This is a genomic window from Mesorhizobium sp. M1050, from assembly GCF_040318715.1.
Taxonomy (GTDB): Bacteria; Pseudomonadota; Alphaproteobacteria; order Rhizobiales; family Rhizobiaceae; genus Mesorhizobium.
Genome location: NZ_JAMYMV010000034.1, coordinates 1 through 56,455 on the forward strand (window position 1 = coordinate 1; position 56,455 = coordinate 56,455).

At 62.7% G+C, this 56,455-nt stretch carries 54 protein-coding genes (1 of these 54 cut by a window edge); 21 read left to right on the forward strand and 33 right to left on the reverse strand.

Going from position 1 to position 56,455, the window contains the following annotated elements; genetic code table 11:
- Nucleotides 1–142: 142 nt before the first annotated feature.
- The 12 genes from NKH57_RS18850 to NKH57_RS18905 form a co-directional block, all read right to left on the reverse strand.
- Nucleotides 143–418 carry a sarcosine oxidase subunit delta gene (locus NKH57_RS18850; protein WP_352946107.1) on the reverse strand — a complete coding sequence of 92 codons (276 nt, stop codon included), beginning with the start codon at nt 416–418 and terminating at the stop codon, nt 143–145.
- A 17-nt stretch (nt 419–435) separates the two neighbouring features.
- Nucleotides 436–1,689 (reverse strand): sarcosine oxidase subunit beta family protein, encoded by a 1,254-nt coding sequence (locus tag NKH57_RS18855; protein ID WP_352946109.1) that lies wholly within the window; start codon nt 1,687–1,689, stop codon nt 436–438.
- A gap of 37 nt (nt 1,690–1,726) precedes the next feature.
- Complete coding sequence (gene glnT / locus NKH57_RS18860; RefSeq protein WP_352600485.1) at nt 1,727–3,034, reverse strand: type III glutamate--ammonia ligase; 1,308 nt, start codon at nt 3,032–3,034, stop codon at nt 1,727–1,729.
- 62 nt (nt 3,035–3,096) lie between these two features.
- A complete protein-coding gene (locus NKH57_RS18865; RefSeq protein ID WP_352729211.1) occupies nt 3,097–4,425 on the reverse strand; it encodes an FMN-binding glutamate synthase family protein in 1,329 nt (442 codons plus the stop codon).
- Nucleotides 4,426–4,431: 6 nt separating this feature from the next.
- Nucleotides 4,432–5,157, reverse strand: coding sequence for a GltB/FmdC/FwdC-like GXGXG domain-containing protein (locus NKH57_RS18870; RefSeq protein WP_352946113.1), 726 nt, complete (start codon nt 5,155–5,157; stop codon nt 4,432–4,434).
- 4 nt (nt 5,158–5,161) lie between these two features.
- The gene (locus NKH57_RS18875; RefSeq protein ID WP_352946116.1) at nt 5,162–6,058 is read right to left on the reverse strand and encodes a class II glutamine amidotransferase; all 897 of its coding nucleotides are present in this window, start codon (nt 6,056–6,058) and stop codon (nt 5,162–5,164) included.
- Nucleotides 6,059–6,143: 85 nt separating this feature from the next.
- On the reverse strand, nt 6,144–6,467 hold the full coding sequence (locus NKH57_RS18880; protein ID WP_352946119.1) for a hypothetical protein: 324 nt from the start codon (nt 6,465–6,467) through the stop codon (nt 6,144–6,146).
- Nucleotides 6,464–7,153, reverse strand: a complete 690-nt coding sequence (locus NKH57_RS18885) for a hypothetical protein (protein WP_352946121.1) — start codon at nt 7,151–7,153, stop codon at nt 6,464–6,466. The genes NKH57_RS18880 and NKH57_RS18885 overlap by 4 nt, the downstream gene beginning before the upstream one ends.
- Before the next feature lie 45 nt (nt 7,154–7,198).
- Complete coding sequence (locus tag NKH57_RS18890; RefSeq protein WP_023759013.1) at nt 7,199–8,593, reverse strand: APC family permease; 1,395 nt, start codon at nt 8,591–8,593, stop codon at nt 7,199–7,201.
- Nucleotides 8,594–8,607: 14 nt separating this feature from the next.
- The gene (locus NKH57_RS18895; RefSeq protein ID WP_023759014.1) at nt 8,608–8,769 is read right to left on the reverse strand and encodes a hypothetical protein; all 162 of its coding nucleotides are present in this window, start codon (nt 8,767–8,769) and stop codon (nt 8,608–8,610) included.
- 32 nt (nt 8,770–8,801) lie between these two features.
- Nucleotides 8,802–9,179, reverse strand: a complete 378-nt coding sequence (locus NKH57_RS18900; RefSeq protein ID WP_023759015.1) for a hypothetical protein — start codon at nt 9,177–9,179, stop codon at nt 8,802–8,804.
- Nucleotides 9,180–9,191: 12 nt separating this feature from the next.
- Entirely contained in the window at nt 9,192–9,470 is a 279-nt protein-coding gene (locus tag NKH57_RS18905; RefSeq protein ID WP_352729203.1) for a hypothetical protein, read from the reverse strand.
- 296 nt (nt 9,471–9,766) lie between these two features.
- Between NKH57_RS18905 and NKH57_RS18910 the strand changes: the two genes are divergently transcribed.
- From NKH57_RS18910 to NKH57_RS18925, 4 genes are read left to right on the forward strand one after another with little or no spacing between them, the layout of a single operon-like run.
- Nucleotides 9,767–10,900 (forward strand): aminomethyl transferase family protein, encoded by a 1,134-nt coding sequence (locus NKH57_RS18910; RefSeq protein ID WP_352946126.1) that lies wholly within the window; start codon nt 9,767–9,769, stop codon nt 10,898–10,900.
- Nucleotides 10,901–10,941: 41 nt separating this feature from the next.
- The gene (locus NKH57_RS18915) at nt 10,942–11,538 is read left to right on the forward strand and encodes a dimethylamine monooxygenase subunit DmmA family protein (protein WP_352946128.1); all 597 of its coding nucleotides are present in this window, start codon (nt 10,942–10,944) and stop codon (nt 11,536–11,538) included.
- Nucleotides 11,535–12,500, forward strand: coding sequence for a PDR/VanB family oxidoreductase (locus NKH57_RS18920; RefSeq protein ID WP_352946131.1), 966 nt, complete (start codon nt 11,535–11,537; stop codon nt 12,498–12,500). Before NKH57_RS18915 ends, NKH57_RS18920 begins: the two co-directional genes overlap by 4 nt.
- Nucleotides 12,501–12,509: 9 nt before the next feature.
- Complete coding sequence (locus NKH57_RS18925; protein ID WP_352946133.1) at nt 12,510–13,550, forward strand: heme-dependent oxidative N-demethylase family protein; 1,041 nt, start codon at nt 12,510–12,512, stop codon at nt 13,548–13,550.
- A gap of 54 nt (nt 13,551–13,604) precedes the next feature.
- Here NKH57_RS18925 and NKH57_RS18930 read toward each other — a convergent pair whose 3' ends face one another.
- Complete coding sequence (locus NKH57_RS18930; RefSeq protein WP_023759021.1) at nt 13,605–14,321, reverse strand: helix-turn-helix domain-containing protein; 717 nt, start codon at nt 14,319–14,321, stop codon at nt 13,605–13,607.
- 337 nt (nt 14,322–14,658) lie between these two features.
- Between NKH57_RS18930 and NKH57_RS18935 the strand changes: the two genes are divergently transcribed.
- The 3 genes from NKH57_RS18935 to NKH57_RS18945 all read left to right on the forward strand — a co-directional run bounded on the left by NKH57_RS18935 (nt 14,659) and on the right by NKH57_RS18945 (nt 20,086).
- A complete protein-coding gene (locus tag NKH57_RS18935) occupies nt 14,659–16,017 on the forward strand; it encodes a trimethylamine monooxygenase (RefSeq protein WP_352946136.1) in 1,359 nt (452 codons plus the stop codon).
- Between the two features lie 421 nt (nt 16,018–16,438).
- The gene (locus NKH57_RS18940; RefSeq protein WP_023759023.1) at nt 16,439–17,533 is read left to right on the forward strand and encodes a branched-chain amino acid ABC transporter substrate-binding protein; all 1,095 of its coding nucleotides are present in this window, start codon (nt 16,439–16,441) and stop codon (nt 17,531–17,533) included.
- Nucleotides 17,534–17,614: 81 nt separating this feature from the next.
- On the forward strand, nt 17,615–20,086 hold the full coding sequence (locus NKH57_RS18945) for an adenylate/guanylate cyclase domain-containing protein (RefSeq protein ID WP_352946210.1): 2,472 nt from the start codon (nt 17,615–17,617) through the stop codon (nt 20,084–20,086).
- A 272-nt stretch (nt 20,087–20,358) separates the two neighbouring features.
- Here NKH57_RS18945 and NKH57_RS18950 read toward each other — a convergent pair whose 3' ends face one another.
- The 9 genes from NKH57_RS18950 to NKH57_RS18990 all read right to left on the reverse strand — a co-directional run bounded on the left by NKH57_RS18950 (nt 20,359) and on the right by NKH57_RS18990 (nt 31,991).
- Entirely contained in the window at nt 20,359–22,341 is a 1,983-nt protein-coding gene (locus NKH57_RS18950) for an ABC transporter permease (RefSeq protein ID WP_352946139.1), read from the reverse strand.
- Complete coding sequence (locus NKH57_RS18955; RefSeq protein ID WP_352946141.1) at nt 22,338–23,423, reverse strand: quaternary amine ABC transporter ATP-binding protein; 1,086 nt, start codon at nt 23,421–23,423, stop codon at nt 22,338–22,340. Before NKH57_RS18955 ends, NKH57_RS18950 begins: the two co-directional genes overlap by 4 nt.
- A gap of 78 nt (nt 23,424–23,501) precedes the next feature.
- Nucleotides 23,502–24,476, reverse strand: coding sequence for an ABC transporter substrate-binding protein (locus tag NKH57_RS18960; protein WP_352946144.1), 975 nt, complete (start codon nt 24,474–24,476; stop codon nt 23,502–23,504).
- Nucleotides 24,477–24,997: 521 nt separating this feature from the next.
- Nucleotides 24,998–25,762, reverse strand: coding sequence for an SDR family oxidoreductase (locus NKH57_RS18965; RefSeq protein WP_352946147.1), 765 nt, complete (start codon nt 25,760–25,762; stop codon nt 24,998–25,000).
- Between the two features lie 38 nt (nt 25,763–25,800).
- A complete protein-coding gene (locus NKH57_RS18970; RefSeq protein ID WP_352946149.1) occupies nt 25,801–25,935 on the reverse strand; it encodes a hypothetical protein in 135 nt (44 codons plus the stop codon).
- 1 nt (nt 25,936) lies between these two features.
- The gene (locus NKH57_RS18975; protein ID WP_352946151.1) at nt 25,937–27,043 is read right to left on the reverse strand and encodes a mandelate racemase/muconate lactonizing enzyme family protein; all 1,107 of its coding nucleotides are present in this window, start codon (nt 27,041–27,043) and stop codon (nt 25,937–25,939) included.
- Between the two features lie 356 nt (nt 27,044–27,399).
- Nucleotides 27,400–28,551 (reverse strand): efflux RND transporter periplasmic adaptor subunit, encoded by a 1,152-nt coding sequence (locus NKH57_RS18980; RefSeq protein ID WP_352946154.1) that lies wholly within the window; start codon nt 28,549–28,551, stop codon nt 27,400–27,402.
- Nucleotides 28,552–28,566: 15 nt separating this feature from the next.
- Complete coding sequence (locus NKH57_RS18985) at nt 28,567–31,743, reverse strand: efflux RND transporter permease subunit (protein WP_352946157.1); 3,177 nt, start codon at nt 31,741–31,743, stop codon at nt 28,567–28,569.
- Entirely contained in the window at nt 31,737–31,991 is a 255-nt protein-coding gene (locus NKH57_RS18990) for a hypothetical protein (protein WP_023759032.1), read from the reverse strand. The genes NKH57_RS18985 and NKH57_RS18990 overlap by 7 nt, the downstream gene beginning before the upstream one ends.
- Before the next feature lie 245 nt (nt 31,992–32,236).
- Between NKH57_RS18990 and NKH57_RS18995 the strand changes: the two genes are divergently transcribed.
- Nucleotides 32,237–32,827, forward strand: a complete 591-nt coding sequence (locus NKH57_RS18995; RefSeq protein WP_023759033.1) for a TetR/AcrR family transcriptional regulator — start codon at nt 32,237–32,239, stop codon at nt 32,825–32,827.
- A 330-nt stretch (nt 32,828–33,157) separates the two neighbouring features.
- On the opposite strand, the gene NKH57_RS19000 is transcribed toward NKH57_RS18995, so the two are convergent.
- The 5 genes from NKH57_RS19000 to NKH57_RS19020 form a co-directional block, all read right to left on the reverse strand.
- Complete coding sequence (locus NKH57_RS19000; RefSeq protein ID WP_023759035.1) at nt 33,158–34,180, reverse strand: LacI family DNA-binding transcriptional regulator; 1,023 nt, start codon at nt 34,178–34,180, stop codon at nt 33,158–33,160.
- Nucleotides 34,181–34,370: 190 nt separating this feature from the next.
- The gene (locus tag NKH57_RS19005; protein WP_023759036.1) at nt 34,371–35,162 is read right to left on the reverse strand and encodes an ATP-binding cassette domain-containing protein; all 792 of its coding nucleotides are present in this window, start codon (nt 35,160–35,162) and stop codon (nt 34,371–34,373) included.
- A 3-nt stretch (nt 35,163–35,165) separates the two neighbouring features.
- A complete protein-coding gene (locus NKH57_RS19010; protein WP_352729171.1) occupies nt 35,166–36,152 on the reverse strand; it encodes an ABC transporter permease in 987 nt (328 codons plus the stop codon).
- Nucleotides 36,153–36,272: 120 nt separating this feature from the next.
- On the reverse strand, nt 36,273–37,208 hold the full coding sequence (locus NKH57_RS19015) for a substrate-binding domain-containing protein (RefSeq protein ID WP_352946161.1): 936 nt from the start codon (nt 37,206–37,208) through the stop codon (nt 36,273–36,275).
- A gap of 350 nt (nt 37,209–37,558) precedes the next feature.
- On the reverse strand, nt 37,559–38,710 hold the full coding sequence (locus NKH57_RS19020) for a fumarylacetoacetate hydrolase family protein (protein ID WP_352946164.1): 1,152 nt from the start codon (nt 38,708–38,710) through the stop codon (nt 37,559–37,561).
- A gap of 216 nt (nt 38,711–38,926) precedes the next feature.
- Between NKH57_RS19020 and NKH57_RS19025 the strand changes: the two genes are divergently transcribed.
- The 6 genes from NKH57_RS19025 to NKH57_RS19050 all read left to right on the forward strand — a co-directional run bounded on the left by NKH57_RS19025 (nt 38,927) and on the right by NKH57_RS19050 (nt 45,018).
- Nucleotides 38,927–40,210: an NAD(P)/FAD-dependent oxidoreductase gene (locus NKH57_RS19025; RefSeq protein ID WP_352946167.1), complete on the forward strand. Its 1,284-nt coding sequence runs from the start codon at nt 38,927–38,929 to the stop codon at nt 40,208–40,210.
- 101 nt (nt 40,211–40,311) lie between these two features.
- Nucleotides 40,312–41,196 (forward strand): ABC transporter permease, encoded by an 885-nt coding sequence (locus NKH57_RS19030; protein ID WP_352946170.1) that lies wholly within the window; start codon nt 40,312–40,314, stop codon nt 41,194–41,196.
- Entirely contained in the window at nt 41,193–42,056 is an 864-nt protein-coding gene (locus tag NKH57_RS19035; RefSeq protein ID WP_352946172.1) for an ABC transporter permease, read from the forward strand. The genes NKH57_RS19030 and NKH57_RS19035 overlap by 4 nt, the downstream gene beginning before the upstream one ends.
- Nucleotides 42,041–43,135, forward strand: coding sequence for an ABC transporter substrate-binding protein (locus tag NKH57_RS19040; protein WP_352946175.1), 1,095 nt, complete (start codon nt 42,041–42,043; stop codon nt 43,133–43,135). The genes NKH57_RS19035 and NKH57_RS19040 overlap by 16 nt, the downstream gene beginning before the upstream one ends.
- 199 nt (nt 43,136–43,334) lie before the next feature.
- On the forward strand, nt 43,335–43,943 hold the full coding sequence (locus NKH57_RS19045) for a cupin domain-containing protein (protein WP_352946178.1): 609 nt from the start codon (nt 43,335–43,337) through the stop codon (nt 43,941–43,943).
- Nucleotides 43,933–45,018 (forward strand): ABC transporter ATP-binding protein, encoded by a 1,086-nt coding sequence (locus NKH57_RS19050; RefSeq protein ID WP_352946181.1) that lies wholly within the window; start codon nt 43,933–43,935, stop codon nt 45,016–45,018. The genes NKH57_RS19045 and NKH57_RS19050 overlap by 11 nt, the downstream gene beginning before the upstream one ends.
- 464 nt (nt 45,019–45,482) lie before the next feature.
- Here NKH57_RS19050 and NKH57_RS19055 read toward each other — a convergent pair whose 3' ends face one another.
- On the reverse strand, nt 45,483–46,187 hold the full coding sequence (locus NKH57_RS19055) for an SOS response-associated peptidase (protein ID WP_352946184.1): 705 nt from the start codon (nt 46,185–46,187) through the stop codon (nt 45,483–45,485).
- A gap of 159 nt (nt 46,188–46,346) precedes the next feature.
- Here NKH57_RS19055 and NKH57_RS19060 point away from each other — a divergent pair, with 159 nt between their 5' ends.
- Complete coding sequence (locus NKH57_RS19060) at nt 46,347–46,700, forward strand: SnoaL-like domain-containing protein (protein WP_352729154.1); 354 nt, start codon at nt 46,347–46,349, stop codon at nt 46,698–46,700.
- 179 nt (nt 46,701–46,879) lie between these two features.
- Here the strand turns inward: NKH57_RS19060 and NKH57_RS19065 are convergent, their stop codons facing one another.
- A complete protein-coding gene (locus tag NKH57_RS19065) occupies nt 46,880–46,984 on the reverse strand; it encodes an SRPBCC family protein (RefSeq protein WP_352946213.1) in 105 nt (34 codons plus the stop codon).
- 87 nt (nt 46,985–47,071) lie between these two features.
- Between NKH57_RS19065 and NKH57_RS19070 the strand changes: the two genes are divergently transcribed.
- Nucleotides 47,072–47,425, forward strand: coding sequence for an ArsC family reductase (locus tag NKH57_RS19070; protein WP_352946186.1), 354 nt, complete (start codon nt 47,072–47,074; stop codon nt 47,423–47,425).
- Between the two features lie 240 nt (nt 47,426–47,665).
- Here the strand turns inward: NKH57_RS19070 and NKH57_RS19075 are convergent, their stop codons facing one another.
- Genes NKH57_RS19075 through NKH57_RS19085 form a run of 3 tightly spaced genes read right to left on the reverse strand, consistent with a single transcriptional unit; the run spans nt 47,666 to nt 50,287 of the window.
- Nucleotides 47,666–48,022, reverse strand: coding sequence for a DUF488 domain-containing protein (locus NKH57_RS19075; protein ID WP_352729151.1), 357 nt, complete (start codon nt 48,020–48,022; stop codon nt 47,666–47,668).
- Between the two features lie 19 nt (nt 48,023–48,041).
- Nucleotides 48,042–49,298, reverse strand: a complete 1,257-nt coding sequence (locus tag NKH57_RS19080; protein ID WP_352946188.1) for an aminopeptidase — start codon at nt 49,296–49,298, stop codon at nt 48,042–48,044.
- Nucleotides 49,295–50,287, reverse strand: a complete 993-nt coding sequence (locus NKH57_RS19085; RefSeq protein ID WP_352946190.1) for a LysR substrate-binding domain-containing protein — start codon at nt 50,285–50,287, stop codon at nt 49,295–49,297. Before NKH57_RS19085 ends, NKH57_RS19080 begins: the two co-directional genes overlap by 4 nt.
- Nucleotides 50,288–50,384: 97 nt before the next feature.
- On the opposite strand from NKH57_RS19085, the gene NKH57_RS19090 reads away from it, so the two are divergent.
- The 3 genes from NKH57_RS19090 to sbmA all read left to right on the forward strand — a co-directional run bounded on the left by NKH57_RS19090 (nt 50,385) and on the right by sbmA (nt 53,251).
- Nucleotides 50,385–50,612, forward strand: a complete 228-nt coding sequence (locus NKH57_RS19090; RefSeq protein ID WP_352946192.1) for a hypothetical protein — start codon at nt 50,385–50,387, stop codon at nt 50,610–50,612.
- A gap of 104 nt (nt 50,613–50,716) precedes the next feature.
- Entirely contained in the window at nt 50,717–51,877 is a 1,161-nt protein-coding gene (locus NKH57_RS19095) for a YbfB/YjiJ family MFS transporter (protein ID WP_352946194.1), read from the forward strand.
- Nucleotides 51,878–51,991: 114 nt separating this feature from the next.
- On the forward strand, nt 51,992–53,251 hold the full coding sequence (sbmA, locus tag NKH57_RS19100) for a peptide antibiotic transporter SbmA (RefSeq protein WP_352946196.1): 1,260 nt from the start codon (nt 51,992–51,994) through the stop codon (nt 53,249–53,251).
- Between the two features lie 34 nt (nt 53,252–53,285).
- Here sbmA and NKH57_RS19105 read toward each other — a convergent pair whose 3' ends face one another.
- Nucleotides 53,286–54,293, reverse strand: coding sequence for a polysaccharide deacetylase family protein (locus NKH57_RS19105; RefSeq protein WP_352946216.1), 1,008 nt, complete (start codon nt 54,291–54,293; stop codon nt 53,286–53,288).
- A gap of 233 nt (nt 54,294–54,526) precedes the next feature.
- Between NKH57_RS19105 and NKH57_RS19110 the strand changes: the two genes are divergently transcribed.
- Together NKH57_RS19110 and der are read left to right on the forward strand one after the other, a co-directional pair.
- Complete coding sequence (locus NKH57_RS19110) at nt 54,527–55,192, forward strand: tetratricopeptide repeat protein (RefSeq protein ID WP_352600414.1); 666 nt, start codon at nt 54,527–54,529, stop codon at nt 55,190–55,192.
- A protein-coding gene (gene der, locus NKH57_RS19115; protein ID WP_352946198.1) for a ribosome biogenesis GTPase Der crosses the window boundary here: on the forward strand, nt 55,189–56,455 show its 5' portion. Its footprint extends 167 nt past the window's final position; only the first 1,267 of its 1,434 coding nucleotides appear in the window; the start codon lies at nt 55,189–55,191; the stop codon falls past the right edge of the window. Before NKH57_RS19110 ends, der begins: the two co-directional genes overlap by 4 nt.

The window sequence follows — 56,455 nt, forward strand, 5'->3', positions numbered from 1 at the left end:
TCGTTTTTGTTTCATCTCCGACTCCCCAGGGGGGGGGGGGGTCCCCCCCCCCCCCCAACCCGGACCTGCGGTCCGACCTCCCCACAAGGGGGAGGTGGAGGGCTGGCGCTTTTCGCGACGGCTATGGTCTCGACAGGAAAACTCACTTCGCGACCTGCCTCGCCCCAGCACCCGCCGCCGGTTCAACCGACGAAATCTCGTGCGTCAGCGTGTTGCGGGTGACCTTCAGCCAAGCCCGGCAGCCGCTGCCATGGTACCAGTATTCGCTGGTCTGCCCGGCGATATTGTCGCGCAGATAGACATAGTCAAAGACCTCGTCCTCCGAGGCGCCGGCCACCGGCCGCACCGGCTTAGCATCGCCGAGATAGGTGAACTCGCCGAGTTCACGTTCGCCGCAGAAGGGACAGACAATGCGCATGCTGTTCTAGGCCGCCTTCAATGCAGGTTCGGTTGGGCGCCCTGGCCCTTTTCGTCGATCATCGCGCCCGTCCGGAACCGGTCGAGGCGGAACCTTGCAGCTTCTGCGTGCGATTCATCGCGGGCCAGAAGGTGGGCGAACACGAAGCCCGAGCCCGGCGTCGCCTTGAAGCCGCCATAGCACCAGCCGGCGTTGATGTAGAGCCCGTCCACCGGGCTCTTGTCGATGATCGGCGAGCCATCCATCGACATGTCCATGATGCCGCCCCACTGGCGCAGCAGGCGCACGCGGCCGATCATCGGCATCAGCGCCATGCCGCCCTCGCAGACGTCCTCCATCACAGGCATGTTGCCGCGCTGGGCATAGGAATTGTAGCCGTCTATGTCGCCGCCGAAGACCAGCCCGCCCTTGTCTGACTGGCTGACATAGAAATGGCCGGCGCCGAAGGTCATGACGCCGGGGATGAGCGGTTTGATCGCCTCGGAGACGAAGGCCTGCAGCACATGGCTTTCGATCGGCAGGCGCAAACCGGCCATCGCCGCGACGCGCGAGGAACTGCCGGCAACAGCCATGCCGACCTTTCCGGCGCCGATCTTGCCGCGCGACGTCTCGACGCCGGTCACCTTGCCGTTGGCGTCGCGGGTGAACCCCGTCACCTCGCAGTTCTGGATGATGTCGACGCCGAGCGCGCTTGCCGCATGGGCATAGCCCCAGACCACGGCATCGTGGCGCGCCGTGCCACCGCGCCGCTGCAGGAGCCCGCCTTGCACGGGAAAGCGCGCATTGTCGAAGTTCAGGAACGGTATCATCTTCTTGACGGCGGCGAGGTCGAGCAGTTCGGCGTCGATGCCGTTGATGCGCATCGTGTTGCCGCGCCGTGCATAGGCGTCGCGCTGTGCGTCGGAGTGGTAGAGGTTGATGACGCCGCGCTGGCTGACCATCGTGTTGTAGTTGAGGTCCTGCTCCATCCGCTCCCACAGCTTCATCGACAGTTCGTAGAAGCCGGTGTTGCCGGGCAGGCCGTAATTGGAGCGGATGATGGTGGTGTTGCGGCCGGCATTGCCGGAGCCGATCCAGCCTTTTTCGAGCACGGCGACGTTTCTGATGCCGTACTCGCTGGCCAAGAACCAGGCGGTTGCCAGCCCGTGGCCGCCGCCGCCGATGATCACCACGTCGTAGTGATCCTTCGGCGTGGCGTCACGCCACGTGCGTTGCCAGTTCTTGTGGCCGGACAGGGCGGCGCGGGCGAGCGAGAAGATCGAATATTTCATACGTTCATTCCGAGGTCGCTCGCATCCCGCCGGGTCGTCAGATATCCAGCGTGTGGTCGCGCTCCCATTGCGTGAAGTGCGAAGCATAGGAATTCCATTCCTGGTGCTTCAGCTTTAGGTAGGCCGACGAGAATTCCTCACCCAGCGCCGCCTTGAGCGATTTGTCGTTGTCGAACTCGCGCAACGCATCGAGCAGGTTGAGCGGCAGCTTCGGCGCGCCCTCCACCGTATGGCCGTGCTGGTACATGTCGATGTCGTAGCGCCTGCCCGGATCGGCTTTCGAGCGGATGCCGTCGAGGCCGGCCGCGATGATGACCGCCTGCAGCAGATAAGGGTTGGCGGCACCATCCGGCAGGCGCAGTTCGAAGCGGCCGGGACCGGGCACGCGCACCATGTGGGTGCGGTTGTTGCCGGTCCAGGTCACCGTGTTCGGTGCCCAGGTGGCGCCCGAAATGGTGCGCGGCGCGTTGATACGCTTGTAGGAATTGACTGTCGGGTTGGTGATGGCGGCCAGCGCAGAGGCATGCTTCATGATGCCGCCGAGGAAATTCCTGCCCTTCGCCGACAGGCCGAGTTCCATCGCATTGTCGGCGAAGACGTTGGTCTTGCCGGCCTTGTCCCACACCGAGATATGGGCATGGCAGCCATTGCCGGTCAGTCCCTGGAAGGGTTTGGGCATGAAGGTCGCTCGAAGGCCATGCTTTTCCGCGATCGACTTGACCATGAATTTGAAGAAGGAATGCTTGTCGGCGGTCGCCAGCGCGTCGTCGAATGCCCAGTTCATCTCAAATTGGCCGTTGGCGTCCTCGTGGTCGTTCTGGTAGGCGCCCCAGCCGAGCGCGAGCATGTGGTCGCAGATTTCCGCGATGACATCGTAGCGGCGCATCACCGCCTGCTGGTCGTAGCAAGGTTTCGACGCCGTATCGTATTCGTCGGAAATCGTCTTGCCGTCCGGGGAAATCAGGAAGAACTCGGCCTCGACGCCGGTCTTGACATGCATGCCATCACTGGCGGCTTCCGCGATCAGCCGCTTCAGCGTGTTGCGCGGCGCCTGGTCGACCTCCTTGTCGTCCATGATGCAGTTGGCGGCGACCCAGGCGACTTCAGGCTTCCACGGCAGCTGGATGACCGAATTCGGGTCCGGCACCGCCAGCATGTCGGGATGCGCCGGCGTCAGATCGAGCCAGGTGGCAAAGCCGGCAAAGCCGGCGCCATCCTTCTGCATGTCGGCGATCGCCTGCGCCGGCACCAGCTTGGCACGCTGGCCACTGAACAGGTCAGTGTAGGAAATCATGAAGTATTTGACGTTTTTCGCCCTTGCGAATTCAGCAAGATCAAGTGTCACCGCAGTTCCCCATTTTTGTCGATTGTTGGCCCCAGAGCATGTGGGCTTCGGCCCTTCGTTGATCAGAAGCCGTTCTTCCCCGGTATCCAGTTGGTGCCGGCCAGCGGCACGCCGGCCATGGCGGCTGCCTCGATCGTCAGTGCGACAAGGTCCTCGGGCTCGAGATTGTGCAGGCTGTTCTTGCCGCACGCGCGGGCGATCGTTTGAGCCTCGAGCGTCATCACCTTGAGGTAGTTCGCCAGCCGGCGTCCGGCGGCGATGGGATCGACCCGCTTCATCAGTTCCGGGTCCTGCGTGGTGATGCCGGCCGGGTCGCGCCCCTCGTGCCAGTCGTCATAGGCGCCGGCCGTGGTTCCGAGTTCGTTATACTCCGCCTCCCAGTGCGGATCGTTGTCGCCGAGCGCGACAAGGGCAGCCGTGCCGATCGAGACCGCATCGACGCCGAGCGCCAGCGCCTTGGCGACATCGGCGCCGTTGCGGATGCCACCGGAGACGATCAGCTGCACCTTGCGGTGCATGCCGAGATCCTGCAGCGCCTGCACCGCCGGCCTGATGCAGGCAAGTGTCGGCTGGCCGACATTCTCGATGAACACTTCCTGGGTCGCGGCGGTACCGCCCTGCATGCCGTCGACGACGACGACATCGGCGCCGGCCTTCACGGCAAGCGCAGTGTCGTAATAGGGCCGCGCGCCGCCAACCTTGACGTAGATTGGCTTCTCCCAGTCGGTGATTTCACGCAGTTCGAGGATCTTGATCTCGAGATCGTCGGGACCGGTCCAGTCCGGGTGGCGCGAGGCCGAGCGCTGATCGATGCCTTTCGGCAGCGTACGCATTTCGGCGACGCGGTCGGAGATCTTCTGGCCAAGCAGCATGCCGCCGCCGCCTGGCTTGGCGCCCTGGCCGACGACCACCTCGATGGCATCGGCCCGGCGCAAATCGCGCGGGTTCATGCCGTAGCGGGAGGGCAGGTATTGATAGACCAGCTGCTTGGAATGGCCGCGCTCCTCCTCGGTCATGCCGCCATCGCCCGTGGTGGTCGAGGTGCCGGCCAGCGTCGCGCCGCGCCCAAGTGCTTCCTTGGCAGGCCCCGACAGCGAACCAAAGCTCATGCCGGCGATGGTGATCGGGATCTTCAGCTCTATCGGCTTCTTGGCGTGGCGCGAACCCAGCACCACGCTGGTGTCGCAGCGTTCGCGATAGCCTTCGAGCGGGTAACGCGAGATCGAGGCGCCGAGGAACAGGAGGTCGTCGAAATGCGGCAGCTTGCGTTTGGCACCGCCACCACGGATGTCATAGATGCCGGTCGCCGCGGCACGGCGAATTTCGGAAAGCGTATAGTCGTCGAAGGTCGCGGATTTGCGCGGCGTCGTCGGCGGGTTCCTGTAGGTCATGCTGCCTCAATACGCGTCGGCGTTGTCGATATTGAAATTGTAGAGCGTGCGCGCCGAGCCGTAGCGCTTGAATTCCGAGGGCTTGACGCCGGTGACGCCGGCGCGGTCGAGCAGGCCCTGCAGCAATTCCAGGTGCTCGGTCCGCATCTCCTTGGCAACGCAGTCGGCACCCAGGCTGCCGACCTTGCCGCGCACGAACAGCCGCGCCTCGTAGATGGAATCGCCCAGCGCGTCGCCGGCATCGCCAAGCACCACCAGATTGCCGGACTGCGCCATGAACGCAGACATGTGGCCGATATTGCCGTGAACGACGATGTCGATCCCCTTCATCGAAATGCCGCAGCGCGACGAGGCGTTGCCCTCGATGACCAGCAGGCCGCCCCTGCCGGTGGCGCCGGCATACTGGCTGGCGTCACCCTTGATGGTGATCGACCCCGACATCATGTTCTCGCCGACACCGGGACCCGCCGAGCCATGCACGGTAATCGTGCTGCCGGAATTCATGCCGCCGCAGTAATAGCCGACGCTGCCGCGCACATCGATGGCGACAGGCTGGTCGACGCCAACTGCGACCGAATGACTGCCTTTCGGATGGAGCACCTCCCAGGCTGTTTCATTCGAGCCGGGAGCCAGATTGTGAAGCGCCTGGTTGAGTTCGCGCAGCGACATCTGGTCGAGATCGAAGACTCGAGGGTCGTGCGCCGTCGTCTTTGAAAGGCTGATTGCCGGCATGAACTCAGTGCTCCCAGAAATAGACGGTTGCGGGCTCGGGTTCCCAGACCCTCGCATTGTCTATGCCGGGCAGTTTGGTCAGCGCGCGATATTCCGAGCCGAAGGCGACATACTGGTCGGTCTCGGCCATCACGGCGGGCTTGCAGGCGATCGGGTCGCGCACCACGCCAAAGCCGTTCTTGGTGCCGACGACGAAGGTGAAGAAGCCGTCGAGATCCGAAAGCGTGCCTTCCAGCGCTTCGCCCAGATTCTTGCCATGCGCCATCTGCGAGGAGAGATAGGCGGCGGCGACCTCGGTGTCGTTCTCGGTCTCGAAGGTCATGCCTTCGCGGATCAGCTCTCGGCGGACATTGTTGTGATTGGACAGCGAACCATTGTGCACCAGGCACTGATCGGCCCCAGTCGAGAACGGATGCGCGCCCATCGTCGTCACTGCCGATTCCGTCGCCATGCGGGTATGGCCGATGCCATGCGTGCCGGTCATCTTGCGGACATCGAAGCGATCGACGACAGCCTCGGGCAGGCCAACTTCCTTGTAGATCTCGACAACGTCGCCGGCGCCCATGATACGGATGTCGGGGCGTAGCGCCTGGATGGTCTCGCGCGCCTCGTCGATTTTGGCGGGCGTGGTCCTGACGACCGCATGGGTGGATTTCACCGCGATCGTCACCGGCGTGCCGATGGCCTTGGCGAGTTCCGCCTCGAGGCCGCGGAAATCGCGCTCCGGCTTGGCTGACTGGATGGTGATCTTGGCCTCGTCTTTGGAAGGCGCGCCATAGATGGCGATGCCGGCGCTGTCCGGGCCGCGATCACTGAGCGAGATCAGCATCTGCGACAGCATCGCCCCAAGCTGGGGTTCCAGCGCCTTGTCTTTCAAAAACAGTCCGACAATCCCACACATGTCAGCCTCCCAACGTTTGTAACTATGAGATGATGTATCGAATGCGTTGGCGAAATTCAATCGTATGAAAAAAATTTTCCTCTGGTTACGTATGTGGCGTAATGCCGCCATGCGAATTATCGCTGCCTGTCCGCGCATTGTGAACCCATTTGGCGGTGCGGATGCGGGCGATCTTGTAAGCGTCGAGGATCGATAAGGCATAGATCAGGAAACCGCCGGCCTGCCGGCCGACGAAGCTGGCGTCAGGCGACGCGATCTTGGCCGTGACGCATGCCAGGATCACCATGAAGAAGAGGAACTGCAGGCCGCGCACCGGCACGCCGAGAATGACATGTCCGCTTGCCGGCAGCACGATTGCGGCGCAGAGAACCAGATAGGGATTGGTCGGTGACGGGGTGGAACTGGTCATGCGGCCTGCCGTTCGCTTTTGTTGATGGCGTCGCGCAGCGCCGATACCGATACCAGCAATCTTTCGATCAATGCTGGATCGAGTGTGGTGCCGCCAAATTCGGCTTGCCGGAAAACGCCGTAGCGCGCCCGCTCGGCCTCGGCCAACAGCCAGACGATACGCACTCCGTTCGGGGTGATCAGCAGTTCCTTGGCGCGGCCCTCGGCAAAGATCTCGATATGGCTGGCGATGAGGCCCTGGGGAAAGCGCGCCGCCCTGCGGTCGGTTCGCAGAACCGCCTCGGCAGGAAATCCCGGGGCCTTGGGCTGCGTATGCTCAAGGTGATCGAAATTGGAGAAAGTCGTCGGCGAGCCCGGCCGCATCATCATGTCGAAGGTAGCTGGCACTGCCACCTCTTCGGTGACCGAAACACTGAGCCAGCGCGCCGGCAGTTTCCGCGTCGCCAGCGTATCGACGATGGTGCGTACCTGCACGCGCCGGCCTCTCCATGATCCTTGCCAGGTGATGACGCCGGCGGTGCCGTCCGAAACATCGGCTGCGTCGGCGATGACGGTGCGGACACGGCCCAACTCGACGGCGAGCGCAGCCGAGGCCCTGTTGCGGCCGATGCGCGCCAGCCAGGCAAGGTGGAGGGCGAGAGTCAGGACAATGGCCCCGGCAAGCAGTGCTGATGTCACCTCGGACATTTTCTCATGCCAGGCCCGCCCGGAGTCCGGACGGGCCTACTCCCATCAATACCCCTGCGGCTTCGGCCACGGCATGGTGAACTGATCGCCGCGCCGCACGAATCTGTACCGGTAGAAATGGAACCACAGCGAGATCAGGAAGTAGAAGGCGACCATGGCGATCAGCTGCGAACCGAAGCCGAGGAAAATGGCGAAGAAGGTCACCACGCACAGGCAAAACAGCACGACGGCCGGGATCGGATGGAACGGGTGCGTGTAGCCGCGACGTATGGAGCCCAGCGGCCACTTCTTGCGGAACATGACGATGTTGATGCTCATGAACGTGTATTGCAGCACGCCTGACAGGATCGAGAAAGTGATCGCCTGGTTGAGGTCGGCGATGAAGGCGAAGGCCAGCGCGATCGGCAGCAGGAACAGGATCGAGCGGTAGGGCGTGCGATATTTCGGGTGCACGGCCGAGAACCAGGTCGGCAGATAGCGGTCACGGCCGAGCGAGAACCAGGCGCGCGCCGCGTCGTTGATGCAGCCATTGGCCGAGGCCAGCGCGGCAAGCAGCGTGGCGACAAACAGCAGGTTCTCGAGCAGCGGACTGCCGGTCAGCTTGCCCGCGTCCCACAACGGGTAATAGGTGATGCCCAGATATTCCCAGGGCATCATCGAGGCGCAGACATACCAGGTCATGGCGGCGGCGATCAAAAGCGTGATCATGCCGGCCATGGTGCCATAAGGCAGCGAGCGGGCCGGCGAGCGCACTTCTTCGGCGGCCTGCGTCGTCCCCTCGATGCCGAGATAATACCAGATGCCGAACTGGAAGGCGGCGATGACGCCGATCCAGCCATAGGGCAGGGCGTTGCCGGGGGTGACCAGTTCGTTGAGCTTCAGCACGGCGCCCTGCGTCCACGGGCTGACCGAGAAGAACAGGATGACGATCGAGATATAGGCGATTGCGGTGATGACGAAGTTGACGTTGAGCGTCATCAGCACGCCACGATAGTTCAGCCACGCCAGCACGACGATGGTCGCGGCGATGAAGGAATTGTGGGTCAGCCCTTCGACCCCCGCCTTGGCGACGATCGTGTCGCCGAGCAGGATGGCGTCGGACACTTCGAGCATGGTGTAGGCAAAGACCAGGAACAGCGCGACATTGAACGCCATCAGCGGTCCGACGATGTGCTTGGCCTGCGCATATTGGCCGCCGGCGGCGGCGACGGTCGATGTCACCTCGGAATCGATCATCGCGACCGAGGTGTAGAGCAACCCGACAACCCAGCAGACGATCAGCGCGGCCAGCGCGCCGCCCTTGTCGGCGGCAAAATTCCAGCCGGTGAATTCGCCGACGAGAACGATGCCGACGCCAAGCGCCCAGACATGGGCCGGGCCAAGCACGCGCAGCAGGGAAACCCTGTCTCCGTGGATTGCCGGTTCAAGTGTAACCGTCATTGTTCAATCCCCACTCAGATCCGGTGTTTTTCGGAAACGGCTTCCAGTTCACCTTCGCGCGACGAGGTCAGCACCTCTTCGGAGAAGGTCGTGTCGACCTTGAACCAGTCGTAGAGCATCCACAGGGCAAGCACGATCGAGATGCCCCAGCATGCGTAAGAGAGTACCGTCCACATGGTGCGTGCCCCAATTTTTGTCGTCGAAGCTTCTACTTGTCGTCGAATTTTTCGTTGATGACGTCGCGATATTCGCGGTCGGACGCGCGAAACAGGAAGACGAAATAGCCGATCAGCACGGCGGCCATGATGATCAGCGTCGGCCAGTCGATGACATAGTGAAAGCGGTTCTGGATGATGTCATGCGCGGTCTCGGGCGTGTAGCCGAGCTTTTCCCAGATCGAGGCCATGGTCGGGTTCTGGCCAAGCGCTTCCCACGTCTTGGCGTCGAGCGCGTCGATTGATTTTGCCGCACCGGCAAGGCCTAGCTTGAGCGGCAGCCACAGCGCCACGAAAATGGCGACCACGACGACGGCGATGTCGAAAACCTGCCCGGCCTTGCTCTGCTCCGGTGGCGTGTAGCGCGGCATCTCTTCTACCCCTCAGGACTTGCGGTTGCGGAACGCGTCGGCGTTCTTGATATCGAGCCCGTAGATGAATTCCTTGTCTTCCTTGTAGTGCTTGACCATCGCCAGGATGGCGGCCGTGTTGAAGATCAGCACGGCAGCGGCGGCGGCGGCAACGACCGCCTTGATCCCCGCGTTCGGGACGTACGGCCACGTCATGAAGAGGACGAAAAGGATCGTCGCCCACAGGCACACGATCAGGAGCGCGGAGCCGCGCACGTCGGAACGGTACAGCGCTTCGATGCGCCGGTGCATGTCTGACATCGGTTTTCCCCTTTTCCCAACGTTCGACCCCGAATTGGCCGCCCGCTGCCCTCTTTCAAGAGAGTGAAATTTTTTTCATAAATTCCGTCCGAATCCCGCAATTGTCAAGCGCGATTTACGCCGGGTTAACCGTTTGCTTCGCGCAACGGATTTTGCCTCACAATGAAATTAATTGCTTATGGGTATTGCGGCGCCCTGACGTTTGCGGTCAATATTCGGCCAAAGCTCCCGCCGCTGCGCAGGGAGCGGGGAACGGCAAAAGATTTTTCGAAGCGGAGGACGTGCGGATGACGGCATCCTGGAGATTTTCGGCCCTGGCGGATCGCCATCGCGCGCTCGGTTCGAAGCTCGAAGACTGGAGCGGCATGGGAACCGCGTGGAGCTACGACAAGGATGCCGACGAGGAGTACATCGCCATCCGCACCAAGGCTGGCCTGATGGACGTCTCCGGCCTCAAGAAGGTCCACATCACCGGACCGCACGCCTCGCACCTGATCGACCTGGCGACGACGCGCGATGTCGAAAAGATCTATCCCGGCAAGTCGGCCTATGCCTGCATGCTGAACGAGGCGGGAAAATTCACCGACGATTGCATCCTCTACCGCACCGGCCCCAATGCCTGGATGGTCGTGCACGGATCGGGCACCGGCCATGAGGAATTGCAGCGCGCTTCGGTGGGACGCGACGTCTCGCTGCGCTTCGACGACAATCTGCACGATTTGTCGCTGCAGGGTCCGACATCGGTCGACTATCTGGCCAAGCACGTGCCGGGCATCCGCGACCTCAACTATTTCCACCACATGCAGACGCAGCTGTTCGGCTTTCCGGTGATGATCTCGCGCACCGGCTACACCGGCGAGCGCGGCTACGAGATTTTCTGCCGCGGCCAGGATGCCGGCACGATCTGGGACAGGATCCTCGACGAGGGCAAGAGCGCCGGCATCATTCCGTGCCGCTTCACCACACTCGACATGCTGCGCGTCGAAAGTTACCTGCTCTTTTATCCCTACGACAATTCCCAAAAGTATCCGTTCGACAATGAGGGCCCCGGCGACACGCTGTGGGAACTCGGCCTCGACTTCACCGTCAGCCCTGGCAAGACGGGCTTTCGCGGCGCCGAGGAGCACTACCGCCTGAAGGGCAAGGAGCGCTTCAAGATCTATGGCGTTCTGCTTGACGGCAAGGAGCCGGCCGATGAAGGCGCGCCTGTGTATCGCGACGGCAAAAAGGTCGGCGTGGTGACCTGCGCCATGTATTCGCCGCTGGTCGAGAAATCGATGGGTATCGCCCGGCTCGACGTCGATTGCGCGGTCCAGGACACCAAGCTCGAAATCCGCAACAAGAGCGGTGCCATCAAGGCCACCGCGCAGCCGCTTCCCTTCGATGATCCCAAGAAGGCCAAGCGCACGGCGAAAGGTTGAGGCATAGTCAACGGCGAGGGGTTCGAGGCACGAAGAGTTAGATGGCAGTCAAAAGCATCATCAGCCGGCCGGTTTACGGAACCTTGGGTCCGCAACCGGGCAAGCATCATCTTTTTATCGCGGATGCGGAAGGGGCGCTGGCGATAAGGGACATGGCCGGCAGCGCGCCGGCCGGGTTCTTCGACGGGGCCGAGATCGTCTTCATTCCTGGCTCTGACGGTAGACACACCGCCGCCCTGGAATCGCTGAAACCGGCACAGTTTCATCAGGCTCCGTCCTTCGCCAGCCTGCTGCCACGGCTCAGGCAGACACTCGCCAACGCGCATATGGGCCTGCGCCTCTATCTCGCCGGCACCGAAGGCCTGATCGGCCAGGCGATGCAGCTGGCGCTTGAAGCCGGCATCGACCACACCTCGATCCAGACCGAGCACCGCGGCTCGCGGGCGCGGCGCATGCAGTGCGTGCACTGCAAGGGCATCACCGAGAATGTGACGACGCAGCCGGCGACCTGCGCGCATTGCGGGCTGCTTCTTCTGGTGCGCGATCACTATTCCCGGCGCATCGCCGCCTTCCAGGGCGTCTGCATCAATGCGGAAGATCGCTCGGAGATTCCTCCGATGGAGGAGATTTTTCGATGAGCACCGGAACAACAAAACTCGACGTCGTCGTCAGCGATGTCGTCCCGGTCAACGACCTAGTCACCCGCTTCCATTTCCGTCGGCGCGACGGCGAGCTTTTGCCGACCTTTTCCGGCGGCGCCCATGTCGTGGTCGAGATGCGCGACGGCGAGCGCACCAGGCTCAATCCTTATTCGCTGATGGGCTCGCCGCTCGACACGCGCGAATATACGATCTCGGTGCGCCGCGACGATGTCGGCCGCGGCGGCTCACTGTTCATGCACAGGCATGTTCGCCCCGGCATGGAGATGGTGGTCAGCTACCCCGTCAACCTCTTCTCGCTCGACCTGCGCGCCAAGAAGCACCTGATGCTGGCCGGCGGCATCGGCATCACCCCGTTCATGGCCCAGACCGCGCAACTGGCGGCCGAAGGCGGCAATTTCGAGCTGCACTACACCTGCCGCACCGCATCGCTCGGCTCCTATGCCGATGTGCTGCGCGAGCGCTACGGCCGTCGCATCAGGCTCTATCACGACGATCGCGAGGAACGCATCGAGCTCGACCGCTTGCTGTCGACGCAGCCGCTCGGCACGCATCTCTATGTCTGCGGCCCGGCCGGCATGATCAATTGGGTGCGTGACCGCGCGGCAAGCCTCGGCTGGCCGCCGGAGACCGTGCATTTCGAGCATTTCGCGGCCCCCCAGCCCGGGCTGCCGTTCGACGTGACGCTTGCCGTCAGCGCCAAGACGATCCGTGTCGACGAGCAGCAGAGCCTTCTCGAGGCGATCGAGGCGGCCGGCGTCGATCCACCCTATCTCTGCCGCGGCGGCGTCTGTGGCCAGTGTGAAACCAACGTCATCTCTTCGGACGGCAGGTTCATCCACAACGACCACTGGCTGAGCGAGGAAGAGCACCGTTCGGGCAAGAAGATCATGCCGTGCGTGTCGCGCTTCGAGGGCCGGTCGCTGGTCCTGGAGCGCTAGGAGAAAATCATGGGCATCACCTTTCGCAAGGAAACGTTCCGCGACGACTTCACCTTCAGGAACAGCCCGGAGCACATAAGGCGGTTTCCGTTCCCGTTCCACGAAGACGCCTACATGTATGCGGTCAACATCGAGCCGCATGTCGTCGGGCCGAAGGGCAGCGTGCTGGAAAACCTGATCGACGTCGACGAGCACTATGTCGCCGAGATGCAGGATCGCGCGCTGGTGCTCGCCGAGGACCCGTTGCGGTGCCAGTCGCTGCCGCACATGACGTTGGCCGGCTGGGACCTGCTCGAGCTTTTGATGGAGCAGCAGGCACTTGGCTATCCCGAGCACTTCACGCTGACCCGTGACGGCGATCGTTGGCGCTGGATCAACCGGCCGCTCGGCATCGACGACACCTTCACCTTCGGCGACACCTCGACGCTGCCTTACGGGCCGATGGAGTACATCACCCGGCAGAGCCAGGGCGATTTCTGCATCCTCGACCAGCGCGACGGCAATCTGTGGATGGATGCCGGCATGGTCACCACCCAGGCCGACTGGTCGCTCGATTTCGACATCGGCATGAATTTCTTCGAATGGCACGCGCCGGTGCCGCTTGCGCATGAGAAGGGGATTTTCGTCAGGGCGCTGAAATTCCTCACCAACATCCAGCAAGGCAAGCCGGCGCGGCGCCTGAACTGGACGATGACCATCAACCCGCGCCTCGATACAAGCCCTGAGAACTATCACAAATGGGGTCCGGACCGGGCGACGGTGACGACTGAAAATGTCGGTGACAAGGTGCATCTGCGCGTCGAACTGCAGAGCTTCTGGCGGCTGCCGCGCTCGAACGGCATCGTCTTTCCAATCCGCTGCTATCTGATCAAGATGGATGAACTGGTGACGCAGCCGAAATGGGCACGGCGCCTGCACCGCGTCATCCGCGATCTTCCTGACGAACTCGCCAACTACAAAGGCCTGACGCGCTATCGCCCGGCGCTGGTCGAGTGGTTGTCGAAGCTGGATGATGGAAGTGCGACGTCGCCGGGGTTCGGGCCGGACTGAAGCTGCCGCCCGCAAATCTGCCAATCTCCCCCACGAGGGGGGAGATTGGCTAGCTCAGCCCGCACTCTGCGGATAACAAATGATCGAGAGATAGCGCATCGGCAGTTTGGTCAGCTGCTCCGGCCCGTGTGGCGCGTCGGCGTCGAAGAACAGGCTGTCGCCGGGCTTCATCGGGTAGAGATTGCTGCCGTGCCGGTAAACGACCTCGCCCTCGAGCATGTAGAGGAACTCCATGCCCTCGTGCTGGAAGGTCGGGAACACATCCGAATCCTCCGTCAGCGTGATCAGATAGGGTTCGACGACGACGCCGCTGGTGTTGGAGCCGATATGGCCGAGCAGATTGTACTGGTGGCCGGCGCGCGTGCCGCGGCGCTCGACGTCGAGGCCTTCGCCCGCCTTGACGAAGACGGCGCTGCGCTCTTCCTCGAAGCGGCGGAAGAAGGCGGTCACCGGAACGCCCAGCGCCCGCGACAGTGCCTGCAAAGTGGTCAGCGACGGTGAGGTGATGCCGTTCTCGATCTTCGACAGCATGCCCAGGGAAATGTCCGTGGCTACCGCGAGGTCTGCGACGGTGATGCCGAGCTTCTTGCGGAAGGCGCGCACCTCGCGGCCGATCGCGACCTCCAGCACTTTTTCACGGGTATCGCGAATGGCATGCGGGTTCTGCGTCAGCGGCGCGCGGATGGTTTTCCCGTCGGCCGAGACCTTTGGCAGCGGCTTGGCCTTCGCACCGGCGGAACCAGCCTTGGAATCGGAAACTGTCTTCGCCATGTCGCCCCGGCACTCCTGGGATTTATTTCACTCTAGGTGAACATGTCAGCTGCCGATACAGCAGCGCAACTGCGACGGCAAGTCGCCTGAAGGCGCATGCGCGTGATCCCGCGTTTGGCCGCACCAGTTTTTTTCGGAAATCCATCACGGTGCAACCTTGTTTCAGCACCGGCCGGTTGACAGCACGAAAGGGCCAATTATTGTCCTGTGAGTGAAATTTGTTTCGTAAGAGCAATTCCATGAAAAACGTAAAGCGGTTTTCCCGGGAAAAGCCGGTTGCGCTTTCCCTTGGGGATTGCGTCAAGACAAAAGCCGAAATCAGATCGGGAGGCCTGCCATGAACAGTCGCGTTGCCGTCATCGGAGCCGGTCCATCCGGCCTGGCACAGCTCAGGGCTTTCAAGTCGGCGGCCGACAAGGGCGCCGACATCCCCGAGATCGTCTGCTTCGAAAAGCAGTCGGACTGGGGCGGCCTATGGAATTACACCTGGCGCACCGGCCTCGACGAGCACGGCGATCCTGTGCATGGCTCGATGTACCGCTACCTATGGTCCAACGGCCCGAAGGAATGCCTGGAATTCGCCGACTACACTTTCGAGGAGCATTTCGGCCGGCCGATCGGCTCCTATCCGCCGCGCGCCGTGCTGTGGGATTACATCAAGGGCCGTGTCGAGAAGTCAGGCCTGCGCAAATGGGTGCGCTTCAACAGCCCGGTGCGCATGGTCACCTTCTCGAACGAGACGAAGAAATTTACCGTCACCGCGCATGACCGCACCAATGACGTCACCTACTCGGAAGAGTTCGACAATGTCGTCGTCGCTTCGGGGCATTTCTCGGTGCCCAACGTGCCCTATTTCGAGGGTTTCTCCACCTTCAACGGCCGCATCTTGCACAGCCATGATTTCCGCGACGCGATGGAGTTCAAGGGCAAGGACATCCTGATCATCGGCCGCTCCTATTCAGCCGAGGACATCGGTTCGCAATGTTACAAGTACGGCGCCAAATCGATCACCTCCAGCTACCGCTCGAAGCCGATGGGCTTCAAATGGCCGGAGAATTGGAAAGAGGTGCCGCTGCTGCAAAAGGTCGTCGGCAAGACGGCGCATTTCAAGGATGGCACCACTAGGGATGTCGACGCCATCATCCTGTGCACTGGCTACCTGCATTCCTTCCCTTTCCTCACCGACGATTTGAAGCTCAAGACCGCCAATCGCATGTGGCCGCTCGATCTCTACGAAGGCGTCGTCTGGGAGAAGAACCCGCAGCTTTCCTATATCGGCATGCAGGACCAGTTCTACACCTTCAACATGTTCGACGCGCAGGCCTGGTTCGCGCGAGACGTGATCATGGGCCGCATCAAGCTGCCGTCGGCCGAGGCGATGGCCGCGCACGGCGCGAAATGGCGGGCGCGTGAGGAAACGCTGGAAGACGCCGAGCAGATGATCTGGTTCCAGGGCGACTACACCAAGGAATTGATGGATCAGACCGACTATCCCGGCTTCGACGTCGAGGCGGTCAACCAGACCTTCATGGAGTGGGAGCACCACAAGGGCGAAGACATCATGAGCTTCCGCGACCACGCCTATCGCTCGCTGATGACCGGCACCATGGCACCGCTCCACCATACGCCCTGGCTGCACGCGCTGGACGATTCGATGGAGAGCTATCTGGAGGTAAAGGGGGTAGCGGCTGAGTAGCTCCGGCCTCCGAACCGAAGGGTCGCATCAGCGAAAAGTGGATGCCGATTTTTGGCTTCGCCGACCTCGGCTTCGGAAAAGATCATGGTCAAATCAGAAAACGAAAATAGAGTCCGCGGCTTAGGGTCAAAATCCAATCATTCTGAACGATCGAGTCCCGGCCCTTCTCGGCCATTTGACGCCGAGAGCCTGGACGACGCAAGTTGACCCGATCACGACGCTCACTCCGGTCAGTGGTAACGTCCGGATTTGGCGCGCGATTCCGACCTCAGCGAACGAAGTTACGACACGCCATTCCAGTGTATGATTGCTTCGCCAAATTAGGTGTGCGCTGCAATAGCAGCCGGATTCAGTCGCGCTTGCCGAAGGGGCTGTCGGCTCTGGCGGGATTGGCGTAAGCTACAGCTAAGGGGGTGCACACATGCACCGCATCATCGCCATAGCGATCTTAGTTCTCGCGGCCGTGTTCAGCTCCGCGCGGGCGGAGGTGCTGATCGGCGTCTCGGCTGCGATGACGGGACGGCTCGCCTGGATCGGCGAGCAGGGACAGCGCGGCGCGGAGATGGCAGTGGCCGACGTCAACACGGCGGGCGGCGTGCTCGGCCAGAAGGTGAGGCTCATCTCGGTCGACGACTTCTGCGATCCCGAGCAAGCTGTGGCGGCCGCCAAGAAGCTGGTGGCTGACGGGGTCGTGCTCGTCGTCGGGCATTATTGCTCCGGGGCCTCGATCCCCGCATCAAAAGTGTACGAGGAGGCGGGCGTCGTTGAGATATCCCCAGGCTCGACCAATCCGCAGCTGACCGAACAGGGCCGTGCCAATGTCTTTCGCACCATTGGCCGCGACGACGCGCAAGGGTTCATCGCCGGCAACTACCTTGCCGATCGCTGGGGCAACAAGAAGATTGCGATCCTCCACGACAACTCGACCTATGGGAAGGGTCTCGCCGACGAGACCAGGAAGCAGCTGAACAAGCGGGGCGTGACTGAGGCCGTTTACGACGCATACATTCCCGGGAAGGACGACTATTCGGCCGAGGTCGCTGCGTTGCAGACCGCCGGCGTCTCGGCCTTGTATGTGGGTGGGTATCATGCCGAGGTTGCGCTGATTGCTCGCGCTGCACACGACAGTGGCTATACGCTTCAGCTCATATCCGGAGATGCTTTGGCGACCGAGGAATTTGCCCTGATCGCCGGCCCCGCGGCGGAGGGGACCCTCTTCACGTTCCCGGCGGACCCGAGGCGAAGCTCCGAAGCGGCCGCGGTCGTTGAGCAGTTCCGTGCGGAGAACTTCGAACCCGCGGGCTATACGCTGTTGAGCTACTGCGCGGTCCAGGTCTGGGCCCAGGCCGTCTCGAAGGCAGGTTCGCTGGAGCCGAAGGCCGTCATTGCGGCACTGCACGAACAGGAATTCGACACCGTCATCGGCCGGGTCGATTTCGACGACAAGGGCGACCTCACGAAGCAGAGCTGGGTTTGGTACGTCTGGCGCGGCGGAGAGTACGTGCCGGTTGAATAGGATTCGCTGATCGCCGGCGCGCCGGCTGAGACGTCTAGTCTGATGAAGACCAGTGTGGCCGGACTGTTCCGACTCGCCGAGATGCTTGAACGCCTCGGCATACGCGGCCGGCTGTTGCTCGCCTTTTTCGGGATCAGCGCCCTTGCGGTGCTAGCAACCGCTGCGGCGCTTTATGCCTTCCTCCAGGTTGGCGACGTCGTCGACCGAATTACCACGGATCGAGTGCCGTCGGCGCTCGCCTCCCTCCAGCTGTCGCGCCAGGCCGAACGGGTCGCTGCTGCCGCGCCATCGGTGCTGGCAGCGACAAGCAGGGCTCAGCACAGCGAGGTCTCGGCTGCCGTCGCGCTCGAGATGTCCCGCCTCGAGGCCCTGCGCACGGACCTCCGGGATGCCACGTCGGGCACAGTGCCTTTGGCCGAGATCGAGGAAGCCGCGATTGTTCTGAGGCGCAACCTGAAGGAGCTCGACTCTCTTGTTGTCGCCCGGCTCGACGTGGTAGCCCGTAAGGAGGAACTCCTGAACCGCCTCGCCGCGACGACGACCGGCAGCCAGCGCCTTGTCGCCACCGGCATCCTAGTGATGGATTCCAGGCTCCCGCAATGGCGGGCGGTCGCGGCCGACACGTCGCTGTCGCCTGATCGACGCGCAGCGGCGATGGCCGACCTGGTCCAGGCGATTGCGGCCTACATCCCCCAGCAGAAGGCGCAGCTGGAGATCTCGGCGGTCAACGACGCGCTGGTGAAGGTCGCGAACGCGCCGACGCCGGGCGACCTGGCGTTGATCCTTTTTCCGCTACGCCGTTCGCTCACTGCTCTTGAAAAGGTTGCCACGGAGATCGACGAAAAGCTGCGGATCCGCTTCCGGCAGCGTGTCGACGAATTCAAGGGTTTGACCGACGGCGAGGACAGCATCCCCAAGGCGCGGGAGGACGAGTTTGCTGTCCTGGCACAGGGCGAAAGGCTTCTGGCCGAGAACAATCGACTGTCGCGCAATCTCACCGCTGGCGTCGATCGCCTGGTCGCCACGGCAGACCAGGAGATCGCTGCGTCCGGTCGCGAAGCCGCGCTCGTCCAGCGCTACGGCACCGCGGTTGTGCTCGGCTCCGCCTTCCTCAGCCTCCTGAGTTCGGTTCTGGTTGTCTGGCTCTATGTCGACCGCAGCCTCCTTGCCCGACTGGGGGCCGTGAGCCAGGGCATGCTCGCGATTGCGGGGGGCAACCTTCGTGCGCCGCTGCCCGCAGCTGGCAGCGACGAAATCGGGCGCATGGCCGAAGCGCTGAGACTCTTCCGGGATACTGCTGTCGAGATCGAGGAAAAGAATCTGCGCGACGTTGCGGAAGCTCGTCAGCGGCTCATCGATGCCATCGAAAGCATCTCCGAAGGATTCGCCCTGTACGACTGGGAGGACCGGCTCGTCCTCAGCAACAGCCGCTACCGCGAATTGCTCTACACCGGTCTGGAGACCGAACTGACGCCCGGCACGACATTCGAGCAAATCATTCGCCGATCCGCTGAGCGCGGCTACATCAGGGACGCCGAGGGGCGGGTCGAGGAGTGGGTCGCCGAGCGCCTCTCGCGGCACCGCAACCCTGGCGAACCTTGGGTGCAGCGGCGAGGCGATGGGCGATGGGTCATGATCAGCGAGCGGCGGATCAGCGCCGGCGGCACGGTCGCCGTCTATTCGGACATCACTGAGCTGAAGCAAAGGGAGGAGAACCTCGCCGAGAAATCCGTGGTTCTGGAGGCGCTTTCCAGCAAGCTGGCGAAGTATCTGGCGCCCCAAGTGTATCGCTCGATATTCACCGGCCGCCAGGAGGTCAGGATCGCCAGCCAGCGGAAGAAACTGACAATATGCTTCTCCGATATCGCCGGCTTTACCGAGACCACTGACAAAATGGAATCCGAGGATCTCACCCAACTCCTCAATCACTATCTGACGGAAATGTCGAAAATTGCTTCGGATCACGGCGCGACAATCGACAAATATGTCGGCGACGCGATCCTGATGTTTTTCGGCGATCCCGAGACTCGCGGCGTCAAGGAGGACGCGCTGGCTTGCGCGCAGATGGCACTTGCAATGCAAAAGCGGATTATCGAGCTTGCCGAAGTCTGGCGGGACATGGGGATCGAAACACCGCTGCGCTGTCGCATCGGCATCCATACCGACTACTGCACCGTCGGTAACTTCGGCAGCGAGGACCGGATGGACTACACGATAATCGGCGGCGCCGTGAATCTCGCCTCGCGCCTGGAGCAGGAGGCGCCGCCGGGGGCCATCCTCATTTCCTACGAGACGTTTGCGCAAGTGAAGGACTCAATCGACTGTGAGGAGTTGGGGCACGTCCAGGTCAAGGGGATCGCCTATCCCGTCGCCACCTACCGCGTCATCGATCTGAAGGACAATCTGGCGGCCGCTCGTTGTGCTGTTCGAACCGAGCTGCCGCACTTCAGGCTGGAACTTGAACCGGAGCTGATGTCCCCTGACGAGCGTGGCGATGCCGCCACTGCACTTCGAGACGCGCTGGATCGGCTTTGTCACAAGCCCGGGCAGTAGGGCTTGGTCCACAACGACCCCTCCCAATGGACGCAAGGAGTGGGATGTGAGACGCCACTCATTGGCAGAACGGTCGCTCTCAGTCTTCGAACTCGGGCGGAACGTCCGCATCGGAGCCGAGACTTAACATTCACGGCATCACCGGCAAGGTCCGGATATGGCGCGAGGCAGACGCCTAGTACGGCGAATGTCGCATTGGATCGGATTCCGACCTTACCGGGTCATTCGGCCACGACCGGAAATGAAGCTCTGTGTTCGTTCGCTGACGAATCCTACCCCAGCCTCGCCCGTGCCTTCGCCGTCCAGGCGCTGAACAGCCGGTCGGCGACGATGCCGATGAAGGCTATTGCCAGGCCGGCGACGATGCCGCGGCCGGAATCGGCCTTGGACAACGCGATGAACACTTCCTGGCCGAGATCGCGCGTGCCGACCATGGCGCAGATGATGATCATTGCCAGCGCCATCAGGATCGTCTGGTTGACGCCGAGCATGATCTCCGGCAGCGCCAGCGGCAGTTGCACGCGAAAGAAGGTCTGGCGCGGCGTGCAGCCGGACACCTTGGCCGCCTCGATCAGCGCCGGCGGCACCTGCCTGATGCCGTGATTGGTGTAGCGGATCGCTGGCACCACCGCGAAGGCTATCGTTGCGATCATCGCGGTGACATCACCGACCCGAAACAGCATCACCACCGGGATTATGAAGCAGAAGGAAGGCAGCACCTGCAGCGTGTCGATGACCGGGGTGACGATCTTCTCGAAGCGGTCGCTGCGCGAGGCCATCAGCCCGATCGGGATGCCGATCAAGCAAGCGATGAAGGCCGAGATGCCGCAGAGATAGACGGTCGCCATGGTTTTTTCCCACAGGCCTGTGATGGCGCAGAAGGCGGTCAGAGCGGCAACCAATACGGCCAGGCGGAAACCGCTAAGCTGATAGCCGGCGAGGCCGAGCAGGAAGACGGCACCCAGCCAGGGAAAGCCTTCGCAAAAGGCGCGCAGCGGGTTCAGCAAATTGAGGATCAGCGCCACGCGAAACGCCTCGATCGCATCGAAGAAATTGATCGTGACCCAGTTCACCGCCGCCTTCCACAGCGGCGCGGTGGTGAAAGTGATCGCCTTCGGCACCGCCGCGAAGGCCGGCACGAACAGGCCGAGCAGCGTTGTCACGGCAAGGATGGCGATGGCCAGCGTCAGATTGGGGTAGCGCCGCCAGAGGCTCGCGCCGATCGCCTGATGGACATGACCCTTGGCCTGCTTGTGCGCGATGGCCTGGCTCAGCCGGTCGAGCGCGATGGCGAGCGCCACGATGGCGAGACCGGCTTCCATCGCTTCGCCGACCTTCAGCGCGCGCAGTGCCAGGAGCACGTCGTAGCCGAGGCCACCGGCACCGATCATCGAGGCTATGATGACCATATTCAGCGCCAGCATGATCACCTGGTTGACGCCGACCATCAGTGTCGGCCGCGCCGAAGGCAGCAGCACCCGCCACAATTTCTGGCGGGACGTGCAGCCGGCCATTTCGCTGAAATCGTCGATCTCCGACGGCACCCGCGACAGCCCCAGAGTCGTCGCCCGCACCATCGGCGGCGTGGCGAAGATGGCGGTCGCGATCATCGCCGAGACCGGGCTGTTGCCGAACAGCAGCAGCATCGGGATGAGGTAGGCAAAGGTCGGGATCGTCTGCATCAGGTCAAGGGCAGGGGAGACGATGAGCCTTTCGGCCCAAGGCTTGCGCCATGCCCATATGCCGGCGAACAGGCCGGTGACGATGCAGAACGGCACCGCGATCGAGATCAGCGCCAGCGTCAGCATGGCACTGGTCCATTGGCCGAACAGCGCGATGTAGAGGAAGCAGCCGCCAACCAGCAGGCTGAGTTTCCGGCCGCCAACGGCATGTCCGGAGAGGAAGGCGGCAGCGCAGACGCCGACCCAGGACAGGCGCGGCAGGACATAGGCATCAATGCCATGGCCGATCTTGAAATTCTTGGCCAGCAGGTTGAGCGCGAAATCGAGCGGTACGCCGAGCACCGCGGTGATCGAGCGGGTCAGCCACGACAGGTTCGACTTGATCCAGCGCATCAGCGCGCTGACCCAGTCGGCGACCGGCACGACGGCGCTTGCCGGATAGTTGACGGCCCAGGGCAGGCGGTCCTGCAGCAGGAAAACGACAAGCACGGCGGCAAGCGCTGCGGCCCATATCAGAAGCCAGACCTGAAGCGGCCGCGCCCTTGCTTCGCTGGCGCTTGCCGTCACCGTCATGCGCCGGCCCTCGAGCGATCGATACCGGCCAGCAGGTCGATGACCGCTTGCGGCGTCACCTCGCCGATCGGCTTGCCGGTGCCGTTGACCACCGCGAACGGCTTGTCGGCGGCAACGATGCCGGCCGAGAAGCTGGCGATCTTGGCATCCGGGGTAACGGTGCCGCCATGCTCCGAGCCGTCGCAGGCGCGCATCAGGCTGCGCGCCGAGATCACCTTGGCGCGGTCCACGTCGCGGGTGAACTCGGCGACATAGTCGGTCGCCGGATTGACCACCAGCTCTTCCGGCGTGCCGATCTGGATGACCTCGCCGTCCTTCATGATGGCGATGCGGTCGGCCAGCCGGATCGCCTCGTCGAAATCGTGGGTGATGAAGACGATGGTCTTGTGCAGCATGGTCTGCAGCCGCATCAGCTCATCCTGCATCTCGCGGCGGATCAGCGGATCGAGCGCCGAGAACGGCTCGTCGAGGAACCAGATTTCCGGTTTGGTCGCCAGGCTGCGGGCGATGCCGACACGTTGCTGCTGGCCGCCAGAAAGCTCGCGCGGATAGAAATGCTCGCGTCCGCGCAGGCCGACGAGTTCGATAACCTCGCGGGCCCGTGCCTCGCGCGTCGGCCGGTCCTGTCCCTGGATGCTGAGCGGAAAGGCGATATTCTCCAGCACGTTGAGATGCGGCAGAAGCGCAAAATTCTGGAACACCATCCCCATACGGTGTCGCCGCAATTCGATCAGTGCTGCATCCGAGATTTTCAGGAGGTCCTTGCCCTCGAATTCGACCTTGCCGTGGGTCGGCTCGACCAGTCTCGACATGCAGCGCACCAGCGTCGATTTGCCGGAGCCCGACAGGCCCATGATGATGAAGATCTCACCCTGGCGGATTTCGAGATCGACGGCGCGCACCGCGCCGACCAGTCCGGCAGCAGCGACTTCAGCCATGCTGGCCTTGCCGTCGCGTTCTCGGATGAAGTTGGCCGCATTCGATCCGAACAGTTTCCAGACATTGCGGCAGGCAAGTTTTATCGGGCGGGCATCCTTTGGCGTGCCAGCGGCGTTTGGTCCCTGTTCAGTCTTGTCCGTCATTCAAACGTCCTTCTGGAACATCAAGAATTGAGGCCCGGCCGATCAAGCAGCCGGGTCTCATTTTTCCAGTTGGAACGATTACTGCGCCCAGGCTTTCCAGTCGGCCTCGTGGGCGGCGATCCAGGTGGCGGCGACATCTTCCGGCGTCTTGCCGCCGAGATCGATCTCGCCGCTCATCTTGTTGAGTTCGTCGGTGTCGACCGTGTAGGCCTTCGCCACCTTGTAGGCGACCGGCCATTTGTCCTTCATGCCGGCCCAGGAGTATTTCCAGATCTCGCCATGCGGCTTGCCGCAATCATATTTGGCGTCGGGGTTCACGCCCCATTTTGGGTCGTTGTAGCACTCGGGCGTGTATTCGGGGAATTCAATCCACTCGCCCTTGTATTTGGCCGGCGCCCAGTGCGGCGAATAGATCCACAGCATGATCGGCGCCTTGCGCTGGTAGGCGGAATCGAGTTCCGCGAACATCGCCGCGTCGGTGCCGGCATGGATGACGGTGAAGGGCAGCTTCAGTGCCTCGACGCGCTCGTCATCAAAGCCTTCCCATGTCACCGGCCCGCCGAGATAACGCCCTTTCGGTGTGGTTTCCGCCGTCGAGAAGGCCTCGGCGCATTTCGGGTCTTTCAGCGCTTCCCAATTGGGCAGGCCGGGGCACTTCTCCTTCATGTATTCGGGAAACCACCACTCTTCCTTGGCCTTTGGTCCGAGCTTGCCTAGCCGTTCGGTCTGTCCGGTCGCGTCGGAGGCCTTCATGGCCTCGCCTGCGGTCGTGTCCCAGAATTCCAGGCCGACATCGAGATCGCCATTGGTGAGACCGGTGGTCAGGCTGGAGAGGTAGTCGGCGGTCGGATATTCGACGGTATAGCCGAGCTTTTCCAGGATGCCGCCGAGGATCTTGGCGTTCAGATTGACGCTGGTCCAGTCGAACAGCGCGATCTTGATCGGATCGTTGGATTCCGGTGCGGCGGCTTGGGCGGACGGCGTCAGCAGGCCTAACGTCGCGAGCGCGACGGCACCCATCGAGAGTTTCGAGATGTGACTGCGAAATGACATGCTTGTTCTCCTTCAAGCTGTGTGAAAATTATCGTTGGTTCCCTTCTTGCGGCTATTCTTGATTGTGTTGGAAATACTGGTCCCTGCGCAAGCCCGTCGGCGCCAAATTGCTGCCTTGGCTTTGGCCAACGCAGGCAAGATGGTGCTCAATTCTGGTGATGGTGGAACACGATCGAAGTGTCGGCGTCATGGCTGCCGACGGACCGCTGCGGGAGCGATCATCTGAGGATCAATTGCAAGTCCTGCGGCGCCCGGCAAGGTGCAAGCCATCAAGGTCCCATGATCCAGAGCAATTCCGGCGAAACACGATCGCCTCCAATGCTCCATACGTTTGTTTTTACGCAATTCCGGACGCAAAACCGCTTGGCACTTTTGCTGCAATTGCTCTCGGCTATCGACCCGGCAAGCCCTGTCTCGCCAAGGTCGTTTCATGGGATGAAATTACATACACCAAGGTTCATGTCGCGCAACGACTAACGCCTTCGGGACGTATAAATTCAGACTGCAGGCGAAGTCGAAGCCTACCAGCAGACGTAGCCGCCATCGACGATCAGGTCGAGGCCGGTGACGAAGCTAGAGGCGCGGCTGGCCAGGAACACTGTCGGTCCGACCATTTCCTCCGGCGCCGCCATGCGCCCCATCGGCGTGTCGCGCTTGAAGATCTTGACCTCTTCCGCCACCTCCGGGCGCTTGTTCATCGGCGTCAGCGTGTAGCCGGGGCTGACGACATTGACGCGCAGTCCGCGGTCGGCCCACTCCATGGCGAGACTCCTGGACATGTGGATGACGGCGGCTTTCGACGAATTGTAGTGCGCCTGGGTCAGGCCCCGGTTGACGATGGTGCCGGACATCGAGGCGATGTTGATGATCGAGCCCTTGCGTCGCGCCAGCATCTTGCGGGCCTCGGCCTGGCAGGACAGGAACACGCCGGCGACATTCACCTCGTGTACCTTTTGCCATGTCTCCAGCGGCATCGTCTCGGCGGGCTCGGAGCCGGCAATGCCGGCATTGTTGACGGCGACGGTCAGCGCACCGAGTTCGGCCTCGACGCGATCGATCGCCGCCGCGAGATCGCTCTCAGACGTCACCGTGCCGGTCAGCACAAGCGCTTTGCGGCCGAGTGCGGTGATCCGGTGCGCGGTTTCGTCCAGTCCACCTTTCGACGCATGGCCGAAACAGGCGACGTCGGCACCCGCCTCGGCCAGCCCGATCGCGATCGCCTGGCCGATGCCGCTGCCGGCGCCCGTGACCAGCGCGACATCGCCGTCAAGTTTGAAAAGATCCATCGATAGCCCTCCCTGCTTTCGGGAAGGTACGCGCTGCGCTACGTCCCGATCAAGCGCCCATCCTCGACCTCGACAATGGTCGGCGAAAACCCGTCGAACGCGCCGAACAGCCAGGCGTAGGGCGCTTCGAGGCGCAAATTGATCGGCGCGGCTTTGATGCCGCGGATTTTCATCTCAGCGGCCGACCTCGAAGAAAGCTTTCCCGAGCAGGTCGGGAACGACGTCGATGCCAAGCCCCGGTCCGTCCGGGATACCCATGCGGCTGCCGGCGACCGGCGGCATGTTCGACGCCGTGCGCACCGCCACCCATTCATGGAAAGCGATGGCGTGCAGCCGGCGCTCTTCGGGCGTCGACAGCGACATATGCGCCATGGCAGCGGTGTCGATCTCGGCGCCACCGGTGTCCTCGACGGTGATCATGAAGCCGAGGTCGACGGCAAGGTCGCGGATCTGCCGCGTCCTGCTCACGCCGCCGAGCCGCGAAATCTTCAGCGTCAACCCGTCGGCAGCACCCTTGCGGTGGATGTCGAGCATGTCCTCCAGCGAGGCGACGGACTCGTCGAGCACCATCGGCTTGTCGAGTGAGCGGCGCACCGACATGCATTCGTCGATCGTCGTGCAGGGCTGCTCGAATGTATAGTCGATGGCCCGTGTGGCGTCGGCAAACTGGCGCGCCTGGTAGGGCGTCCAGCCGGCATTGGCGTCGCAGAAGATAACCGTGCCTTTCGGCACCGAGGCGGCGACCGCTGTGACGCGCTCGATGTCGTCGTGGACATTGCCGCCGACCTTGACCTGCAGCCGGTGGAAGCCGTCCTTGACGATGCGCTTGGCCAGCGTGGCCATGGCCTCGACCCTGCCATGCGTGACGACCTTGTAGAGTTCGGCCGTCTCGCTCTCCTGGCCGCCGAGCAGCGTCACCAGCGGCACGTCGGCGGCGCGCGCCGCGAGATCCCAGCACGCCATGTCCAGCGCCGACTTGATGTAGGGATGACCCTTGAACACCGTGTCCATCAGCCGCCCGACGCTGGCAAGCCCGCGTGGATCGTGGCCGATCAGATGCGGGGCGATCTCCACCACGCCGGCGCGGACGCCGGCCGCGAAGGCAGGCGAATAGAAATTGCCGAGCGGCGCCATTTCGCCCCAGCCGGTGAGGCCGCTGTCGGAGGTAATGGACACGATCACAGCGTCGAAGGCATCGGCAACGCGCCCCTTCGACATGCGGTAGGGCCCGTCCACGAAAGGCTGCACGACATGGTAGGCTTTGATGGTTTGGATCTGCACGTGTCTTTTCCGTTGGCTGCGATAGTGGGGACGAGTCAAACGCCTTTCAACGGGCACTGTTCGAGGCCGCGCGCGTAGGAGAGACAGCAACCCAATCAGGTTGTCGACAATCGAACAAGAGCCATTATGAATTCTTCGAAGGCGCCGGCCTGGCGATCATCTCGGCGAGACTGGGCCTCGCCGTTGGTCACCGCGTCATGGCCCGCGCCGATCCCGAGACTGGCCGGCCGATCGCGATGTCACCGGTGTCGGTGCGTCTCGGCCATTCCTGACTGGGGGGACTGCTCACGAAAGCGGCGCCCGCGGCCTGTGGGACGGGCGGGGCGCCGCGCTGAAGCCGGTCCTGACGGGGGAGTTCAGGTGGCCGGCTTTTCCGGCGTTGGAGATACAGGCATTCCGGGTCCGATCTTCTGCAGATTGCCCGTGATGACCTGATCGCCCTCGGCGACGCCGCTTAAGATGGCGACCTGATCGCCGCTCGTCGGGCCGAGCGAAACCAGCCGCTGGTCGACCGTGTTGCCCTTGCCGACGACATAGAGATATTTGCCGAGCTGGCTCGAGCCCAGCGCCGTCTGCGGCACCATGAGCGCATCGGCCTGCTGCCTCACATGCAGCCGGACACGAACATATTGGCCCGGCAACAGGGTGAACTTGCCGTTGCCGATCGTCGCCCGCGCGGTGATGGTGCCGGTCGAACGGTCGACCGAATTGTCGATGAAGGTCAGTTCGCCCTTCTGGCTCGCCTCGGTCTGGCCGGGAAGCAGGACCTCGACCTCGATCGGGCCGTTGGCGCGGGCCTGTTCAATCTCGGCCAGATCTGTCTCGCTCGGATTGAAGGTGACGTAGATCGGATCGAGCTGCACCAGCGTGTTGAGCACCGTGCCGGCGACGCTGACCAGCGTTCCGACCGAGGCCTGGTTGCGGCCGAGGCGTCCACCAAACGGCGCACGGATTTCGGAATAGCTCAAATTGAGCTCTGCCGTGCGGACCGCCGCCTGGTTGAGCGCGAGCGACGCCTGTGCCTCGCGCAAGGTGCTGGTGCGCTGGTCGAAGCCGTCCTTGGCGAGGTAACCGCTCTTGGCAAGCTCGGTGCCGCGGCCAAGATTGGAGCGGGCGTAGTCGAGCGTTGCCACGTCGCGCTGCACCTGCGCCTTCGCCTGGTCAAGAGCGGCCTGGAAGTCGTCAGGCGAGATCTTGTAGAGAAGATCGCCTTGCCGGACGTCGACGCCGTCAGCAGCGTTCTGTTCCTGCAGATAGCCTGGAATCCTGGCTTGCAAGGTGATGCTGCGGATCGGTTCCGTCCGCGCGGCGTAGTCGAGGTAGATCGGGATCGTCTTCCTGACGACGCTGACCACCGGCACCGGCATGACGAACGCCGCCGGGGCGGGTGCGGCGCCGGCCGTGCCGGCATTGAGGCTGAGATTGCCCATGTCCAGCAGGTGGACGCTGGCCACCGAGATCGCACCCAGCGCGACAGCCGTTCCCAAAGCGATTTTCCATTTACGCATGATCGGTCTCCAATCTTATTCGGCCGCTTCCGCCAGGGGCGGGAAGGCGTGCTCAGTCGTTGGCTCATTGTCTTGAGTAGCGGGCTCGTCATTGCCGCGGCGTTCGCGCAGCTGTTCGATGACCGCGTAGAAGACCGGCACGAACACCAGCGACAGGATGGTCGCGGCGACCATGCCGCCGAAGACGGTGGTGCCGATCGACTGACGGCTTGCTGCACCGGCGCCGGTCGCAAACATCAGCGGCAGCACGCCGAGGATGAAGGCGAAGGCCGTCATCAGGATCGGCCGCAGCCTGAGCCGGGCGGCTTCCATCGCCGCCTCGACAATGCTCAAGCCTTCCTCGCGCCGTCGCCGGGCGAACTCGACGATCAGGATCGCGTTCTTCGCCGCCAGGCCGATCAGCATAACGAAGCCGATCTGCGAGTAGACGTCGATCTGCATGCCGCGCATCCACAGCACCACGAACGCGCCGAACAGAGCGAGCGGCACCGCCAGCAACACCATGAATGGCATCGCCCAGCTCTCGTACTGCGCCGCCAGGATCAGGAAGACGAAGACGATGGCGAGGCCGAAGACGACGGACGCGATCGATCCTGCCTTGAGCTCCTGGAAGGTGATGCCGGTCCATTCGAAACCGAAATCCCTGGGCAGCGCGGTGGCGGCGGCCCGTTCCATCGCGGCGACCGCCTGGCCCGAGGAGAAGCCCGGTGCAGCGCCGCCATTGATCGAGGCCGAGGCGTTGTTGTTGTAGTGCGGCACGGTTTCCGGGCCGACGAACGGCACGAGCTTGCCCAGTGTGCTGAGCGGCACCATGCCGCCGGAGGCATTGCGCACATAGAGCCGCGAAATGTCGGCAGCGCCCGCACGTGCATCCTTGTCAGCCTGGATGGTCACCCGGAAGGTGCGGCCGAACAGGTTGAAATCGTTGACGTAGAGCGAGCCGAGATAAATCTGCAGCGTGCTGAACACATCCGGCAGGTTAAGGCCGAGCAGTTTCGCCTTGCTGCGGTCGAGGTCGTAGTTGAACTGCGGCGTCGAGGTCGAGAACGGCGAGAACAGCTGCTGCGGATTGATCTCCGGCTGCTTGCGCGCCTCGGCGATCACGGCTTGCGTCGCATCGTTGAGAGCCGTGCTGCCACGACCGGTGAGATCCTCGACGACGAACTCGAAGCCACCCGTAGTGCCGATACCCGGGATCGACGGTGGATCGAAGCTCAGCGCGAAGGCTTCCGGGATCTGCATCAGCTTGCCGCGCACGTCGGCGACGAGCTTGGAGGCGCTCTGATCGGGACCGCGTTCCTCCCATGGCTTCAGGATGGCGAACTCGACCGCCGAGTTCGATTGAGCCGCACTGGTCAGGAAGTTCAGGCCGCTGATCGAGCCGACGATTTCGACGCCGGGCGTTGCCTGCAGGATGTCGCGCGCCTTCTTGGCCACCGCGTCGGTGCGTTCCAGCGAAGCGCCGTCGGGCAACTGGATGACGACGAAGAAATAGCCCTGGTCCTCGACCGGAAGGAAGGTCGAGGGCAGGCGCTGCCAGACGAAGTAGGTGGCGACCAGTCCGGCCGCGAACAGGCCGAGCATGATCCAGCGCAGGCGGATGAGAATGCGCACGCCGTGCGCATAAGCATGCGACAGCCTGTCGAAGCCTGTGTTGAACCAGCGGAACGGGGCGAACTGCGTCTCGCCGCGATGCCGCAGGAAGGCGGCACTGAGCGCGGGGCTCAGCGTCAGCGAGTTGAAGGCGGAGATGCCGACGGAAATCGCCACCGTCAGCGCGAACTGATTGTAAAGCCTGCCGGAGACGCCCGGAATGAAGGCAACCGGGACGAACACGGCCATCAGCACCGCCGTCGTGGCGATGATAGGACCGGTGACTTCGGCCATCGCCGCTTTCGTTGCCGCCAGCGGTTTGAGCCCGGCCTCCAGCTGTCGTTCGACATTCTCGACCACGACGATGGCATCGTCGACGACGAGGCCGATCGCCAGCACCATGCCGAGCAGGGAGAGCATGTTGAGCGAGAAGCCGAGCATCTCCATGACGACCAGCGTCGCCACCAGCGAAACCGGTATGGCGATGGTCGGGATGATCGTCGTGCGCCAGCTTTGCAGGAAGATGAACACCACGGCGACGACCAGCACCAGCGCTTCGCCGAGCGTGATCAGCACGTCATGCATCGATGCCGAGACGAAGCGGGTCGTGTCGTAGTGCATCGCATAGGAGACGCCCTTCGGGAAACGGCCGGACAGCTCCTGCATCTTGTCCTTGACGCGCTGCTGCAGATCGAGCGCGTTGGAACCCGGCATCTGGTAGACGGCGAGCACGACGGTCGGATCCTTGCCGAAGAAGGCGGACGACGAATATTGCAGCGCTCCGAGTTCGATGCGGGCGACGTCGCGCAGCCGAACCAGCGAGCCGGTGCCGGTATTGGCGCGCACGACGATGTCCCCAAATTCCTTGGGATCGCTCAGGCGACCGACGGCATTGACCTGCATCTCGAAAGCGGTGCCAGCCGGGGCCGGGGACTGGCCGATCTTGCCGGCCGCCACCTGGACATTCTGTTCGGCGATGGCGTTTTGCACGTCGACCGCGGTGATGCCGAGATTGGCAAGCTTGTCGGGATCGAGCCAGACGCGCATCGAATAGCGGCGCTCGCCGAAGATCTGCACGTCGCCGACGCCGGGCAACCGCTTCAGCGGATCGACCACCTGCAGATAGGCAAGGTTGCTCAGCGCCACCGGATCGACGGAACTGTCCGGCGAGGTCAGGTTGACGATGAGGACGAAGTTCGGGTTCTGCTTCTTGATCGTCACGCCGCCCTGGTTGACGATCGCCGGCAGCGACGAGGCCGCCTGCGAGACGCGGTTCTGGACGTCGACCGCGGCGGTGCTCAGCGAATAGCCGACATCGAAGGTGATGGTGATGGTCGAGGAGCCGTCATTGGAGCTCGTCGACGACATGTAGGTCATGCCTTGCACGCCGTTGATCTGCTGCTCGAGCGGCGTCGTTACCGTGTCTGCCACCACTTGCGCGCTGGCGCCCGGATAATGGGCGCTGACCACGACCTGCGGCGGTGTGATGTCGGGGAACTGGGAGACGGGCAGCAGGAAATAACAAATCGTCCCGGCGAGCACCATGATGATGGCGATCGCCGAGGCGAAGATCGGACGATGGATGAAAAAGTTTACCACGACACACACGCCTCCCCGGCCGCCGTTGCCCTGCCGAAGGCACTGGCAACCCTGGACAACCGTTGAGCGCGCCCGACACCGAACTCATCCTGCGAACGGAATAACGGCACCTCGCGCTGCTGCGCATCGGCGAGTGAGCGCAGCATGTTTTCGAAGGCGCGCGGATCGACGCCATCGGCTTTCATGACCAGCCGGATCATCGGATCCCGGACGGCTTCCTCTATGGTAAGATCGCGGCGCTGTGGCATTGGCCGGCTCCTTGTCTGTCGGTTCGCAGCCCATGCTCGCGAACCGTTTTTCATCTCTTCACCGGCCGAGGCCGCATGATTGGCAGTTTTTCATCCGCCTTCGCCTGGCAGGGCCAGTTCACGGCCTTGTTATTGACGACGGACGATAGAGGTGTTACCAGTAAGTAACATTCTGGAAGTTACAGACCGGTAACACCCTAGTCAAGAGGTGGCCGAGGGTTTTTTGGAAACGAAAGGAGATCATGATGACAGAAGGCGTCGTGGAGCGCTCTCGTCCACGGGAGCGGATCCTGGAGACGGCACGCGACATGTTCCACAAGCATGGCATCAAGGGCGTCGGGGTCGACGCCATCACCGAAGCTGCCGGCACGAACAAGATGACGCTCTATCGTCACTTCGAATCCAAGGACGAACTGATCGTCGAATGCCTGCGCGCCAATGCGGCCAAGGCCGGCGCTATGTGGGATGTATTTGAAGCCGAATTTCCTGGTGACAAGCTTGCCCAGCTGCATGCCTGGGTTCGCAAGGCGGCTGCCATGCTCAATGCTGACGGTCGTGGCTGCGACATGGCCAATGCCGCCGCTGAACTGACCGAGCCGGACCATCCGGCCAGGCTGGTGATCAAGGAGCTCAAGGAAGCCCAGCGTGAGCGCCTTGTAACGCTATGCAGGGATGCGGGTATCGGTCAGGCCGAACTGCTCGCCGATACGCTGTCGCTGCTGTTCGAGGGCGCGCGTGTCAGCGTGCAGACCGTGGGAAACGAAGGTCCTAGCATGCAGTTCGTGCGCATGGCCGAAGGGTTGATCGTTTCCTTCCGGGGCACCGCCGCCGGTTGATTTCCACCGCGACTGTTGGCGTCTTGCCCGTCGTGTGACCGAGGCGATCACCGCCGGTCCAACGCAGGCTGCACCGGAAATTTCCAAGGACAAAACAAAAAAAGCCCGCTGCCGGGAGGAGGTGGCAGCGGGCTCGATTTCGAATGTGGTGCGGGAGGAGGTGCACCCCATTCAGCGTCGGCATCGCATCTGGGAGGAGTAGATGGCCGACAACCAGAAACTACGATTTGCCCAATGATTCGGCAATAATGAATCCTGCATAGCTGCTGTGCAGATTTGCCGTGTCAATTGTCGTACAAATCCGGATTGTGCCTTACCAAGTCGCCCACCTCACTGCACCGGAATGTTTTCCCTGAAGATCAACCGCGGTTCGATGAACTTCCTGGTAAGGTAGGGCGCCGAGGAGGCAATCGAGCCGAGCAGGCGAATGACCGACTGTTCCGCGATCAGCCTGGCATTCTGGTCGATGACGACATCGAGCAGATCGTCGACCAGATGGCCGCGTGTGTCCTTGGTGAGGTCGTGGCAGATGAACACCGGTTTGCGGTTCGGCCTCGCTTCCCGAATCGCCCTTGCAACGCCCGAATGTCCGGCTCCGACGCAATAGATGCCCAGCAGTTCCGGTTCGTTGCGCAGTGCCTTCATGGTTTCGGCATAGCTAATCTCAGGCTCGTCGTTGATCTCGACTGCGCTGCTCACCGTCAGGTTGGGAAACTCTTCATTGAGCACCGATCGGAAACCCATCTCGCGTTCCTCGTGGCCGCGATAAGAGCGGGAGCCGACGACCATCGCCAGATGGCCGGTGCGGCCGCCAAGGAAGCGTCCCATCAACAGCGCCGCCGTTCGTCCCGCCACCCGGTTGTCGATGCCGACATAGGCCGAGCGCGGTGCCGCCGGAACATCGGACACCAGCGTCACCAGGCGCATGCCGGCGTCGACGATGTCGCGCAGGATGTTGCGCGTACGCGGATGATCGACGGCGATGACACCGACGCCATTGGCCTTGAGCGAGAGATTTTCGACGGCACTCTGCAGCGCGTTCGGCGAGATGCCTGCGAGGTTGTGGATCCGGCACGAGGCGACGAGCGGCAGGCGCGCGGCGTAATCCTCGATATGGCCGGCAAGATCGCGCATGAAGGCATTGCTGCCGATCGGCAGCAGGAATTCGAGGTGCGCGGGCCGCGAGGGCAGCGTCACCTGATCCGCGACCGGCAGATAGCCGAGCTGCTTGGCCGCCTCCATGACGCGCTGCCGGTTGGCGGCGCTCGCACCCGGCCGGCTATTGAGCACCCTGTCGACCGTTGCGGTAGACAGCCCGCAATTGCGGGCGATATCCGAGACGGTGGCTTTCATGCCGCAACCCCCGGCCCGCAATTGCGGGCGTGATCCGAAACGGTGGCTTTCATGCCGCAACCCACGGCCCGCAATTGCGGGCGAAATACGAGACGGTGGCTTTCATGCCGCAACCTATGCGCCGATGCGAGGCCGCGCCAGATGAACGATGCGACCTGAGTGACGGATGATTGCCGTCCATCACAGATAGTCAGTGCGATGGCTTGCCATCGGCAATGGCATCACGGATTTCCTTGTCCGACATGCCGGTGATGATCCGCTCGACTTCCAACACGCTGGTCTTCTTGGGGTCGATGTCGTCGGCGACCACCTTGCCCCGGCGCATGACGACGATGCGGTCGACCACTTGGAAGACATGGTGGATGTTATGCGCGATGAAGATGCAGGAATGACCGGAATCGCGGGCGTTGCGAACGAAGCTGAGCACGCCCTGTGTTTCGGCGACGCCGAGATTGTTGGTCGGCTCGTCGAGGATGATCAAGTCGCTGTCGAAATGCATGGCGCGCGCGATCGCCACCGCCTGGCGCTCGCCGCCCGACAGCGAGCCGATCGGCGTCGTCGGCGGTATGTTCTTGGAGATGCCGACCTGTTTGAGCAGATCGCGGGCGACCGTGTTCATCGCGTCCTGGTCCATCCGGTTGAGGAAGCGCGGTGGCTTTAGCGGCTCGCGCCCGAGGAACAGATTGCGGGCGATCGACAATTGCGTGACCAGTGCCGAGTCCTGGTAGATCGTTTCGATGCCCTGGGCGATGGCGTCGCTGGTGCTGCGCAGGCTCACCTTCTGGCCGCGGATGAAGATATCGCCGCTGGTCAATGGAACGGCACCCGAAAGCACCTTGATCAGCGTCGACTTGCCGGCGCCATTGTCGCCGAGCAGGCCGACGATCTCCCGTTCGTTGACATGGAAATTGGCATCCTCCAATGCCTGGACGCGGCCATAGGACTTGCGGATGTTCTGCATGCGGATCAGTGGTTCGGCCATGGTTCAAGTCCCTGCCTGATGCCGGCGTTCCAGCCATGAATGGAGCGCCATCATGCCAAGGATGATCGCGCCGATGAAGATGTTGTAGGCAAGGCCTGGCACGCCGATCAGCACGATGCCGTTGCGCATCACGCGCAGGATCAGGATGCCGAGCACGGTGCCGATGATGGTGCCGCGCCCGCCGGTGAGTGCTGTACCGCCGATCACCACCATGGCTATGACTTCCAGCTCGTAGCCGGTGCCGCTGTTGGGGTTGGCAGCCGAGGTGCGCAACGAGGAGATGACGCCGGCAAGCGAGGCCATGACCGACGACAGCACGAACAGGCCGATCTTGACGCCGCTGACATTGACGCCGCGGGCGCGCGCCGCATTGGGATTGCCGCCGGCCGCCTGGATCCAATTGCCGGTCCGGCTCTGCGTCAGCACATAGCCGAGCGCGATGGCCGCGGCGATGAACCAGAAGAGCGACATGTAGATGCGGAACGGCCCGATGAAGAAATCGCCGACCAGCGCCTCTGCCAGCCAGCTGCCTTCCGCGCTCCAGGTGCGCTGCGGAAAGCCATCGGTGACGAAAAGGGCGGTACCGCGTACCACCAAAAGCATGCCGAGTGTCACCAGGAAGGACGGGATCTTGAGCTGCGTGACGAACCAGCCGTTGACCAGCCCGATGAAGCCGGCAACCAGCAGTGCGGCGACAAAGCCGACCTCCAGCGATGTCAGGCCGCTGTTGAACAGCGTCCACATCAGCACCGGCGAGAAACCGAACAGCGAACCGACCGAGAGGTCGAATTCGCCCGAGGTCATCAACAGCGTCATCGCCAGCGCGATCAGGCCGAGCTCGACCGTGAAGGCAAGCGTGTTGGAGATGTTCTGCGGCGACAGGAAGTCGTGGTTGATGCCCCAGAAAACGGCGATCTCGACGACGAGCAGCACGAGGGGGCCGAATTCTGGCCGTGCGACGAAGTGTTGGATGAACGAACGATTTTCCACGAGCAACCCGCGATATGGGTGGAAAGGCTGAGCCCTGCATATCCGTGCGTGAACGGCTCGGCGAAAATAGGAAGCCAGTCGCGACCACCGAGGCGATCGCGACTGTTTGGGCACGGGATATTACTTGCCGGACAGGATGTTGTCGTAGACCTGCGCGGTGTCCTTCTCGTAGAGCGCGCCGGTGATGACGTTGAAGCCCGGAGGAATGCCGCTCGCGGCCATATTGGCGAGCGAGAGTGCGACATAGCTGGTCGCCTGCGGATCCTGCCACTGGCCGGCATTGACGTAGCCGTTCAGCACTTCCTGGGTGGTGTCGAGCGAGTTGCCCCAGCCGACGACCGGGATTTCACCCGGCTTGATGCCGACCTGGTCGAACACCCGCTTGATCGAGCCGGTAACGAGGTCGCCGAGGCCGATGATCGCCTTGACCTTGGTTTTGTTGGCTGTGAGGTAGTCGACCATGCGGTTGATCACTTCAGCCTGGTCGAGCGTGGCTTCGGTGATTTCATAGGTGATGCTGAGCGGCCCGAAGACGCTCTTGATGCCTTCTTCTTCCTGGACGCCATAGGTGGCGCCGGGGACCTCGACCGGCATCCAGACGAAGTCGCCCTTCTTCACCAGCCCCTTGTCGACCAGGTATTGTGCCCAGTGCTTGCCGAAGGTGACGTTGTCGCCGCCGACATACGCGTTGAAGTCCGCTTTCGGGTCCGGCGTGTTGAAATTGATGATCGGCACTTTCGCCGCACGCGCTTCCTTGACGATCTCTACCAGGCTGCCCGGATCGGGGCTCGTGGTGACGATGCCATCGGCCTTGGCGGAGAGGGCGGCGCGAACCGCTTCCTGCTGCGAGGCGACATCGCCATTGTGGAACGAGGTGTTGACGGTGTTGCCGGTGTCCTTGGCCCATTGCTTGGCGCCGGCCAGGAAGTAGGTCCAGACCGGATCGGCCGGGCCGCCATGCGAAATCCAGTAGAATGTCTTGGCCTGTGCCGCTGCCGGAACAATCGTCAGCGCCACCAACAGGCCGTATAGGACAAGTCTTAGCCGTGTCAGCATTTGATTTCCTCCCGTTTGTCGATGGTCAGTTCTCAATCCGTCCCTTGTTCCGGCGACCGCCGGATTGCGTCTTTACCAGCGCCGTCAGAGCATTCCCTTTTTCGGCGATTGGCAAGCCTCCGTCTGCAGATGTAGTTGGCGCCTGACGGGGCGCCATCAGCGCTCCCATCAGATCGCATCAGTTGATGTGATTTTTCAGACTGTCGGATAACTGGCGTCGAGCTGAGCTGAACGGGTCGTCCTGTTTGTCCGAGCCGCGATAGCGCAACCAGCACTGACGGGGATGACGCCGGCGGCCACTCCCCGGACCAGCGCCAACAACCGAACCCACGGCTGCGTGTCGAAAGGTGCTAGATCAGATCGGCCTTCGCCAGTTCCCGCATCAGATGGCTGGCGCCGTAGGTCCAGTGCGGGCAATCGGGCGACAGCCGCACCCTGTTGACCAGCGCGCCGAATTTTTCCGACGAGATGGTGACGATGTCGCCGACCTTGTGGGTAAAACCCTTGCCCTTTTCGCCGCGATCCTTCGACGGCACGAACATGGTGCCGAGATAGAGTGCCAGCCCGTCCGGATACTGGTGGTGCGGACCCATGGCGGCGGCAACCAGATCTTCCGGCGAGCGGCTGATCTCGGCCATCGAGCTCGCGCCCTCCAGCGAAAACCCGTCCTCGCCCTCGACCTTGAGGCGCACGACCGCGCGCTTGACATCATCGATCGAGAACGTGTCGTCGAACAGGCGGATGAAGGGGCCGAGTGCGGCCGAGGCATTGTTGTCCTTGGCCTTGCCGAGCAGCAGCGCCGAACGCCCCTCGACGTCACGCAGATTGACGTCGTTGCCGATGGTGGCGCCGACGATCCTGCCGCTGCTCGCGGCGATCATGGCGATCTCGGGCTCCGGATTGTTCCAGGTCGACACGGGATGCAGTCCGACATCGGCGCCGAAGCCGACCGAAGCCATCGGCTGGCATTTGGTGAAGATCTCGGCATCCGGGCCGATGCCGACCTCCAGATATTGCGACCAGGCGCCGCGCGCGATGAGCTTGGCCTTGATCTCCATCGCTTCGGGCGAACCGGGCTTCAGTTTCGACAGATCGTGGCCGATCAGTCCGGCAATGTCGGCGCGGATGGCGTCCGCCTTCTCCGCAGAGCCGCGCGCCTGTTCCTCGATCACCCGTTCCAGCAGGCTGACGACAAAGGTGACGCCCGAGGCTTTTACGGCCTGCAGGTCGACTGGGGAGAGCAAATACGGCTTTGCCGGATCGCGCCTGGTTTCAAAACTGTTGGCGGCGATGTCATCGAGCGATCCGATCGGTTTGCCCTTGGCCGAGCGGACGTGCCCTGCCGGGTCGTCCAGCTCGCAAAGGTCGCGCATGGTTGGCGCCGCACGCGACGTGATGTCAAAGACCGTGCCGTCGCGCACCGTGACCACCAGCGGATGCGAGGCGCTGCTGGCGCGGCCGACAAAAAGCCCCTCGGTGGGCAGATGCGTCTGGTTCGTCATGGTAGTCGGTCCTCTGAAATGATCGGCAATGCGGCTGGCTGGATCGGCGCGGCACTTTCACCGGATTCCGGTCAAAGGTCTATCCCGTCTTGGGACTGCAATTGTCCGATGGGTCTGCTGGCGTCGGGGTCCAGAGACAAAAGTTGGAATGCTCTTTCAAAACTGTGAAATCCTGACTAGGATTTTCACCTGACGTAGCGCATCCAGGTGAACCTCTTGCCCGCACCATTCTCCGATCCGATCTGGCGCAAGTCGCAAGCGGCCTCGACGTTTCAATCGCTTTTTCCCAGCGGCGAATGTGCCGACGTCGTCATTGTCGGCGGTGGGATCATGGGGCTGTCGACTGCCTTGCATGCTGCCCGCCTTGGCCTGTCCGTGCAGGTGCTGGAGGCCGGCGAAATAGGCCAGGGTGCATCAGGACTGAATGGCGGCCAGGTCATTCCCGGCCTGAAATACGATCCGGAATGGCTGCTGGCGCATTTTGGCCCGGAGCGCGGCGAAGCTCTCATCGATTTCGCCGCCTCGACCGCCGATGCCGTCTTCGAGTTGATCCGCGGCGAAAAATTGGCGGTGCCGTTCGTTCGCAATGGCTGGATCCAGGCGGCGCACACCGAGGTTGCGCTGAAGGCCGCGGCAAACCGTGACCGGCAGTGGCGGGCGCGCGGTGCCGATGTCAGGCTTTTGAGCGCGACGGAGATTACGGCGATGACCGGCGCGCAGGGCTATCTCGGCGGCTGGCTCGATCGCCGCGCTGGCGTCATCGATCCGCTTGCTTACACGTCGGAACTCGCACGAATTGCCGCGGCAGCGGGCGCGAAAATCGCCGAACACCAGAAGGTGGTCCGGTTGGAGAAGAGCGCCGGCGTTTGGCGGATCTCAACCGAGAACGGGGTGCAATTGCAGGCAAAAGCGGTCGTGCTGGCGACCAATGCCTATACGGATGGTCTGGTCCCCGGCCTCGCCGACACGATCGTGCCGTTGCATTCGTTCCAGATCGCGACAGCGCGATTGCCACCCGACTTTTCAGCCACGATCCTGCCGCAGGGGCAGGCGGTGTCGGACTCCAGGCGCATTCTCGTCTACTACCGCAAGAGCGCCGACGGGCGGCTGGTGCTTGGCGGGCGTGGCCGCATGGCCTTGCCGACGAGCACCAGTGACTGGGCACATCTCGAGCGGGCGCTGCGGCGGCTCTACCCCATGCTGTCCGAAATCGCTATCGAGAAGCGCTGGTTCGGCCGGGTGGCGATGACGCCGGACCACCTGCCGCACATCCACGAGCCGGAGCAGGGCCTGCTTGCCGTGGTCGGCTGCCAGGGCCGCGGTATCGGCCTGATGACAGCGCTTGGCGGGCGTATCGCTGGCTATCTCCAAAGTGGCGACGCGAGGCAATTGCCGTTCCCGCTTTCAACGATCCAGCCGATCCCATTCCACGCCTTCCGGCAGGTCGGCGTCGCCGCGACCATCGCCTGGTATCGCCTGCTCGACGCGCTGGAGCGCTGACCACGGCAATTCATTCCAACGGGGTTCGGTTGGGATTCCGCTTGACAGTTTCATGAATATGAAAAACTCTAAGCCAATTTCAAAATTCGGTAGGCAGGTCGATGTCGACCATCGTTGCAGCACCAGCGCCAGAGGCCCGGTCGTCATCGGGCTTCCGGGTCTCCATGCTGCTGCCGGGCGCGCTTGTCACCTTCCTGCTGATCCTGTTTGCCCTCGGCCTGGTGCTTTTCCTCGCCTTCCGCGGCAATGACGGTTCGCTGCTTGGCGCCGATTTCACCGTGGCGAATTTTGTCACCGTGGTGTCCGATCCGCTGTACTGGACGGTCACACTGCGCTCGCTGATCATTGCCGGCCTGGTCACGCTGGCCACGGTCGTCACCGCCTATCCCGTCGCTTACTATCTCGCCTTCCACGCCGGCCGGCGGCGCGGCCTGCTGCTGTTCCTGGTAACGCTACCGTTCTGGACCAGCTATCTCCTGCGCGTCTTCGCCTGGAAGATCGTGCTGGCCTATAATGGCGTTTTAAACTCGGCGCTGATCGAAAGCGGCATCTGGTCCGAGCCGACATTGGCCTTTCTCAACACGCCGGCCGCCGTCGTCGTCACGCTGGCGCACGCCTATGCGCCATTCGCCATCCTGCCGATCTACGTGGCGCTGGACACGATCCCGAAATCGCTGATCGAGGCCGCTTCCGATCTCGGCGCGCGGCCCTTCACCTCTTTCCGCCGTGTCGTGCTGCCCAATTCGATGCCGGGGGTGCTGGCGGCAGCCCTTGTCGTCTTCGTGCCGACGGTCGGCGACTATGTCACGCCGGCCCTCGTCGGCGGTCCGGCCAGCACGATGATCGGTACGCTGATCCAGGCGCAATTCGGCAAGGCCAATGACTGGCCGTTTGGCGCGGCACTCTCCGTCGCGGTCATGCTGGTCATCCTCTGCGTGGTGCTGGTCGCGCGCTTCGCCGACCGCAGATTTGGCAGCCGCACATGAGAACCACACGCACGCAGCGAGGCGGTCGCTGGCTTGGCGTCTACGTTATCGCCTACCTGGTCTTTCTCTATCTGCCGGTCCTGCTGATCCCGCTGTTTTCCTTCAACAACTCGATCCAGGCAGCGTTTCCGCTGCAAGGCTTTACCTTGCAATGGTACGCGACTTTGTTCGGCAATTCGGCACTGACCAGTGCGCTCCTGAACAGCCTCGTCATCGGCGTCATTGCCGCCACGGGGGCTACGCTGTGCGGCATCACCGTATCCTACATGGATCTCTATGGCCGCTCGCCGCTGGCCGTCACCATTAGCGGCATTGCCCGGCTGCCGATCCTGATCCCCGGCGTCATCGTCGGCATATCGCTGCTCATCCTCATCAACCTCATCGGCCTCGGGCCATCGCGCGTTGCCATCGTTCTCGGCCACATCCTGGTGGCGCTGCCAACGACGGTGGTGATCATGCGCAGCCGCTTCGCAGCCATCCCGAAAACCATTCGCGAGGCGGCTCTCGATCTCGGCGCTTCAGACTGGACGACGTTCCGGCGAGTCATGCTGCCGCTCAGCCTGCCGGCCATCGTCTCGGCCTTCATGCTGGCCTTCCTGATCTCCTTCGACGAATTCATCGTCGTCTTCTTCCTGGCCGGCACCGAGCCGACGCTGCCGCTCTACATCTGGAGCCAGCTCAGGTTCCCCAAATCGCTGCCGACGGTCATGGCGCTGGGCACGTCGATCCTGGCGGTGTCCTTCGTCATCGCGGCAGCAGCCGAAATCCTACGCCATCGCGGCCTGGCCGCAGCGGCGCCCGCCGTTCCACTGCAACCAAAACAAACCAAGAGAGGAGAACTGCAATGGCATTCGACCTGAAATCTAGCGACCTGAAATCTGGCGACCTGATATCTGGAAAGACTGTCCGGGCCGGTCTTGCCGCCCTGGCATTGGCGCTGTCGTCCACGGTCGCTTTCGCTGGCGACAAGCTGCAATATTTCACCTGGTCGGGCTACGAGCTGCCCGATTTCAACAAGAGCTTCCTTGCCGCGCACCCCGACGGCGTCGAGGCCTCGATCTTCGGCGACGACGACGACGCCTTCACCAAGGTCAAGGCCGGCTTCCGCCCCGATATTGCGCACCCCTGCTATGACAAGGTGGCGCGCTGGAACAAGGAAGGCCTGCTGCAGCCGATCGACACCAAGCGCATCAAGAACTGGGATTCGATCTTCCCGGTGTTCAAGAACCTGCCCGACCTGCAGGCCGGTGACGGCAGGGTCTGGATGGTACCGTGGGACTGGGGCAACACCTCGATCCTCTACCGCACCGATCTGGTGAAGAACCCGGAAGCGAGCTGGACTCTTTTGTGGGACAAGCAGTATGCCGGCCGCATGGCGACGATCGATGCGGTGCACGACACGCCGATCGTTGCCGCACTCCTGGCCGGCGTCAATCCGTTCGACATGACGCCTGCCGAGATGGACAAGGTCGCCGAGAAGCTGCGCGAGCAGCGCCCGCTGCTTTCCAACTACACAACCGACATGACCTCGGTCGAACAGGCGCTGGCCAGTGGTCAGCTGGTCGCCGCCATGACCTGGAACGCGTCGGCCACCTCACTGAAGAAGCAGGGCGTGCCGGTCGAGTTCATGAAGCCGAAGGAGGGCATGCTGACCTGGGCCTGCGGTTTCGTCATGCTCAAGGACGCCAAGAATGTCGATCTCGCCTACGACTTCATCAACAGCCGGCTGGACGCCGATTCCGGCAAATACCTGATCGAGGCCTATGGCTATGGCAGCTCGCTGAGCTCCGCCTTTGCCACCGTCCCGAAGGAGGAGCTGGAGAAGCTGCAACTGCCGTCAGATCCGGAGGTGATGCTGAAGACCACCATCTTCACCGGCCCGATGAAACAGAATGACGAGCTCGCCAAGATGTTTGAGAAGGTGAAGGCGGGCGGGTGACTCTGGCCTTCTCCCCTTGAGGGAGAAGGTGTCGCCGAAGGCGACGGATGAGGGGTGCTCCAGCTTGGCACTGGCGGCGCTCCGGCCAACACCCCTCATCCGTCTCGGCGCTGCGCGCCGATCCACCTTCTCCCACAAGGGGAGAAGGCAGAACCGCGAAGCACCGCGCCAGTGAAGTGACCACAACAAGGACCGACCTATGGACATGCTGGACGAAGCGGCTGAGAAGCCGAAGGACGATGCCGATGTGCGGGTCGGCCGGCGGGTGCGGGCGCTGCGGCTCGAGCGCAAGCTGTCGCTGGCCGATCTTGCCGCCAGGGCAGGCGTGTCGATCGGGGCACTGAGCCAGATCGAGCGCGGCATGTCCTCGCTGCGCGTCAAGGTGATCTGGCCGCTCGCCGCCGCCCTCGACATCGAGCCGTCGGCGCTGATCGCCGACGGCAACGATGCCGCCAACGATCTCTATTGTGTGCGCGCCGGCAGCCGGCGGCAGATCCCGGTCAAGTCGGAAGGCATTGCCAAGGCGCTGCTGTCGCCGCCTGGCGCGACGCTGACCGGCATGCTGGTGACGGTGGAAGCCGGCGGCGGCACGGCCGAGGCCTATGCCCATGCCGGCCATGAGTTCGGCTTCGTCCTGTCGGGCGAGGTCGAACTGGTGGTGGATGCGACAAGATACGTGCTGAAGGCGGGCGACAGTTTTGCCTTCAGGAGCACGCTTTTGCACGCCTTCCACAATCCGGGCGCCGAGCGCTGCCAGATCCTCTGGGTCAACACCACGAAGCCGTCCGAGGTCCGCGATGGCGCCTGATCTCCTCGTCCGGCTGCAGGCGGTCTCGAAGATCTTTCCCGGCGGCATCGTCGGGCTCGACGCCGTCGACCTCGACATTGTCAGCGGCGAGTTCATCACGCTGCTCGGCCCGTCCGGCTGTGGCAAGACCACCAGCCTGCGCGTCATCGCCGGCTTCGAAAGCCCGTCGAGCGGCAAGGTGGTGCTCGATGGCCGCGACATCACGGCGCTGCGGCCCTACGACCGGCCGGTCAACACCGTGTTCCAGGATTACGCGCTGTTTCCGCACATGAACGTTGAAGAAAATGTCGGCTTCGGCCTGTCGCTGCGCAAGCTTTCAGGCAGCCAACAGGCAAGACGCGTCGGCGAAGCGCTCGACATGGTCGGCCTCGCCGACAAGATCGGCGCCCGCGTCTCCGAACTGTCGGGCGGCCAGCGCCAGCGCGTCGCGCTCGCCCGCGCCATCGTCTGCGAGCCGCGCGTGCTGTTGCTCGACGAGCCGCTGTCGGCGCTTGACGCGCATCTGCGTGAGCAGATGCAGGTCGAACTGAAGCGGTTGCAGTCGCGGCTCGGCACCACCTTCGTCATGGTCACCCACGACCAGACGGAAGCGCTGTCGATCTCGGACCGCATCGTCGTCATGAACAAGGGCCGCATCGAGCAGATCGCACCGCCGGCCACACTCTACGACCGGCCGGCCACCACATTCGTCGCCAGCTTCATCGGCACGATGAACCTGCTGCAGTCGCGTTTCATTGGTCGCGACGGCGATCGCCTGCATTTCACCGCCGGCGCTCTGCCGCTGGAGGCCATGTCCGAGGCCGGCGAGGCTCCCACTGAAGGGGCCATGCGCACCGTCGGCGTGCGGCCAGAGGATCTGCTGGCGGCCACCGAGGCCGCGGCCGGCACGGCGCCGGCGCGCGTCAACAGCATCGTCTTTCACGGCCGCACGCTGCGCCTGCATGCCGAACTCGGGCAGGGCGCACCTGTTGTCATCGACGCGCCGCGCCAGGCCGAGGGTTTTCAGTTCAGCGTCGGCGACGTTGCGCATATCAGCCTGCGCCGTGGCGCCAACTGCCCCGTGCTGCCGGGCTAGGCTCATCGACGTAACAACTGGAGCAACACGTTCGCGCCGTTCGGCGGCCACAAGCAGTCCACGGCCGCATGAAATTAAGTATGATTTGACTGCCATGGAATATATTCCTAAATCTGGTCGATGCCGGAACCTAGCAGCCGACCGCGCCGAAATGTGCAAACCCTGTGCCTGGCGCACGACGTCGGGCAACTCGTTCGCGTCCGATGCCGGAACTGCAACATCACTCGGCACTACCTGCCCGGCGACCTCGCAAAGCTGGTCGGTGACATCCCCTTTTGGGATGTGGAACGGCATATGCGGTGCGAACGCTGCAAACTACGCGAGCTTGACGCCGATATCATCCTTCCGAGTGCTGCTGAACGATTGAAAATCCGTGTCAGACGCCTTGTCGAAGTCCGCATGGTTCGCCGGGTGATGTGGCGAGACGAGGATTGAGGAAGGCGCTGACACGGCGATCCTGCAACTTAGAAAAGAGATCCCTGGGCTGGCACGTGCTGCGGGAACTTGATCTGTGTGGCTGGTTTCTCGACGATCGTCAACGCGTCATCGAGCGCTGTCCGCTGCAAATGCCGTGCTTCTGACCACGGCGCTGTCAGCCAGGCCTCGGTCTCTTCCGACGTCGTCAGGATCACCGGCATGGCCTTCTCATGGATCGGCGCGATGAGCGCATTAGGCCTGGTTGTCATGAAGGCGTACAACTCGAAGTCACCAGGACCATCCTTGACTTTCCGCACGCCATGCCAGCTGGTCCAAAAACCAGCGAAGAAAAATAGAGGTCGGCTTTCGTCACGGGCAAACCAATAATTGCGCTGGATTCCTGTTTCCGGGTCTTTGTCGTTCGGTGTGGGGCTGGGTTCTGCAAAGCTGGTCACCGGCACGACGCATCGATGCTCGACGCCGACAAACTGTTGCCAGTGCGAATATTGCGGATTGCGAACGTTCGTGGTGCCGTAGTCGGCCCTAGCTTTCATGCGCTCTGGCGGCGTTGGCAAACCCCAAAGCAGTTTCGCCAGCTCACGCGTCCCGTCTGGCGTATTGCGAACAACCGGGCCGGCCTGATTTGGATAGATGTCGACCGAAGGTTCAAGGTTGCCGATGACGTCGCGCAGTGTGCGTGTCCATTGGCGGACCGCCTCTTGCGTTGTGGTGATGTTGTAGAGGTTGCACATTCACCTAGGATCGCGGAAATGGCTCGTGTCGGCAACCGAATGTGCGGGAAGCCGGTCCGCGATATCATCCTGACATGACTTGTCAGCTACGACCGGCCAAACGATGGCAAGCCAGCAACTGTCCCCTATCTGCTATGCGTCGGAACAGGAGGAACACAAATGACCATCGCGGAAATTGCCAAGGATTTCACCGAACTGCTCAAGCAGGGCGAACACGAAGCGGCCGCCGAAAAATACAATGCCGATGATATCGTCAGCCTTGAAGCCATGGAGGGCCCGATGGCCATCGCCCGTGGCAAGGAGGCTCTCAGGCAGAAGGGCCAGTGGTGGCAGGAGAACAATGAAGTGCATGGCGGCTCGGTCGAGGGGCCCTATATCAACGGCGACCAGTTCGCGGTGCGCTTCAAGTTCGACATAACGCCCAAGGCTACCGGCGAGCGTGTCACCATGGATGAAGTTGGCCTGTACACGGTCAAGAACGGCAAGATTGCCGAAGAGCGCTTCTACTATTGAGGCCGGGACGGCTTTAGGGAGCTTGCTCCCTTCGCAGCTAGGTGGAGATCAGGGTGGGGGGGGGGGGGGGGGGGGGGGGGGGGGCGGCGGGGGGTGCGGCGGCGGGGGGGGCGTGTGGGACTCGGGGGGGCCCGCACGCGCGGCGGGCGCCCCCGCCACGTGCGAGGTTCAGATCGTCTTCACATACGCCAAACCAGCCGCTCGTTCGGCACGATTTCGAGAAAGCAGCAATGGCGGTCGTTGACCTCATTGCCTTCTCGCGACTGCATGCGCGTCCGGAACAGCCCGCCGGGGCACCGATGCGGCCGCTGGCAAAGTGCGCTGAGCGTCCTTAGTCTGCGATCAGATTCGAATCCGAAGGGCTAACTGTTTTGACGATCACCATCTACGGCATCACCACCTGCGACACCGTCAAGAAGGCGCGCGTCTGGCTGGAGGGCCATGACGTTGCCTACCGTTTTCACGATTTCAGGGCAGATGGGCTGGACGCCAAGCGCTTGGACGGCTGGGTTAGCAAGGTCGGCTGGGAAAAGCTGCTCAACAAGGCGAGCACGACGTTCCGCGAACTGGCGGACAACGACAAGCAGAGCCTGGATGAAAAGAAGGCCAAGACGTTGATGCTGGCCAGGCCGACCATGATCAAGCGGCCGGTGCTGGAGGTCGGCGAGCGCGTCCTCGTCGGCTTCAAGCCGGATGTTTATGAGCAGGCGGTAGGCGAAAAGTAGAGCCAACGGAACTGCGAAGCTGCCAATCTCCCCCCTTGCGGGGGAGATGGCCGGCAGGCCAGAGGGGGGTGCGAAGGATCGCCATCCTTGAAGAAATTATTCTGATGCAAAGCTGTCGAAGCATCTTGCCGGGAGTGGTTGCCATGTCGGCGGGACAGCACCCCCCTCTGCCCTGCCGGGCATCTCCCCCGCAAGGGGGGAGATCGGCCAATCGCCGACCTTGCAGATTGTGGGCGCCCTTCAATCCGTCTTTCTGAGAAATGCCGCCAGCGCCACCGCATTGTTATGCTTCTCGTCATGCGCGCCGTAGAGCAGTGTCACCTTGCCGTGGCGAAGCAGGCCGCGCAATTTGTCCACTGCCTCGCCGTTCCCATCCAGCTCAGCGCGATACCGCTTCTGAAACTCAGCCCAGCGCGACGCCTCATGGCCGAACCATTTGCGCAAATCATCGCTCGGCGCGATCTCCTTCAGCCACAGCGTCAGCGCCGCGTCTTGCTTGCTGACGCCACGTGGCCAGATTCGGTCGACCAGAACCCGCTGCCCATCGTCGGGCGCGGGTGGCTCGTAGATCCGCTTGACCGCCAGATCGAAGGCCATCGGACCCTCCATAAATGGGTCAGGCCCACTCGCCCTTGCGCATGACGGGCACGCGGGCGCCGTCCTTGTGGACACCATCGATGTCGATCTTGTCCGAACCGATCATCCAATCGATGTGGATGAAACTCTTGTTGCCGCCGCGTGTGGCGATCTCGTCCTGGCTGAGCGAAGCGCCATCGACGAAGCACTTCGAATAGCACTGGCCGAGCGCGATGTGGCAGGCGGCGTTCTCGTCGAACAGCGTGTTGAAGAACAACAGGCCGCTCGCCGAGATCGGCGAGGAATGCGGCACCAGCGCCACCTCGCCGAGACGGCGCGCGCCCTCATCGGTGTCGAGCAGCTTCTTAAGCACGTCCTCGCCCTTCGAAGCCTTGGCCTCGACGATCCTGCCTTCTTCGAAGCGCACCGATATATCGTCGATCAGCGTGCCCTGATAGGACAGCGGCTTGGTCGACCTAACATGGCCCTCGACGCGCCTTGCATGCGGCGTGGTGAAGACCTCTTCGGTCGGGATGTTGGGATTGCAGGTGATACCGTTCTTGGCGGTCGAAGCGCCGCCCATCCATTCATGGCCGTCCGCTAGCCCGACGGTCAGGTCGGTACCCGGTCCGGTGAAGTGCAGCGCGTGGAAATTATGGCCGTTGAGCCATTCGGTCCGGCTGCGCAGCGCTGCGTTATGCGCCTTCCAGTTGCCGATCGGATCCTCCACATCCACCCGCGAAGCGGCGAAGATGGCATCGGCGAGCTTCACCACCGCAACATCGTCGGCATCGCCGGGGAACACCTGCCTGGCCCAGGCGAGGTCCGGATAGGCGACGATGTTCCAGTTGATGTCGAAACCGGTGATCTTTTCCAGTGCCGGCTGGTAAGCCATCGAATTGGCCTTGTTGGCGCGCGCCACTTTCGCCGGGTCCTGTGCCGACAACAGCGACGGATCCTCGCCGCGCACGGCAAGCCTGGCCGCATTGTCGGCAAAGGCTTTCGCCATGCCTTCGTAGAGCCAGCCAGCGGCGCGGTCGAAGCTCGCATCGGCGCCGAAGCGATAGCGCGCCAGCGTCATCTCGTCGTCGTTGAAGATCGGCGTCACCAGTCCGGCGCCGGCTTTGTACGCATGCTCGACGATCCGCCTGGTCAGCGGCAGTGCCGCGATCGACGATGTCACCACCAGATCCTGTCCCGGCTGCAATTGCAGCCCGACCTTGATGGCGACCTCCGCCAGCCTGTCGAGCTTCACCGGGTCGATCGATGCGGAAACGCCGCGCGAATGTGTGGTCATGATCCTGCCTGCCGTAGTTTGATATCCGACTCATCATAGTGCGGCGCCACGGTCGTTTCCACCGCGATCGCGCCGGCAGCGCCCGTGGTCGCAGACCCGAACTGCGCCATAGTCGCCTCGATCTCTTCCTTGATCCAGGCCTTGAAGTCCCGGACCTTGCGGCTTTCGGTCTTGGCGGAGGAGGTCACCAGCCAATAGCCGAGGCCGCTCTGGGCACGGATTCCGAAAGGCGCCACCAGTCGGCCATCAGCGAGCGCATCGGCGGTGAGCAACTGCCAGCCAAGCATCACGCCATGGCCGGCAATCGCCGATTCCAGGCACAGCATCGGGTCGGTAAAGCGCGCGCCTTTCAGGAAGGTGACCGGCGGGACACCGGCCGTCTCGAACCAGCTGTCCCAACTGATCATCGCCCGCTCGTCGGTGATTGCGCAGGTCTGGGCAAGGTCCTCGATCGACCTCAGTTTTTTGGCGATCGCCGGCGCGCAGACCGGGAAGACTTCCTGCGCCAGGAGCAGTTCCTTGCGTCCGCCCGGCCACTTGCCGTCACCAAGCCGGATGGCGATGTCGATGTCGGAATGGTCGAGATCGGCCAGCCGCACCGAAGCGTCGATGCGCAACAGCACGTTGGGATGCCGGGCGAAGTGACGCGACAGTCGCGGCAGCAGCCATTTTGAGGCAAAGGCCGGCGCCACCGAAACCACCAGGGTGCATTGCGTCGCCTCGTCGGCCAGCGCCACGGCCTGGGCAAGCTCGCGAAATCCAGCACCAAGGCGGGGCGCGAAGAGGGCGCCGAATTCGGTCAGCACGAGACCGCTCGCCGTTCGCTCGAACAGCGTCTGGCCGAGTTGCTTCTCGGTACGGCTTATCTGCTGGCTGACGGCGCTGACGGACACGTTGAGTTCACTGGCGGCAGCCGCCAGAGATCCGAGACGGGCAACGGTTTCGACGGCGCGCAGGCCGTTGAGATGGACGCGGTTGAGCATGGTCATTTGAGATTTTCTAAACCGGCCCGGCCGAAATCTCAATTGAAACACCGGTCGAAACGGCAGATTTTATGCAAGGGAAGACAGACCCGCGGAGCCAAAAATGCTAAGGATCTTGTCGTCGTCGCTGAAGGTGTTTTTCGCTGCAGGTTCGGCATATGAGCCCCGTCGCGAGAGCGAGGCACAGAGATGGCTGACCGATCCGCTTTCGCATCCCGTGCTGAACACCATGTCGGAGCGCGAACTTGGCGACGTGCCGTTCAGGCTGACGGCGCGGCGAACCGTGCATGAAACCGCTTCATTGCGAACCGGGCTCGGTGGGCCCTGCTGAGCGCGCGCCAAGCGGTCCGGCTTGAGGAAAGTCGAGGCGAGGGTCGCACTGGCCTAACGGATGGCGGATTGTTTCAGCGATCACTGCATTTATTGTGCGCTGCAATGACATCAGCCACCTCGACAGCGCTCCGTTTTACCTTCGCCGGCATGATAGCCATGGCCGTTGCCATGGGCATCGGCCGCTTTGTCTACACACCGATCCTGCCCGGCATGATGCAGGAACTGCATCTGTCGCCGGCCGATGCCGGATGGATCGCCTCCGCCAACTATCTCGGCTATCTCATTGGCGCGTTGGCGGCGGCGGGCGGCTGGGCGCATGAGCGCGAACGCCTGCTGATGCTGGTGGGGCTCGGCGCCAGTGCGGTCCTGGCCGCGCTGATGGGGCTGACCGATATGATGGTCGCCTTTCTCGTTGTCCGCTTTCTGGCCGGCCTGGCCAGCGCCTTCGTCATGGTGTTCATGGCCAGCATCGTTTTCAGCCATATCGCGGCTGCCGGCCGCGGCGACCTGCAGGCGTGGCACTTCGGCGGCGTTGGCCTCGGCATCGCAATCTCCGCAGCGATGATGGCGGTGCTGGTCACCGAACATGCCGGCTGGGCGGCGGGCTGGTTGTGGTCGGCGGCAATTTCGGCTTGCGGTTTCGTACTCGTGGCGCTGATGGTCGACGAGGGTCCGCTCACCAATGGCGAAGTCGCCCGCGAGCCCGCATTGCAGATGGACCGATCGTTGATCAAGGTCATCATTGCCTACGGCCTGTTCGGCTTCGGCTACGTTGTGACGGCGACATTCCTGGTCGCCATCGTCCGGCAAGGCGGCGGCAGCCGCGTCTTCGAGGCCATGGTCTGGATGGTCGCCGGTCTTGCCGGCTTTCCCTCGACCTGGCTCTGGCAGAAGATCGCCGCTCGGACCGGCCTCTATCCCGCCTATGCGCTGGCATGCTTCATCGAAGTTGTCGGCGTCACCGCCAGCGTCGCCATCGGCGGACGTACCGGGCCGTTGCTCGGCGGCGTGCTGCTCGGCGGCACCTTCATAGCCATCACCGCATTTGGCCTCCAGGCAGCCAGACAGCTTGCACCGCGGGCGCCGCGGCGGATCTTTGCCCTGATGACGGCTGTGTTCGGCGTAGGCCAGATCATCGGCCCCATCGCCGCCGGGCTGCTGGCGCAAATGTCCGGCGATTTCTTCCTCGCCTCGATCGCCGCCGCCATCATGCTGGTCGTCTCCGGCGGCCTCACATGGTCGGCTGCGCCAAAATCGCCATGATTGTGGGGTTGCTCGGTGCGGGCATCGGGCACGGGCATTTTCTTTCCAGCTAATGTGTGACTTTATGCCCGCCATAGTCAGCTGATTTGCGCCTAGATCGAGGAATTCGTCACAGTGTTCGTATCATTTTTCCCGCAGCCGAAGCTCTTCTTCACTTCGGCCGCCGTCTGGAGCCTTGCGGCGATCCTGTTCTGGTTTTTCGGTGGTGAACAATTGGGCGCGGTTTTCGGACTGCCGCCGGCTGCCGCTGACGCGCCACCCATTATCGGCATCGCCATTCTCATGTCGCCGCCGTTTCTATGGTTTTATCTCTATTTCGCGTTTTGCGTGGCTGTCTTCTATGCGTTTTGGAGCTGGTATTCGCCACATCCCTGGCAGCGCTGGTCGATCCTGATGACCGCAGTCATCCTGTTCTTCATCTATTTCAATGTGCAGGTCAGTGTCGCCGTCAATGCCTGGTACGGGCCTTTCTTCGACTATGTGCAGGGATTGATGTCGGGGACAGGAAAGTCGACGAACGGTGAATTTTATATCGGATTGGCAGATTTTTCGTGGCTCGCGTTGGTCGGCATGAATGTGCAGGTGGTCAATGCCTTCATCGTCAGCCACTGGATCTTCCGCTGGCGCACGGCGATGAATAACTATTTTGTCGAGAACTGGGGTAGGCTTCGACATATCGAGGGTGCTTCGCAGCGTATCCAGGAAGACACGATGCGGTTCTCGCAGATCATGGAGGATCTCGGCTCCAGCTTCGTCCAGTCGATCATGACCCTGATCGCATTCCTGCCGGTCATGATCCAGTTGCAGGCTCACATCAGCGAGTTGCCGATTGTCGGCACGATCCCGCAGCCATTAGTGGTCGCAGCCCTTGCCTGGTGTCTGTTCGGAACGATCTCGGTCATGATTGCCGGCCTGAAGCTTCCGGGACTGCAGTTCCGCAACCAGCGTGTAGAGGCCGCCTATCGCAAGGAACTCGTCTACGGCGAGGATCACGCAGACAGGGCCCAGCCAGCCACCACTGCCGAGCTGTTCGCGAATGTTCGTCACAATTATTTCAGGCTCTATTTCCACTACATTTATTTCAACGTCGTCCGTTACACATACCTGCAGGCCGACAACATTTTCTCGCTGCTGATCCTGGGTCCGTCGCTGGTGGCGCACAAGATAACGTTCGGCGCGCTGAACCAGATTTCGAATGCATTCGGTAAAGTGACAGGGTCGCTGCAGTTTCTGCTCACCTCCTGGTCGACCATCGTCGAGCTTCAATCGGTCCACAAACGCCTGCGCGCCTTCGAGGCGACCCTGCTCGGCGAGCCGCTGCCGGACATCGACCAGCGCTATCTGGCAAAACAGGGCGTTGAAGATCCGGCCTAAAGGCCGAGGTTGGAAATCGAACCGGGTTGGCGGCTCAGCCGCCGACCGAAGCCTGCTTCGGGGCAGCGTCTTGCCGCGAGACATAATCGCGAAAACTGATGCATTCGACATCGGCCTTGACGCAGACCTCGCCGGCAAAGCGCTCCAGCGCATTCCAATAGGCGCCGTCATTCATCAGCGCGAAATGGAAGCCGAGCTCCAGCGGAATGCGCTTGCCCGCATACTGCTTGTCGAAGGCGGCGCGGAAGGCATCATAGGTTCGGTTCGCGAACTCGTTCGACTTGCTTGGCTGCTCGAAGCCGCCGGAATGCCTGACATAGAGATTGTAATCCATGGCGATCACCAGCCTTGACTTCGGTCCTTCCGGAATCTGCGGCAACGAAAACTGCATGATGCCGTTGCCGGCCACCGGCCGGGTGGGCCCCTGCGAGACGGCGCTCGCGTCGAACTGATAGCCGGCCGCCGCCAGCGCCTCGTAGAGGGCCTTGTTCGCCGACAGATACGGCGCGCGGAAGCCGACCACCGCATGCCGCGCGAAGTTGCGCCAGCCCTGGGGTTCGGGCGCAACGCCGTTGATCGCATAGGCGTTCTCAAGAATGCGTTCGAACGAACTGAACTCTTTCAGCCAGTCGGCCTTGCTCCAGTCCTTGCCGTCGAAATGGCCGCAGCCATGGCCGGCGATGTCGTGACCCTCGGAGGCGGCAAGGCCGATCTGTTCGAGCCGCTCGGTGACTTCCTGTTTCGAGGCGGCAAAGCCGATATTGGATTTTCCGGCGCTTTTGCCGGGTGCGTTGTATTGCATGCGTGTTTCTGGCGACAGCAGGAAGACGCAGGAGAGAAAGTAGGTGAAGTGCGCGCCGGTGCGCTCTGCCAGTGCCCGGCTACGCTTCCACTGCGAAATGTCGCGGGCGCTGTCGAACGAGATGATGACGGCCTGCTTGGGCTTTGCCGGCCTTGGCGGCGCGGGCGGATCGGCCAGAGCCTGCCCGGCAGTGGCGAGCGCAGCGAGGGTAAAAGCAGCAACACGGAACGGAGGGTACATCGGCAATCTGATCTGCGCTTTTCTGAGCTGCACTTTGGGGGGAGACGTCTGGAAGCCGGCTATCCTCGAAATGTGGCGCTGGTGCGATTGGCCTTTTCGGCTGCTTGCCCGGGGCAAACATCCGTTTGCCCTAGAGAATGGGCGATTTTCCGGTTGAACCCCTTCCATGCCGACAAAATTTCGCTAAAACGCGGGCTGACAAAGGCCCGACCGGGCAGGAATGGTTTTGATCGATGTCTGACGACAGTTTTATCCGTGAAGTCAACGACGAGATGCGTCGCGACCAGGCGCACGCGCTGTGGGACCGCTTCGGTCCCGCCTTGCTTGTCCTCGCGATCCTCGTGGTGCTCGGCACCGCCGCCTTCGTCGGCTATCGCTATTGGGACGAGACGCGCGCCAACCGCTCCGGCGATGCCTTCTCGCAGGCGCTGAAGCTTGCCAATGACGGCAAGAACGATGAAGCGCTGACCGCGCTCGATCAGTTGGAGAAGGATGGCTACGGTGCCTATCCTTTGCTCGCCCGCATGCGCGGCGCAACCGTCAAGGCCGACAAGGGCGACTTCGCCGCCGCCGTCAAGGATTTCGACGATGTCGCCGCCGACACCGCCATTCCCCAGGGCATTCGCGACATGGCGCGTCTCAGGGCAGCGCTCCTGCTTGTCGACCATGGCTCCTTCGCCGACGTCTCCAGCCGTGTCGAGGCGCTTACATCGGACACCAACACCTTGCGCCATACGGCGCGCGAGGCCCTCGGCCTTTCTGCCTGGAAGGAAGGCAAGACCCAGGACGCGCTAAAGCTGTTCGACCAGATCGCCGCCGATGACGGCGCCCCGCGCAACACCCGCGAGCGCGCAACGTTGATGTCCGAGCTGATCCGTGGGTCGGGCAGTGCGTCGTGACCTTCAAAGCCGCCATCATCGGCAGACCTAACGTCGGCAAATCGACCCTTTTCAATCGGCTGGTGGGAAGGAAGCTGGCGCTTGTCGACGACACGCCGGGTGTCACCCGCGACCGCCGTGTCCATGCCGCCAAGCTATACGACCTGCATTTCGACGTCATCGACACCGCCGGCTTCGAGGATGCAGGCGCCTCAACCTTGCCGGGCCGCATGCGCGCGCAGACCGAGATCGCCATCCGCGAGGCCGACCTGATCTTCTTCACCATCGACGCCAAGTCCGGCCTGTTGCCTGACGACAGAACCTTTGCCGAGATCGTGCGCAAGTCCGGCAAGCCGGTCGTGCTGGTCGCCAACAAGGCCGAGGCGAAGGGCGCCCAGGGCGGCATGCTGGAGGCCTGGGAACTCGGCCTTGGCGAGCCGATCCCGGTTTCGGCCGAGCATGGCCAGGGCATGCCCGACCTGCGCGATGCCGTGATCGGAGCGCTCGGCGAAGCGCGTGCTTTCGGCGAAGATGAAGATGGCGAAGACGAAGAAGTCGCTGCCGGCGAGGTTCTGATCGGCGAGGATATCGCCGATCCGGATGCCGAGCACAGCTATGACGATACCAAGCCGATGCGCATCGCCGTCGTTGGTCGTCCCAATGCCGGCAAGTCGACATTGATCAACGCGCTGATCGGCGAAGAACGGCTGCTCACCGGACCGGAAGCCGGCATCACCCGTGATTCCATCTCCGTCGACTGGGATTGGCATGGTCGCCGCCTGAAACTGTTCGACACGGCCGGCATGCGCCGCAAGGCCAGGATCCACGAGAAGCTGGAAGTGATGTCGGTGCAGGACGGCCTGCGCGCCATCCGCTTCGCCGAGATCGTCATCATCGTGCTCGACGCCACCATTCCCTTCGAGAAACAGGATCTGCAGATCGCCGACCTGATCATCCGCGAAGGTCGCGCGCCGGTGATCGCCTTCAACAAATGGGATCTGATCGACCATCCCCAGGAGCTTCTGGCCGAACTGCGCGAGAAGACGGAACGGCTTCTTCCCCAGGCGCGTGGCCTTCAGGCTGTACCCGTATCGGCCGAGACCGGCCGCGGTCTCGACAAGCTGATGGATGCCGTCATCAGGACCCACAAGGTGTGGAACAGCCGCGTTTCCACCGGTAAGCTTAACCGCTGGCTGGAAAGCATCCTGGCGCATCATCCGCCGCCTGCGGTCGCAGGACGCCGGTTGAAGATCAAATATGTCACCCAGGCCAAGACCCGGCCGC

What these genes read in the sequence shown, in the direction of transcription:
- NKH57_RS18850 (WP_352946107.1), bottom strand. Translation starts at nt 418, where the DNA reads ATGCGCATTGTCTGTCCCTTCTGCGGCGAACGTGAACTCGGCGAGTTC.
- NKH57_RS18855 (WP_352946109.1), bottom strand. Translation starts at nt 1,689, where the DNA reads ATGAAATATTCGATCTTCTCGCTCGCCCGCGCCGCCCTGTCCGGCCAC.
- NKH57_RS18865 (WP_352729211.1), bottom strand. Translation starts at nt 4,425, where the DNA reads ATGACCTACAGGAACCCGCCGACGACGCCGCGCAAATCCGCGACCTTC.
- NKH57_RS18870 (WP_352946113.1), bottom strand. Translation starts at nt 5,157, where the DNA reads ATGCCGGCAATCAGCCTTTCAAAGACGACGGCGCACGACCCTCGAGTC.
- NKH57_RS18875 (WP_352946116.1), bottom strand. Translation starts at nt 6,058, where the DNA reads ATGTGTGGGATTGTCGGACTGTTTTTGAAAGACAAGGCGCTGGAACCC.
- NKH57_RS18880 (WP_352946119.1), bottom strand. Translation starts at nt 6,467, where the DNA reads ATGACCAGTTCCACCCCGTCACCGACCAATCCCTATCTGGTTCTCTGC.
- NKH57_RS18885 (WP_352946121.1), bottom strand. Translation starts at nt 7,153, where the DNA reads ATGTCCGAGGTGACATCAGCACTGCTTGCCGGGGCCATTGTCCTGACT.
- NKH57_RS18890 (WP_023759013.1), bottom strand. Translation starts at nt 8,593, where the DNA reads ATGACGGTTACACTTGAACCGGCAATCCACGGAGACAGGGTTTCCCTG.
- NKH57_RS18895 (WP_023759014.1), bottom strand. Translation starts at nt 8,769, where the DNA reads ATGTGGACGGTACTCTCTTACGCATGCTGGGGCATCTCGATCGTGCTT.
- NKH57_RS18900 (WP_023759015.1), bottom strand. Translation starts at nt 9,179, where the DNA reads ATGCCGCGCTACACGCCACCGGAGCAGAGCAAGGCCGGGCAGGTTTTC.
- NKH57_RS18905 (WP_352729203.1), bottom strand. Translation starts at nt 9,470, where the DNA reads ATGCACCGGCGCATCGAAGCGCTGTACCGTTCCGACGTGCGCGGCTCC.
- NKH57_RS18910 (WP_352946126.1), top strand. Translation starts at nt 9,767, where the DNA reads ATGACGGCATCCTGGAGATTTTCGGCCCTGGCGGATCGCCATCGCGCG.
- NKH57_RS18915 (WP_352946128.1), top strand. Translation starts at nt 10,942, where the DNA reads ATGGCAGTCAAAAGCATCATCAGCCGGCCGGTTTACGGAACCTTGGGT.
- NKH57_RS18920 (WP_352946131.1), top strand. Translation starts at nt 11,535, where the DNA reads ATGAGCACCGGAACAACAAAACTCGACGTCGTCGTCAGCGATGTCGTC.
- NKH57_RS18925 (WP_352946133.1), top strand. Translation starts at nt 12,510, where the DNA reads ATGGGCATCACCTTTCGCAAGGAAACGTTCCGCGACGACTTCACCTTC.
- NKH57_RS18930 (WP_023759021.1), bottom strand. Translation starts at nt 14,321, where the DNA reads ATGGCGAAGACAGTTTCCGATTCCAAGGCTGGTTCCGCCGGTGCGAAG.
- NKH57_RS18935 (WP_352946136.1), top strand. Translation starts at nt 14,659, where the DNA reads ATGAACAGTCGCGTTGCCGTCATCGGAGCCGGTCCATCCGGCCTGGCA.
- NKH57_RS18940 (WP_023759023.1), top strand. Translation starts at nt 16,439, where the DNA reads ATGCACCGCATCATCGCCATAGCGATCTTAGTTCTCGCGGCCGTGTTC.
- NKH57_RS18945 (WP_352946210.1), top strand. Translation starts at nt 17,615, where the DNA reads ATGCTTGAACGCCTCGGCATACGCGGCCGGCTGTTGCTCGCCTTTTTC.
- NKH57_RS18950 (WP_352946139.1), bottom strand. Translation starts at nt 22,341, where the DNA reads ATGACGGTGACGGCAAGCGCCAGCGAAGCAAGGGCGCGGCCGCTTCAG.
- NKH57_RS18955 (WP_352946141.1), bottom strand. Translation starts at nt 23,423, where the DNA reads ATGACGGACAAGACTGAACAGGGACCAAACGCCGCTGGCACGCCAAAG.
- NKH57_RS18960 (WP_352946144.1), bottom strand. Translation starts at nt 24,476, where the DNA reads ATGTCATTTCGCAGTCACATCTCGAAACTCTCGATGGGTGCCGTCGCG.
- NKH57_RS18965 (WP_352946147.1), bottom strand. Translation starts at nt 25,762, where the DNA reads ATGGATCTTTTCAAACTTGACGGCGATGTCGCGCTGGTCACGGGCGCC.
- NKH57_RS18970 (WP_352946149.1), bottom strand. Translation starts at nt 25,935, where the DNA reads ATGAAAATCCGCGGCATCAAAGCCGCGCCGATCAATTTGCGCCTCGAA.
- NKH57_RS18980 (WP_352946154.1), bottom strand. Translation starts at nt 28,551, where the DNA reads ATGCGTAAATGGAAAATCGCTTTGGGAACGGCTGTCGCGCTGGGTGCG.
- NKH57_RS18990 (WP_023759032.1), bottom strand. Translation starts at nt 31,991, where the DNA reads ATGCCACAGCGCCGCGATCTTACCATAGAGGAAGCCGTCCGGGATCCG.
- NKH57_RS18995 (WP_023759033.1), top strand. Translation starts at nt 32,237, where the DNA reads ATGACAGAAGGCGTCGTGGAGCGCTCTCGTCCACGGGAGCGGATCCTG.
- NKH57_RS19000 (WP_023759035.1), bottom strand. Translation starts at nt 34,180, where the DNA reads ATGAAAGCCACCGTCTCGGATATCGCCCGCAATTGCGGGCTGTCTACC.
- NKH57_RS19005 (WP_023759036.1), bottom strand. Translation starts at nt 35,162, where the DNA reads ATGGCCGAACCACTGATCCGCATGCAGAACATCCGCAAGTCCTATGGC.
- NKH57_RS19015 (WP_352946161.1), bottom strand. Translation starts at nt 37,208, where the DNA reads ATGCTGACACGGCTAAGACTTGTCCTATACGGCCTGTTGGTGGCGCTG.
- NKH57_RS19020 (WP_352946164.1), bottom strand. Translation starts at nt 38,710, where the DNA reads ATGACGAACCAGACGCATCTGCCCACCGAGGGGCTTTTTGTCGGCCGC.
- NKH57_RS19030 (WP_352946170.1), top strand. Translation starts at nt 40,312, where the DNA reads ATGTCGACCATCGTTGCAGCACCAGCGCCAGAGGCCCGGTCGTCATCG.
- NKH57_RS19035 (WP_352946172.1), top strand. Translation starts at nt 41,193, where the DNA reads ATGAGAACCACACGCACGCAGCGAGGCGGTCGCTGGCTTGGCGTCTAC.
- NKH57_RS19040 (WP_352946175.1), top strand. Translation starts at nt 42,041, where the DNA reads ATGGCATTCGACCTGAAATCTAGCGACCTGAAATCTGGCGACCTGATA.
- NKH57_RS19045 (WP_352946178.1), top strand. Translation starts at nt 43,335, where the DNA reads ATGGACATGCTGGACGAAGCGGCTGAGAAGCCGAAGGACGATGCCGAT.
- NKH57_RS19050 (WP_352946181.1), top strand. Translation starts at nt 43,933, where the DNA reads ATGGCGCCTGATCTCCTCGTCCGGCTGCAGGCGGTCTCGAAGATCTTT.
- NKH57_RS19055 (WP_352946184.1), bottom strand. Translation starts at nt 46,187, where the DNA reads ATGTGCAACCTCTACAACATCACCACAACGCAAGAGGCGGTCCGCCAA.
- NKH57_RS19060 (WP_352729154.1), top strand. Translation starts at nt 46,347, where the DNA reads ATGACCATCGCGGAAATTGCCAAGGATTTCACCGAACTGCTCAAGCAG.
- NKH57_RS19075 (WP_352729151.1), bottom strand. Translation starts at nt 48,022, where the DNA reads ATGGCCTTCGATCTGGCGGTCAAGCGGATCTACGAGCCACCCGCGCCC.
- NKH57_RS19080 (WP_352946188.1), bottom strand. Translation starts at nt 49,298, where the DNA reads ATGACCACACATTCGCGCGGCGTTTCCGCATCGATCGACCCGGTGAAG.
- NKH57_RS19085 (WP_352946190.1), bottom strand. Translation starts at nt 50,287, where the DNA reads ATGACCATGCTCAACCGCGTCCATCTCAACGGCCTGCGCGCCGTCGAA.
- NKH57_RS19090 (WP_352946192.1), top strand. Translation starts at nt 50,385, where the DNA reads ATGCTAAGGATCTTGTCGTCGTCGCTGAAGGTGTTTTTCGCTGCAGGT.
- NKH57_RS19095 (WP_352946194.1), top strand. Translation starts at nt 50,717, where the DNA reads ATGACATCAGCCACCTCGACAGCGCTCCGTTTTACCTTCGCCGGCATG.
- NKH57_RS19105 (WP_352946216.1), bottom strand. Translation starts at nt 54,293, where the DNA reads ATGTACCCTCCGTTCCGTGTTGCTGCTTTTACCCTCGCTGCGCTCGCC.
- NKH57_RS19110 (WP_352600414.1), top strand. Translation starts at nt 54,527, where the DNA reads ATGTCTGACGACAGTTTTATCCGTGAAGTCAACGACGAGATGCGTCGC.